The organism is Streptomyces sp. HSS9-12 (assembly GCF_054963655.1).
Genome location: NZ_JBUEGC010000009.1, coordinates 1 through 56,546, shown reverse-complemented (window position 1 = coordinate 56,546; position 56,546 = coordinate 1). Strand labels below are relative to the sequence as shown.

The 56,546-nt window shown below is 69.8% G+C and carries 54 protein-coding genes and 2 pseudogenes (1 of these 56 running past the window's edge); 31 read left to right on the top strand and 25 right to left on the bottom strand.

The window, feature by feature from the left end; all coding sequences use genetic code 11:
• From ACY34J_RS07035 to ACY34J_RS06985, 11 genes are all read left to right on the top strand, one after another.
• Positions 1 to 720: the 3' portion of a beta-ketoacyl-[acyl-carrier-protein] synthase family protein gene (locus ACY34J_RS07035; protein WP_462725426.1), read on the top strand. It extends 516 nt beyond the left edge of the window; 720 of the gene's 1,236 nt are visible here — the last part of the coding sequence; its start codon lies off the left edge, out of view; the stop codon is at positions 718 to 720.
• A gap of 20 nt (positions 721 to 740) precedes the next feature.
• The gene (locus ACY34J_RS07030; RefSeq protein WP_462725427.1) at positions 741 to 1,616 is read left to right on the top strand and encodes a MaoC/PaaZ C-terminal domain-containing protein; all 876 of its coding nucleotides are present in this window, start codon (positions 741 to 743) and stop codon (positions 1,614 to 1,616) included.
• Entirely contained in the window at positions 1,609 to 3,099 is a 1,491-nt protein-coding gene (locus tag ACY34J_RS07025; protein ID WP_462725428.1) for an AMP-binding protein, read from the top strand. The genes ACY34J_RS07030 and ACY34J_RS07025 overlap by 8 nt, the downstream gene beginning before the upstream one ends.
• A complete protein-coding gene (locus tag ACY34J_RS07020) occupies positions 3,096 to 3,353 on the top strand; it encodes a phosphopantetheine-binding protein (RefSeq protein WP_462725429.1) in 258 nt (85 codons plus the stop codon). Before ACY34J_RS07025 ends, ACY34J_RS07020 begins: the two co-directional genes overlap by 4 nt.
• 2 nt (positions 3,354 to 3,355) lie before the next feature.
• Positions 3,356 to 4,405 (top strand): anthranilate phosphoribosyltransferase, encoded by a 1,050-nt coding sequence (locus ACY34J_RS07015; RefSeq protein WP_462725430.1) that lies wholly within the window; start codon positions 3,356 to 3,358, stop codon positions 4,403 to 4,405.
• Positions 4,398 to 5,276 carry a tryptophan synthase subunit alpha gene (gene trpA, locus ACY34J_RS07010; RefSeq protein WP_462725431.1) on the top strand — a complete coding sequence of 293 codons (879 nt, stop codon included), beginning with the start codon at positions 4,398 to 4,400 and terminating at the stop codon, positions 5,274 to 5,276. The genes ACY34J_RS07015 and trpA overlap by 8 nt, the downstream gene beginning before the upstream one ends.
• 2 nt (positions 5,277 to 5,278) lie before the next feature.
• Positions 5,279 to 5,653, top strand: a complete 375-nt coding sequence (locus ACY34J_RS07005) for an ectoine synthase (RefSeq protein ID WP_462725432.1) — start codon at positions 5,279 to 5,281, stop codon at positions 5,651 to 5,653.
• An 11-nt stretch (positions 5,654 to 5,664) separates the two neighbouring features.
• Entirely contained in the window at positions 5,665 to 6,810 is a 1,146-nt protein-coding gene (locus ACY34J_RS07000) for an acyl-CoA dehydrogenase family protein (protein WP_462725433.1), read from the top strand.
• Positions 6,807 to 7,553, top strand: a complete 747-nt coding sequence (locus ACY34J_RS06995) for a phosphoribosylanthranilate isomerase (RefSeq protein WP_462725434.1) — start codon at positions 6,807 to 6,809, stop codon at positions 7,551 to 7,553. The genes ACY34J_RS07000 and ACY34J_RS06995 overlap by 4 nt, the downstream gene beginning before the upstream one ends.
• Positions 7,550 to 8,281 (top strand): indole-3-glycerol-phosphate synthase, encoded by a 732-nt coding sequence (locus ACY34J_RS06990; protein ID WP_462725435.1) that lies wholly within the window; start codon positions 7,550 to 7,552, stop codon positions 8,279 to 8,281. The genes ACY34J_RS06995 and ACY34J_RS06990 overlap by 4 nt, the downstream gene beginning before the upstream one ends.
• A 126-nt stretch (positions 8,282 to 8,407) precedes the next feature.
• A complete protein-coding gene (locus tag ACY34J_RS06985; protein ID WP_462725436.1) occupies positions 8,408 to 9,286 on the top strand; it encodes an alpha/beta hydrolase in 879 nt (292 codons plus the stop codon).
• 49 nt (positions 9,287 to 9,335) lie between these two features.
• On the opposite strand, the gene ACY34J_RS06980 is transcribed toward ACY34J_RS06985, so the two are convergent.
• From ACY34J_RS06980 to ACY34J_RS06970, 3 genes are read right to left on the bottom strand one after another with little or no spacing between them, the layout of a single operon-like run.
• A complete protein-coding gene (locus ACY34J_RS06980) occupies positions 9,336 to 9,974 on the bottom strand; it encodes a DUF6875 domain-containing protein (protein WP_462725437.1) in 639 nt (212 codons plus the stop codon).
• Positions 9,971 to 10,615, bottom strand: a complete 645-nt coding sequence (locus tag ACY34J_RS06975; protein ID WP_462725438.1) for a hypothetical protein — start codon at positions 10,613 to 10,615, stop codon at positions 9,971 to 9,973. Before ACY34J_RS06975 ends, ACY34J_RS06980 begins: the two co-directional genes overlap by 4 nt.
• A complete protein-coding gene (locus tag ACY34J_RS06970) occupies positions 10,602 to 12,035 on the bottom strand; it encodes a pyridoxal phosphate-dependent decarboxylase family protein (RefSeq protein ID WP_462725439.1) in 1,434 nt (477 codons plus the stop codon). The genes ACY34J_RS06975 and ACY34J_RS06970 overlap by 14 nt, the downstream gene beginning before the upstream one ends.
• 165 nt (positions 12,036 to 12,200) lie before the next feature.
• Here ACY34J_RS06970 and ACY34J_RS06965 point away from each other — a divergent pair, with 165 nt between their 5' ends.
• Positions 12,201 to 13,643: a multicopper oxidase family protein gene (locus tag ACY34J_RS06965; protein WP_462725440.1), complete on the top strand. Its 1,443-nt coding sequence runs from the start codon at positions 12,201 to 12,203 to the stop codon at positions 13,641 to 13,643.
• Positions 13,644 to 13,656: 13 nt separating this feature from the next.
• On the opposite strand, the gene ACY34J_RS06960 is transcribed toward ACY34J_RS06965, so the two are convergent.
• Positions 13,657 to 14,136, bottom strand: a complete 480-nt coding sequence (locus ACY34J_RS06960) for a J domain-containing protein (RefSeq protein WP_462725441.1) — start codon at positions 14,134 to 14,136, stop codon at positions 13,657 to 13,659.
• Positions 14,137 to 14,383: 247 nt separating this feature from the next.
• Between ACY34J_RS06960 and ACY34J_RS06955 the strand changes: the two genes are divergently transcribed.
• Positions 14,384 to 14,854, top strand: coding sequence for a hypothetical protein (locus ACY34J_RS06955; RefSeq protein WP_462725442.1), 471 nt, complete (start codon positions 14,384 to 14,386; stop codon positions 14,852 to 14,854).
• Here ACY34J_RS06955 and ACY34J_RS06950 read toward each other — a convergent pair whose 3' ends face one another.
• A complete protein-coding gene (locus ACY34J_RS06950; protein ID WP_462725443.1) occupies positions 14,855 to 15,247 on the bottom strand; it encodes a peptidoglycan-binding domain-containing protein in 393 nt (130 codons plus the stop codon).
• 1,052 nt (positions 15,248 to 16,299) lie between these two features.
• Here ACY34J_RS06950 and ACY34J_RS06945 point away from each other — a divergent pair.
• On the top strand, positions 16,300 to 16,830 hold the full coding sequence (locus ACY34J_RS06945) for a TerD family protein (protein ID WP_462725444.1): 531 nt from the start codon (positions 16,300 to 16,302) through the stop codon (positions 16,828 to 16,830).
• A gap of 76 nt (positions 16,831 to 16,906) precedes the next feature.
• On the opposite strand, the gene ACY34J_RS06940 is transcribed toward ACY34J_RS06945, so the two are convergent.
• The 3 genes from ACY34J_RS06940 to ACY34J_RS06930 form a co-directional block, all read right to left on the bottom strand.
• A complete protein-coding gene (locus ACY34J_RS06940; protein ID WP_462725445.1) occupies positions 16,907 to 17,407 on the bottom strand; it encodes an inorganic diphosphatase in 501 nt (166 codons plus the stop codon).
• Positions 17,408 to 17,833: 426 nt separating this feature from the next.
• Positions 17,834 to 19,555 carry a helix-turn-helix domain-containing protein gene (locus tag ACY34J_RS06935; RefSeq protein ID WP_462725446.1) on the bottom strand — a complete coding sequence of 574 codons (1,722 nt, stop codon included), beginning with the start codon at positions 19,553 to 19,555 and terminating at the stop codon, positions 17,834 to 17,836.
• Positions 19,556 to 19,562: 7 nt separating this feature from the next.
• Positions 19,563 to 20,174, bottom strand: a complete 612-nt coding sequence (locus ACY34J_RS06930; RefSeq protein WP_462725447.1) for an MEDS domain-containing protein — start codon at positions 20,172 to 20,174, stop codon at positions 19,563 to 19,565.
• A 419-nt stretch (positions 20,175 to 20,593) separates the two neighbouring features.
• Between ACY34J_RS06930 and ACY34J_RS06925 the strand changes: the two genes are divergently transcribed.
• Positions 20,594 to 21,553 carry a LysR family transcriptional regulator gene (locus tag ACY34J_RS06925; protein ID WP_462725448.1) on the top strand — a complete coding sequence of 320 codons (960 nt, stop codon included), beginning with the start codon at positions 20,594 to 20,596 and terminating at the stop codon, positions 21,551 to 21,553.
• Between the two features lie 179 nt (positions 21,554 to 21,732).
• Here ACY34J_RS06925 and ACY34J_RS06920 read toward each other — a convergent pair whose 3' ends face one another.
• From ACY34J_RS06920 to ACY34J_RS06895, 6 genes are all read right to left on the bottom strand, one after another.
• Positions 21,733 to 22,977, bottom strand: a complete 1,245-nt coding sequence (locus ACY34J_RS06920) for a vWA domain-containing protein (protein WP_462725449.1) — start codon at positions 22,975 to 22,977, stop codon at positions 21,733 to 21,735.
• Positions 22,970 to 23,965: an AAA family ATPase gene (locus ACY34J_RS06915; protein ID WP_462725450.1), complete on the bottom strand. Its 996-nt coding sequence runs from the start codon at positions 23,963 to 23,965 to the stop codon at positions 22,970 to 22,972. The genes ACY34J_RS06920 and ACY34J_RS06915 overlap by 8 nt, the downstream gene beginning before the upstream one ends.
• A gap of 73 nt (positions 23,966 to 24,038) precedes the next feature.
• Positions 24,039 to 24,956, bottom strand: a complete 918-nt coding sequence (locus ACY34J_RS06910; protein ID WP_462725451.1) for an XdhC family protein — start codon at positions 24,954 to 24,956, stop codon at positions 24,039 to 24,041.
• Positions 24,957 to 24,973: 17 nt separating this feature from the next.
• Positions 24,974 to 27,349: an aerobic carbon-monoxide dehydrogenase large subunit gene (locus tag ACY34J_RS06905; RefSeq protein WP_462725452.1), complete on the bottom strand. Its 2,376-nt coding sequence runs from the start codon at positions 27,347 to 27,349 to the stop codon at positions 24,974 to 24,976.
• Positions 27,350 to 27,351: 2 nt separating this feature from the next.
• Positions 27,352 to 27,831, bottom strand: a complete 480-nt coding sequence (locus tag ACY34J_RS06900) for a (2Fe-2S)-binding protein (protein ID WP_462725483.1) — start codon at positions 27,829 to 27,831, stop codon at positions 27,352 to 27,354.
• A gap of 2 nt (positions 27,832 to 27,833) precedes the next feature.
• Positions 27,834 to 28,709 (bottom strand): FAD binding domain-containing protein, encoded by an 876-nt coding sequence (locus ACY34J_RS06895; protein ID WP_462725453.1) that lies wholly within the window; start codon positions 28,707 to 28,709, stop codon positions 27,834 to 27,836.
• 314 nt (positions 28,710 to 29,023) lie between these two features.
• Between ACY34J_RS06895 and ACY34J_RS06890 the strand changes: the two genes are divergently transcribed.
• Genes ACY34J_RS06890 through ACY34J_RS06880 form a run of 3 tightly spaced genes read left to right on the top strand, consistent with a single transcriptional unit; the run spans position 29,024 to position 31,520 of the window.
• The gene (locus ACY34J_RS06890) at positions 29,024 to 29,710 is read left to right on the top strand and encodes an SRPBCC family protein (protein ID WP_462725454.1); all 687 of its coding nucleotides are present in this window, start codon (positions 29,024 to 29,026) and stop codon (positions 29,708 to 29,710) included.
• An 11-nt stretch (positions 29,711 to 29,721) separates the two neighbouring features.
• Positions 29,722 to 30,828, top strand: coding sequence for an XdhC family protein (locus tag ACY34J_RS06885; protein ID WP_462725455.1), 1,107 nt, complete (start codon positions 29,722 to 29,724; stop codon positions 30,826 to 30,828).
• Positions 30,825 to 31,520, top strand: coding sequence for a nucleotidyltransferase family protein (locus ACY34J_RS06880; RefSeq protein WP_462725456.1), 696 nt, complete (start codon positions 30,825 to 30,827; stop codon positions 31,518 to 31,520). Before ACY34J_RS06885 ends, ACY34J_RS06880 begins: the two co-directional genes overlap by 4 nt.
• Here ACY34J_RS06880 and ACY34J_RS06875 read toward each other — a convergent pair.
• The 3 genes and pseudogenes from ACY34J_RS06875 to ACY34J_RS06865 form a co-directional block, all read right to left on the bottom strand.
• Positions 31,484 to 31,654, bottom strand: a complete 171-nt coding sequence (locus tag ACY34J_RS06875; RefSeq protein ID WP_462725457.1) for a hypothetical protein — start codon at positions 31,652 to 31,654, stop codon at positions 31,484 to 31,486. The two genes, ACY34J_RS06880 and ACY34J_RS06875, sit on opposite strands and share 37 nt — an antisense overlap.
• Positions 31,655 to 31,658: 4 nt before the next feature.
• A complete protein-coding gene (locus ACY34J_RS06870; protein ID WP_462725458.1) occupies positions 31,659 to 34,046 on the bottom strand; it encodes an ATP-binding cassette domain-containing protein in 2,388 nt (795 codons plus the stop codon).
• A 154-nt stretch (positions 34,047 to 34,200) separates the two neighbouring features.
• A pseudogene (locus tag ACY34J_RS06865) lies at positions 34,201 to 34,672 on the bottom strand (helix-turn-helix transcriptional regulator).
• 148 nt (positions 34,673 to 34,820) lie between these two features.
• On the opposite strand from ACY34J_RS06865, the gene ACY34J_RS06860 reads away from it, so the two are divergent.
• Both ACY34J_RS06860 and ACY34J_RS06855 read left to right on the top strand, forming a co-directional pair.
• Positions 34,821 to 35,261, top strand: a complete 441-nt coding sequence (locus tag ACY34J_RS06860) for a TIGR03618 family F420-dependent PPOX class oxidoreductase (protein ID WP_462725459.1) — start codon at positions 34,821 to 34,823, stop codon at positions 35,259 to 35,261.
• 102 nt (positions 35,262 to 35,363) lie between these two features.
• Entirely contained in the window at positions 35,364 to 36,287 is a 924-nt protein-coding gene (locus ACY34J_RS06855) for a TIGR03620 family F420-dependent LLM class oxidoreductase (protein WP_462725460.1), read from the top strand.
• 113 nt (positions 36,288 to 36,400) lie between these two features.
• On the opposite strand, the pseudogene ACY34J_RS06850 reads toward ACY34J_RS06855, so the two are convergent.
• Positions 36,401 to 36,607, bottom strand: a pseudogene (locus ACY34J_RS06850) (SDR family NAD(P)-dependent oxidoreductase); the annotation flags it as partial.
• Between the two features lie 454 nt (positions 36,608 to 37,061).
• Between ACY34J_RS06850 and ACY34J_RS06845 the strand changes: the two are divergent.
• The 5 genes from ACY34J_RS06845 to ACY34J_RS06825 all read left to right on the top strand — a co-directional run bounded on the left by ACY34J_RS06845 (position 37,062) and on the right by ACY34J_RS06825 (position 40,635).
• Positions 37,062 to 37,646 carry a hypothetical protein gene (locus tag ACY34J_RS06845; RefSeq protein WP_462725461.1) on the top strand — a complete coding sequence of 195 codons (585 nt, stop codon included), beginning with the start codon at positions 37,062 to 37,064 and terminating at the stop codon, positions 37,644 to 37,646.
• Entirely contained in the window at positions 37,646 to 38,152 is a 507-nt protein-coding gene (locus ACY34J_RS06840; RefSeq protein ID WP_462725462.1) for a hypothetical protein, read from the top strand. The genes ACY34J_RS06845 and ACY34J_RS06840 overlap by 1 nt, the downstream gene beginning before the upstream one ends.
• A gap of 176 nt (positions 38,153 to 38,328) precedes the next feature.
• A complete protein-coding gene (locus tag ACY34J_RS06835) occupies positions 38,329 to 38,754 on the top strand; it encodes a hypothetical protein (RefSeq protein WP_462725463.1) in 426 nt (141 codons plus the stop codon).
• Positions 38,755 to 38,785: 31 nt separating this feature from the next.
• On the top strand, positions 38,786 to 39,925 hold the full coding sequence (locus tag ACY34J_RS06830) for an ATP-binding protein (RefSeq protein ID WP_462725464.1): 1,140 nt from the start codon (positions 38,786 to 38,788) through the stop codon (positions 39,923 to 39,925).
• Positions 39,922 to 40,635 carry a hypothetical protein gene (locus tag ACY34J_RS06825; RefSeq protein WP_462725465.1) on the top strand — a complete coding sequence of 238 codons (714 nt, stop codon included), beginning with the start codon at positions 39,922 to 39,924 and terminating at the stop codon, positions 40,633 to 40,635. Before ACY34J_RS06830 ends, ACY34J_RS06825 begins: the two co-directional genes overlap by 4 nt.
• Before the next feature lie 16 nt (positions 40,636 to 40,651).
• Here the strand turns inward: ACY34J_RS06825 and ACY34J_RS06820 are convergent, their stop codons facing one another.
• Positions 40,652 to 41,314, bottom strand: coding sequence for a Crp/Fnr family transcriptional regulator (locus ACY34J_RS06820; RefSeq protein WP_462725466.1), 663 nt, complete (start codon positions 41,312 to 41,314; stop codon positions 40,652 to 40,654).
• A 421-nt stretch (positions 41,315 to 41,735) separates the two neighbouring features.
• Positions 41,736 to 42,905, bottom strand: a complete 1,170-nt coding sequence (locus ACY34J_RS06815) for an acyltransferase family protein (protein ID WP_462725467.1) — start codon at positions 42,903 to 42,905, stop codon at positions 41,736 to 41,738.
• Positions 42,906 to 43,333: 428 nt separating this feature from the next.
• Here ACY34J_RS06815 and ACY34J_RS06810 point away from each other — a divergent pair, with 428 nt between their 5' ends.
• Both ACY34J_RS06810 and ACY34J_RS06805 read left to right on the top strand, forming a co-directional pair.
• Positions 43,334 to 44,548: an acyltransferase family protein gene (locus ACY34J_RS06810; protein ID WP_462725468.1), complete on the top strand. Its 1,215-nt coding sequence runs from the start codon at positions 43,334 to 43,336 to the stop codon at positions 44,546 to 44,548.
• 227 nt (positions 44,549 to 44,775) lie between these two features.
• Positions 44,776 to 45,552 carry a hypothetical protein gene (locus ACY34J_RS06805; protein WP_462725469.1) on the top strand — a complete coding sequence of 259 codons (777 nt, stop codon included), beginning with the start codon at positions 44,776 to 44,778 and terminating at the stop codon, positions 45,550 to 45,552.
• Between the two features lie 99 nt (positions 45,553 to 45,651).
• Here the strand turns inward: ACY34J_RS06805 and ACY34J_RS06800 are convergent, their stop codons facing one another.
• Positions 45,652 to 45,981, bottom strand: coding sequence for a hypothetical protein (locus tag ACY34J_RS06800; protein WP_462725470.1), 330 nt, complete (start codon positions 45,979 to 45,981; stop codon positions 45,652 to 45,654).
• 9 nt (positions 45,982 to 45,990) lie between these two features.
• Complete coding sequence (locus ACY34J_RS06795; protein ID WP_462725471.1) at positions 45,991 to 46,434, bottom strand: hypothetical protein; 444 nt, start codon at positions 46,432 to 46,434, stop codon at positions 45,991 to 45,993.
• A 230-nt stretch (positions 46,435 to 46,664) separates the two neighbouring features.
• On the opposite strand from ACY34J_RS06795, the gene ACY34J_RS06790 reads away from it, so the two are divergent.
• Entirely contained in the window at positions 46,665 to 47,396 is a 732-nt protein-coding gene (locus ACY34J_RS06790; protein WP_462725472.1) for a hypothetical protein, read from the top strand.
• 408 nt (positions 47,397 to 47,804) lie between these two features.
• On the opposite strand, the gene ACY34J_RS06785 is transcribed toward ACY34J_RS06790, so the two are convergent.
• Complete coding sequence (locus ACY34J_RS06785; protein ID WP_462725473.1) at positions 47,805 to 48,398, bottom strand: LysM peptidoglycan-binding domain-containing protein; 594 nt, start codon at positions 48,396 to 48,398, stop codon at positions 47,805 to 47,807.
• Positions 48,399 to 49,106: 708 nt separating this feature from the next.
• Here ACY34J_RS06785 and ACY34J_RS06780 point away from each other — a divergent pair.
• From ACY34J_RS06780 to ACY34J_RS06770, 3 genes are all read left to right on the top strand, one after another.
• Positions 49,107 to 49,775 carry a pyridoxine/pyridoxamine 5'-phosphate oxidase gene (locus ACY34J_RS06780; protein WP_462725474.1) on the top strand — a complete coding sequence of 223 codons (669 nt, stop codon included), beginning with the start codon at positions 49,107 to 49,109 and terminating at the stop codon, positions 49,773 to 49,775.
• Positions 49,776 to 50,047: 272 nt separating this feature from the next.
• Positions 50,048 to 52,729, top strand: a complete 2,682-nt coding sequence (locus ACY34J_RS06775) for a SpoIIE family protein phosphatase (RefSeq protein ID WP_462725484.1) — start codon at positions 50,048 to 50,050, stop codon at positions 52,727 to 52,729.
• A 202-nt stretch (positions 52,730 to 52,931) separates the two neighbouring features.
• Positions 52,932 to 54,068 (top strand): ABC transporter substrate-binding protein, encoded by a 1,137-nt coding sequence (locus ACY34J_RS06770; RefSeq protein ID WP_462725475.1) that lies wholly within the window; start codon positions 52,932 to 52,934, stop codon positions 54,066 to 54,068.
• Between the two features lie 210 nt (positions 54,069 to 54,278).
• On the opposite strand, the gene ACY34J_RS06765 is transcribed toward ACY34J_RS06770, so the two are convergent.
• Both ACY34J_RS06765 and ACY34J_RS06760 read right to left on the bottom strand, forming a co-directional pair.
• Positions 54,279 to 55,022: a TIGR03943 family putative permease subunit gene (locus ACY34J_RS06765; RefSeq protein ID WP_462725476.1), complete on the bottom strand. Its 744-nt coding sequence runs from the start codon at positions 55,020 to 55,022 to the stop codon at positions 54,279 to 54,281.
• Positions 55,019 to 56,029, bottom strand: coding sequence for a permease (locus ACY34J_RS06760; RefSeq protein WP_462725477.1), 1,011 nt, complete (start codon positions 56,027 to 56,029; stop codon positions 55,019 to 55,021). The genes ACY34J_RS06765 and ACY34J_RS06760 overlap by 4 nt, the downstream gene beginning before the upstream one ends.
• Between the last annotated feature and the right edge of the window lie 517 nt (positions 56,030 to 56,546).

The following is a 56,546-nucleotide window of genomic DNA, read 5'->3' as shown; positions in this document are numbered from 1 at the left end:
GGCCACGCCGCGCTGCTGCTGCAGACCCACCGGGCGGATGTGGTGATCGCCGGCGGCTGCGAGTCGACCCTCAGCCCCGTCACCCTCGCCGGATTCGGCAACCTCAACGCCGTATCCACCCGCAACGACGAGCCCGAGCGCGCCTGTCGCCCGTTCGACGCCGACCGCGACGGCTTTGTGATGGGAGAGGGCGCCGGCTTCGTGGTCCTCGAACGGCTCGACGACGCCCGGGCGCGCGGTGCGCGGCCCTACGCGGAGGTCGCCGGCTACGCCGCCACCGCCGATGCGTACCACCTGTCGATGCCACTGCCAGACGGCGCGGGAGCTGCCGCCGCCATGACAGGCGCCATCGCGGACGCGGGCCTGGCCCCCTCCGACATCGTCCACGTGAACGCGCACGGCACCTCCACACCGCACAACGACCGCGCTGAAGCCGCCGCCCTGCATGCGGTGTTCGGCGCGGACGGGCCGCCGGTCACCGCGCCCAAGAGCGTCATCGGGCACTTGATCGGGGCGGCGGGCGCGGTCGAACTGATCGCGGCTGTGCAGTCCATGCGGGCGTGCGAAGTACCGCCGACCGCAAACCATGAACGACTGGAGCCAGGGATGGAGATCGACGTGGTCCACACCAGCCCACGCAGTGTCGCCTCGGGGCCCGCGCTGTCGAACTCCTTCGGTTTCGGCGGCCATAACTCCTCTGTGGTGGTGACGCCGGTATGAGGACAACCAAACGCGGTGGGATGACGAGCTCGCGCATCGGCTGGACCGCCGAGCACACCGCCGCCGCCGAACGCACCGTCACCCCCGAGGAGATCGCCGCCTACCGCGCTGCCGTCCGGGCCGGCCTGCCCGCCCCGGCCACAGCGCAGGCATCCCCGGTCCACACCTTTGTCCTCGCCCACACGCTCGCCGACGCGACGGTTCGGGCTCTGGCCGCGAACGAGGCGGAGCCTCCTGCCGTGGTCCACCTCAGCCAGGACATCCGTACCGAGCGGCCGGTCCGGCCCGGCGAGCACATCACCATCGCGCTCGATGTGCTCGGCGTACGACGCGAAGCGCGCGGCGCACGCGTCGCCCTGCGCACCCGCCTCACCGGCGACGACGCCGCGCCCTTCGCCGAACTGATCACCAGCGTGCTGCTGGCCGGCGCCACCTCGCTCGACACCTTCGGCGAGATCGGCGCCCCCACCGCCCCCGCCCCGTCCGGACCGGCCGGGCAACCGACCACCGTCACCCACCGCTTGACCACGGAGTGGATCCGGCGGTACGCCCAGGCCTCCGGCGACGACAACCCCATCCATCTCGACGCCGAAGCAGCCCGCGCCGCGGGCTTCGAGTCGGTCATCGCCCACGGTATGAGCGTGATCGCGCTGGTCTGCGAGGAGATCACCGACCGGCACGCCGACGGGGACGCCTCCCGCCTCCGCGTCATCAGCGGCCGTTTCTCCGCCCCCGTCTCCCCCGGCGAACCCCTGGAGACCCTCCTCCAGCCGGATGCCGCCGGGCAGCTCGTGCGGTTCACCTGCCGCACCCCCAAGGGACCTGCCGTGAAAAGCGGCTGGGTGGAGATCGCACCGGCAGCGGCCAGACCGGAAAGAGAGGCCGGCGATGACTGAGGGACTCGGCCTCATCGGCGGCATCCTCTCCCAGACACGTGAACGCCCCGACGCACCCGCGCTGATCTGGAACGGCCGGGAGACGACCTACCGCGAGTTGTACGTGGCGGCGAACCACCAACGCGCACGACTGGCGCGGCTCGGCCTCTCCCCCGGCGAGCCCGTAGGCATCCTCGCCCCCAAATCGCCTGCCGCGGTGGCCCTGGTGCTGGCCTGCCTGCTGGCCAAGCGGCCCTTCCTGCTGCCGTCGCCCGCGCTCGCGGACTCCGTGTTGGCGGATCTGTTCGCACAGGCCGGGTGCCGCCATGTCCTCGCCGCCGGCGGCGAGCCGGAGCCGGTCCTGCCGGGCGGCACCGTCACGCCCCAACCGCTCCCCGGTGGTGTGACGTTCATGCTGACCACATCGGGCTCCACCGGCCTGCCGAAGATCGTCCCGCTGGGCCGGCAGGCCGTGGACCGCTTCACCGCGTGGGCGGGACCGGCTTTTGGCATCGGCCCCGGCACGACGGTGCTCAACCACGCACCGCTCAACTTCGACCTGTGTCTGCTCGATGTGTGGACCACGCTGGCGTACGGGGGCCGCGTCGTCCTCGTCGACCCCGGCCTCGGCGCCAGCGGGCGGCACGTGGTGGACCTCCTCGTACGCCACGAGGTGCACGTCGTACAGGCAGTGCCCATGCTGCACGGGCTGCTGGCCGAGGCTGCGCGCAGAAGCGGTACGGCGCTCCCGACGGTCCGGCACGCCGTATTCACCGGCGACGCCATCCCCGACCGCACCCTCGCCGAACTGCCGCGGCTGTTCCCGCAGGCCCGGCTGTACAACATCTACGGTTGCACCGAGACCAACGACAGCTTCATCCACGAGGTCGACACCAGCGCCATCACCAGTCGGCCGGTCACGATCGGGATGCCGCTGCCGGGTGTGCAGGCGCTGATCCTCGATCCGCACGGCGCCCTCGTCGAAGGGCCCGGCTCCGGCGAACTCTACGTCTCCACGCCCTTCCAGTCGCCCGGCTACCTCGACCGAACGCGGCACGCGGACAAGTTCACCGGCCATCCGCTGGGACTCGACGACCGGCGCTGGTTCCGCACCGGCGACCTGGTGCGGCGCGACGCCGACGGCCGCCTCCACCTCACCGGCCGCCGCGACCACCAGGTCAAGGTGCGCGGCGTCGCCGTCAACACAGCCGAGATCGAGCGGGTCCTGCTCGCCCACCCCGAGGTGCTCGAAGCGGGCGTGACCGCCCTGCCCGACCCACTGGCCGGTCGCCGGCTGGTCTCCGTGGTGCGGTGTGCTCCCGGTGCCGCCGTCAAAAGCCTTGAGCTGCGCACGTACTGCGCACGACGCCTTCCCCGGGCCGCCGTCCCCTCGGTGCTGCGGATCATCGACGAGCCGCTGCCGAAGACGTCCACCGGAAAGGTCGACCGCACGGCACTCGCCACCCTCACCGAGTTGTCCACAGCCAAAGGAAGATCGTCATGAGCCACAGCGAGACCATCAAGCAGTTCGTCATCGAGGAGTTCCTGCCCGACCTCAGCTCCCAGGAGCTCTCGGACGACCACGACCTGCTGTCGGACGGCGTCATCGACAGCCTTGGCGTACTGAAGCTGATCGCCTGGGTGGAGGACCACTTCGAGCTGGCGGTCGGCGACGCCGACCTGGACCCGGACAACTTCCGCAGCGTGTCGGCGATCGACGCCTTCATCGCCGACGCGGGCAGGATGGCGGGTAACTAGCGGTGCATGACGCAGTCACCGGTCTCCTCGAGCGGCGCGCGGTGGTCGAGCGCGAGACCTGGCGGTCGCTGTGGGACCAGCTCGGCGACAGCGGGCTCGGCAAGGAGCAGGCCGTCGTCCTGCTGGCGTCCCTGACCACGCGCCTTCCCGGCCATGAGACGCTGCGCAATCTGCTGGACTCGCTCGCCGAGCGGCGCCCGGCCTCGCCGGCGGGGCCGTGGCCCGGCACCGTCAACGTGGTCGGCACCGGAGGAGGACCCAAGACCTTCAATATCTCCACCGCCGCAGCGTTCGTCGCCGCGGCCATGGGCGTACGGGTCGTCAAGACGGGCTCCCGCGCCTACACCAGCGTCCTGGGCTCCGTCGATCTGCTGGAACGTCTCGGCGTCCGGCTGACCGGTTCCTACGAGGAGACCGCCGAGACCCTGCGGCGCCACGGCATCGCGTTCGCCGGGCCATTCGTCTATCCGGCCGAACTGGCCCGGCTGGCCCGGAGCATCATGCCGCTGAGCATGCGTCCCTTCGGCCGCTTTCTCAACGCGCTCGGGCCGTTCTTCGCGGATCTGCCCGTCACCGCACAGGTCACCGGCGTCTCCGCCACGATGCCGCTGCCCGAACTGCGGGCCCTCGCGGGAGGGATCCGGGGCCGCGTCGTGTGGCTGTGCACCAATGACCACGGCGCCGATGAACTCCTCAGCTTCGCCAACAACGTCATCCATGTGAACGACGGCCAGGAGGTGTACCTGGAACCCACCCGGTTCACACCGGACGACGGCGGGCTCGACGAGCTGCGCCCGGTGTGGGATCCCACGGCGGCCGTAGGCCACTTTCTGGACGTCATCTCCGGCGCGGCCGGCGAGATCCCCACCCGCACGGTCGGCCTCAACGCCGCCGCGCTGGCCATGGCGAGCGGGCACTGTGACGACTGGTCGACGGCCGTCGCCGCCGCCGAGGATGCCATGACCAGCGGCGCGGCCCGCGCGCTCGTGGAGCGGATGCGGGCCGAGCGCCCGCGCCGCCTTGTGCCCAGGGGTGAGGCGCTCCATGGCTGAACAGCCGGCGACGGCCGACCGGGCGCGGGCCCGCACCGCGCGGTTGCCCCGCAGCCTCTTTTTCGCGCACCGGCCCACCGACTGGCCGGGCCTGGCCCTGTTCCTGAACGCCGGTGATCCACCTCTCGACGTCCTGGCGGACCTCGTCACGATGCTTGATGAGGAGGGCGTCGACTGCCTTGAACTGGCCGTGCCCTTCCCGGACTCCGTCACCGACGGACCTGTGATCCGGCGCTCGGCGCGGCGCGCCCTGGACCGGGGCGTGGGGTTCGATGACGTCCTGGCCTTCGTCGCCCGCGTACGTCCCGGGCTGCGCCGGCTGCGGATCGCGCTGCTCGCCGACTGGAGCCACTCGCTCAAGCACCGCGATCTCGCCGCGGCGGCCGGTGACGTCGCCGCCGCGGGCGTGGACGGTTTCCTCGTCCACGCCCTGCCGCCCCGGCTGCGAGCCCGGTACTACACGGCGACCGGCGAAGCCGGGCTGCCTGTGGTCACCACCTGCTACCGGCAAAGTCCGCCATCGACCATGGCGGAGGCGGCCGCCCATGCCTCCGCGTACCTCTATCTCGTCGCGCACTACGGACGCAGCGGGACCGCGCCGGCCGCCGGTCATGCCACGCTCGCCGGCACCGTATCCGCGCTCCGCGCGCACACCACCTCCCCGGTCGCGGTGGGCTTCGGGGTCCGTACACGGGCCGATGTGCGAGCCGTCCACGCCTGCGGCGCCGACGCCGTGATCGTCGGCTCCGCCGGTGTCTCCCTGGTCGAGAACGCCCTGACCGGGCAGCGCGACGTCATCGTCGGCTTCCGCGACTTCGTCCAGTCCCTCACCTCAGCGCGTGCCGCTGGATCTGACACAACCAGGAGTTGAGCGTGATCATCCGCGATTTGCACAATGTGAAAACCGTCGACTGGGGCAACGGCCTGAGCAGGCGCTTCCTGCTGCGGTCCGACGGCCTCGGGTACACGCTCACCGACACCACCGTGCGGGCCGGCACCAAGTCCCGCCTGGAGTACCGCAACCACCTCGAGGCCTGCTACTGCATCGAGGGCTCCGGCGAGGTGATCGAACTCAACGGCACCACGCACCCCATCATGCCGGGCCGGATGTACGCGCTCGACCAGCACGAGGCCCACTACCTCGTGGCCGGCCCGCATGAGGACCTGCGGCTGGTGTGCGTCTTCTCCCCGGCCCTGCACGGTGACGAGGTGCACCGGCTCGACGAGCACATCTCCTCCGCGTACTGAAGGCGGTCCTCGTGATCCGATGGAGCACCGACCAGGCCGAGTTGCGCGACGCTCTGGCCCGGTGGGGCGAGGCGCTCAGCGCCGACCACATAGCACGGGACGAACAGGCCACGTTCTCCTGGGAGAAGTGGAAGCTGATCCAGCAGACCGGGATCCTCGCCCTCCCCTTCGACGAGCGATGGGGAGGGCTCGGCCAGTCCCTGCTCACCACCCTGTACGTCCTCGAAGGGCTGGGCGAGAACTGCCGTGACGGTGGGCTGAGCTTCTCGGTGACCACGACCATGGCCAGCACCGGCGTCCCGGTGGAGAAGTTCGGCACCGCCGCGCAGAAGGAGCGGTATCTGCCCCTGATCTGCTCGGGCGAGGCGATCGGTGCCCACGCCATCACCGAGGCCGAGGGCGGCTCCGATGCCCTGGCCATGACCACCCGAGCGGTCAGGGACGGCGACCACTTCGTCCTCCGCGGCAGCAAGACGTTCGTCAGCAACGGCCCCGTCGCCGATGTGTTCGTCGTCTACGCCCGTACGCACCCGGACGGCGGGCCGCTCGGCATCACCGCGTTCCTCGTCGACCGTGGCACCCCGGGCCTGACGATCGGCAAACCGATCAAGAAGATGGGACTGCGGACCTCGCCGCTGAGCGAGCTGTACTTCGACGACTGCCGCATCCCCGCCACCCAGGTCCTCGGCCGTGTCGGCGGCGGCTTCCTCGTACTCGACCACGTGATGAAGCGGGAAGTCCTCTTCTCCTTCGTCGTCAACGCCGGGGAGATGCGGCACCGGCTGGAGCGCTGCCTCGATTATGCGAAGACCCGCCGTGCGTTCGGCAAGCCGATCGGGTCGTACCAGGCGATCGCCAACAAGATCGTCGATGCGAAGATCCAGCTGGAGACGTCCCGGAAGTGGCTGTACGACACCGCGGAACGCCTCACGGCCGGTGAGGATGTCACCGTGGACCTGGCCATCGCCAAGCTGGTGACCAGCGAGAGCAATGTGGCGACCAGCCTGGCCGCCGTGCAGATCTTCGGCGGCCACGGTTACATGGCCGAGTACGGGCTCGAGAAGGACCTGCGCAACGCCGTGAGCGGCACCATCTACTCGGGTACCACCGAAATCCAGTACAACCGCATCGCATCGATGCTGGGACTGGGCACATGAGCCACGCGCCCACCACCCCGCTTCCGGCCGGCTCCTTGGGCAGCGTCCAGCCCCAGCGGGTGCTCAAGGTCTGCGGCGCCACGGCCGCCGACGACATCGCGACGCTGGCGGCCGCCGGAGCAAACTGCGCCGGGCTGTGGCACGGCGTACCCGGCGGCCATGCCGATCTGCCGGAGGGTGAGCTGGCCGCACTCGCGGCGGCCGCCCGCGCCACCGGCCGGCTCGAACCGGTGCTGGTCACCTTCCTGAGCGACCCCGAGGCCATCAGCGCCATCGCGCTGCGCACGGGCCTGCGCTGGCTGCAACTGCACGCCTTCCAGCCGCCCGCCGTCGTACGGGCACTGCGCGCAGCCCTGCCCGGCGCCGTCCTCGTCAAGGTCCTGCATCTTCGGGGCGGTGACTGTCTGGAGCGCCCGCTGATCGGAGCCTACGAACGCGCGGGCGCCGACCTCTTCCTGCTCGACACGGCCGCCGAGGACGGCCGGATCGGCAGTACGGGACAGCCGCTGTCCGAGCGCGACGTCCTGGATCTCACCCACCGCTTCACCCTGCCATTCCTGCTCGCCGGGGGACTGACACCGCACAACCGGCCTGACTACGCGTCCGTCGTCCGGCACCCCCGCTTCCACGGCATCGACGTCGACAGCGCAGCCCGTAACGACCGGGGACGCTTCACGGCGCCCGCCATCACCGGCCTGGCCCGGGCCTGGCGGACCGGACAGCACCAGGAGGAGAAGACATGAGTTCCCGCTTCATCGAAGCCCTGCTCGCCGCCGACCGGCCGCTGGTCATGGAGGTCAAGCGGCGCAGCCCACTCGGCACCGACCTCCTCTCCGGTCGCACACCCGCCGAGATCGTCTCCGGCTACGAAGCCTTGGGCGCGCCCTGCATCTCGGTGGTCACCGGCCGCTGGTTCGGCGGCACCCCGGACCTGCTGCGCGACGTGGCCCGGCTGACCGACCGGCCGCTCCTGCAGAAAGACTTCATCACCCGGCGCGACCAGCTGCACACCGCCAAGGAGCTCGGCGCATCCGCCGTTCTGCTCACCGCGGGCCTGCTGCCCAGGCCGGCCCTGCGCGCCCTGGTCACCGCCTGCCTGAACGCCGGCCTCACCCCCTTCGTCGAAGTGACGAACGACGCCGAACTCGACGCCGTGCCACACGCCGACGAGTGCGTGATCGCCGTCAACAACAAGGACATCAAGACCAAGGAGCAAGACCCGGGCGACCTGGGCCGCAGCTTCGCTCTCCTGCCCTCCCTCATCGCCGCCGGCACCCCCTGCCCGGTCAGCGCCAGCGCCATCGACGGCCCGCACACCGCGGCCCGCCTGCTCGACGCGGGCTACGCCGGGCTGCTCATCGGTACCGCACTGCTGCGCAGCCCCAACCCACAGAGCTGGCTGACCGCCCTGGACCGGTCACGGACGCCCACCGAGCCGACGCTTCACCCGGCTCCGGCCCAGGCGGGCTGATGCCCTGGGGAACGGCCGGACCCTGTTCCGCCCTTGATCCGGCCTGACCCGTCGTACCGCAACCGGCCATGCCGGCACACCCGCTCCAACCGGCCGCACGGCCCTACCCCTGGAGTACCGCATACGATGACCGCTCCCGTGTACGCCGGGCACCCTCCCCCAGTGCGCGCCGTGACCCTCGACGCCGACGGCATCCAGCTTTCCGGCCTGCTGGCGGAGCCGGACCAGGGCACCGAGCCCAGGGCGTTGATCGCCGCCGTCCACGGCCGGTCCATGCGCGCCGGCTACTTCCACGGCCAGGCCGACCCCAGTGTCTCGCTGCTCACGCTCGCCGCGAGCCTCGGCTATACCGTGCTGGCTCTGGACCGCCCCGGTTACGGCTTCTCCGCACGCCAACTCCCCCAGGGCCAGACCCTTGCGGAGCAGTCCACGACCCTGCACGCGGCGCTCGACTCGTTCGCCCGCACCCACGCCACCGGGGCCGGGCACTTCTTGCTCGCCCACTCCTATGGCGGCAAAGTCGCCCTGCGCATCGCGGCGGATGACAGCAGCGGCAAACTGATCGGCCTGGACATCTCCGGCTGTGCCCAGCAGTACGCCCCCGAGGCGGCGCACTTCCCCGCCACCCTGGGCGGCGGAGCCTCACGGCTGAACTGGGGTCCGCTGCACCTGTATCCGCCGGGAACCTTCCAGCAGAGCCGGGCCCTGCTGGCCCCGATGCCCCGGCGCGAGGAGCAGGAGACGGTGGCGTGGCCGCTGCGCTATCCCTCTGTCGCCGCCCGCGTCCGCGTCCCGGTGCGGCTCACCTTCGCGGAGCACGAACGGTGGTGGCAACTCGAGGACGAAGCGCTCGCCGCGATGACCGCGCACCTGACCGCTTCCCCGTATGTGCGCGTCGACCACCTGCCCGAAGCCGGACACAACATCAGCCTCGGCTGGGCGGCCCGCGCCTACCATCTGCGGGCCCTCGCCTTTCTTGAGGAGTGCCTGCTGCGCGCGCGGTGAACACCGCGGTGCCCGTATCCCGGATACGCAGGACACGGGCACCGTCGCGTCAGGACACCACTCGGCTCACCAACTGGTCACGGATGCGCGGCGGTATCGCCGGAGCGAACCGCTGAAGGTAGAGGTCCATGTGTGCGTACTCGCCGGCCAGGAACGGCAGATCGAAGACGAGCAGCCGCCGTACAGCGAGCAGCGGCACCGGTGCCCGGAGTGGCCGGAACTCAGGGTTCCAGAGCCCCGGTTCATCGCAGACGGGATGAAACTGCCCGATCATCAGCCCCTCGGCGACGAACTCGTCCTTCGCCTTGCGCTGCAGCTCATCCAGCGCACTCGAATCCGAACGGTCCAGGTGCGGCAGCACCATCAGCAGCGTCAACAGCTCCCCGTCGTCGTCGCCGAGCCGCTCCGACAGCCGCTCGTACCAGGTACGCAGCCGGGCCACGGCCCCCGACAGGTCCTCATCCGCCGCCCCGGCCACGGGCATCGCCAGCAGGAACAGCTCCTTGCGCAACGATGGCTGGGTATACGGGCACACCGGCCCGCTGCGCCCCAGATCCGGATGGCCGGAGACCAGGAACTCCCTGCTCCACTGGAGGACTTCACGCAGATGTCGAAGGTGGCCGGCCGGCGGATCAGCGCGATCCACCTCACTCGGCGACCAGATGAGGAGCTGTCCGTCTCCCCTCACTGGGGATCCCTCCACAGCGGACGCAGCGTAGGCCCGCCGTGCGGCAGCACGATGTCCTGCCCGAGCCGGGTGAACCCGAACCGCCGGCACGTTGCCTCACCGCCCGGCGAGCTTGCCTCGGTGTACACACCGCACCCCTGCGCGTCCGCACGCGCGACCACATCTGAGAGCAGTGCCGTCATCAGACCGCGGCGCTGCGCCGAGGGCCGCGCCGCCCCGAACCCCGCGTAGTAGTGGGGCTTGCGCACCGGATGGTGCTCCGCCTGCAGCCGTACGATCGTCATCAGCGCGTCGATGTCGTCACCGACGACGGCGGCGAACCGCCGCTGCAGCCCATCCCCCCGCTCCTCGACCTCCTCCCAGGCGCCGGGCGGCAGGTACAGCAGCACCGCATCGCGGTCCGGTGTGGTGGACACCCCGTCATACCCGTAGGACACATCAAGGAATATCCGGAAGAAGCCGGGCAGGATTCGCGTCCGGCGCTCGTCGTCGGGAAACAGCCATCTGGTCAGCGGATCGTTGTGGAACGCTTCGGCCAGCAGGCCGGCCAATGTATCGGCATCCGGCCCGGACGCCGGGAGTACCGCACCGCCGGGGCCGGAGGCGGCTGCGGTAGGTGACCGGACGTCATTCGAATCCAAGGGACTTCCCTCCAAGCAGACCAAGACGAACGGGCCGGGACCGAGCGCTGCTGTCACCGAAGGCGGCGAGCTGCTCCACCCGGGCGTGCAGCTGGTCAAGACACAACTCGGTCTCCGGCTTCATGAGGACGCTGCGCATCACCCGCGCCGCATCAGCGTCACGAGCCACGCCGGGATGACGGCGCACGAACGCGTCGGCATCCGTGCGCAGCACACTGAGAAAGACCTGCTCCTCTGCGGCGTACATCCCGTCGTGCAGCAGCCGCACCGACGCCTCGTCGATCGCGGACAGCGCTGCGGGCCGCGTCACCGGGAAGTAGTTGACGATGTCGAGGTCAGGACGCTGGTAGAGCTCCAGTGCCTCCGAAGCCTCCAGCAGATCCGCCCAGCGCAGCGCCGCACGGCGGCTCGCCGCCAGCATCGCCCCGAAGCCGTGCGGCGTCAGCGGCAGCAACCTCAGCGTCAGCCACAGTCCGGCGGCCGCGGCGCCCGCGCGCGAGCACTCCAGGCTGATCTCGCCCAAATGCAGCTCGGACTCGGTGAAATACGTGTAGGGCGAATCGTGCTCGAAGAAGCGCCGGCTACTGGGATCGGGGAACAGCACCGCGCCGCACCCGTACGGCTGCAGCCCGTGCTTGTGTGGATCGACCACCACCGAGTCGCACTGCGCGATCGCCCGCCACGGCTCCGGATCGATCCCCGCCGGCACCTCCGGCCGAGCCAACAGTGCGTAGAAGCCGCCGTATGCCGCGTCCACATGCACCCGGGCGCCATGGCTCCGGGCCAGCGGCACCACCTCGTGCACCGGATCCACCGCTCCCAGACCCGTGGTCCCCGCGGTCACCACCACCGTGCCCACCCGACCGGTCGCCAGAACGCGCTCCAGAGCGTCCAGATCGATCCGCCCATGCCCGTCGGCGGGCACCTGATGCCCCTCGACGCCCAGCACATGACACATGCGCTCGTGCGTGTAATGGCACTCGGAGCTGTACGCCACGCCACGGCCTGGATGCGACTGCCGCGCCACGTACAGCGCCTCGAGGTTCGCCATGGTGCCGCTGGTCGTCAGATGCCCCACATGCGCGGTGAAGCCGAACATCTCTGCCAGCGCGGCAACGCACTCGTGCTCCATCTCGGTGGTCGCCGGGCCGCCTTCAGCCGCATGGTTATTCGGGTTGAGCAGCATTGCCGTGACATAGCCGACGACAGCCGCCGGATGCGGCGGCTTGACCATCTGGCCTGCGTATCGTGGGTGAAAGAACGGGTAATTGTTTTCGAGCCGTTTGGCGAATTCACCGAATGCGGAGGCAAAGGCTTCCTCGCCCACGGAGTGCGAGGGATGCGCCTTGTACGGACCGAACTTCTCACTCCATTGTTCGATCACATCCACCGCGCGCGGCAGCCAGTACCGAAGATCCACGATGAGCCTTCCCAGGCGCGCGATTCGGACTCAGTACGTATACGGGGAACGCTGCAATCTACCCGCAACACCGGTATCTCACGGCTTTTTTGCATGCCTCTTGCGAGCAATCGGATGTGCTGAGCGACGGAAGGGTGACTCGCCAAGCCGGACAGGAAGTGTGCCATGGTGACCAGACGCAAGGTGCTCACAGCGGCCCTCGCCACCTCGGCCGCGGGGCTGTTCACCAGTGCCGCCCTCAGCCCGCTCATCGGCGCGCGCAGCGCCCGGGCCGCGGTAGCGACCGCGGTGCCGTTCCAGGTGGCGATGCCTGTCCCGCCCGTGCTCACCCCTGACTCCACCGCCGGTGGAACCGACACCTACAACGTCTCCATCCGGCGGGCGTACAAGGAAATCCTGCCGGGCATGGTGACCGAGGTCCTCACCTACAACGGCAGCTTCCCGGGCCCCACGATCAAGGCGAGAACCGGGCGCCCCGTCGTGGTACGGCACCACAACTTCCTTGACACGCCTGCCAATGTGCACCTGCACGGAGGCCGCGTGCCGGCCGACAGCGACGGCGCGCCGATGGACACCATCGCCCCCGGTTCGGCCCGGACGTACAGGTACCCGAACCAGCAGTCACACGCCTCCCTGTGGTTCCATGACCACGCACACCACTTGGAGGCCGAACACGTCTACCGCGGCCTGTCCGCCTTCTACTTGCTGACCGATGACATCGAGCAGGCACTGCCCCTGCCCTCCGGCCCGTACGACATCCCGATCGCGCTGCGCGACGCACGCTTCGACGGGTCGGGACAGCTCGTCTACGCCATGGACGACGCCCTGGGCCGTACGACGATCCTCGCCAACGGCAAGCCGTCACCGTATGTCGAGGTGGCCGCACGGAAATACCGGTTCCGTCTCCTCAACGCGGCCAATCTGCGGTTCTTCAACCTCCGCCTCGCCGATGGCAGCCCCATCGTGCAGATCGGGTCCGACGGCGGCCTCCTCGAACGCCCCCACACCACGGATGCCGTGGCCCTCTCTCCGGCGGAGCGCGCCGACATCGTCATCGACTTCTCCCGGTACCCGGTCGGCACCCGGCTGGTGCTGGAGAACACCCTCGGTCCCGGCCCCGCCGACCAGGTCGGCATCGTCCTGCGCTTCGACGTCGTACGCACCGCCGCTGACCGCAGCAAGGTCCCGAGCGTCCTGCGAACCCTGCCCCAGCCGAAGGAGCCCATCGTCCGCCGCACCATCGAGCTGCATATGGACGAGGACGGGCGAGCCAACCCGAGCGGCTTCTTGAACGGCAAGACGTTCGATCCCGACCGCATCGACACCCGCGTCGCGTTCGGCAGCACCGAGCTCTGGACCATCACCAACACCAATCAGCTCGTCCCGCACAACTTCCACATGCACCTGGTGCAATTCCGGGTCCTGGAGCGCGATGGACAGCCGGCCGGCCCCTCGGAATCGGGTTTGAAGGACACCGTCCGCGTACTGCCCGGCGAGACGGTGAAGGTCCTGGCCACCTTCAACAGCTACCGCGGGACCTACGTCTACCACTGCCATCTGCTGGACCACTCGGCCATGGGCATGATGGCGCAGATGAGTGTCGAGTGATCCCAGACGCGGTTCACCGCCAGGGATCCCGCTCCCACATCCACCGGAAGAGCTGGTCGAGCAGGCCGTAGGCGGTTCGCTCGTGCCACATGAGGTCCATACGGACAGGGCCGACCCGCAGCGACACCGAGTGCAGCGCATCGAGCAGGCTCTCCGCCGCGTACGGCCGGACCGTGGGGGACTGCCAGCCGGGGGCATCGGTTGTGTGGGTGACGCGGACGGGTACCGGCTGGCCGGGCGGAGCCTGGTCCCCGCGGTAGTCGCGGCGGGCGCGTGCAGCGTCATAGGCCGCGCGCCGCTCGGGGTCGTGGAGGGTGTTGTAGGCGTCCACGACCTCGGTGAAGTCTTCCTGCGCCGATGACCGGCCGGGATGGGCGTCGGGGTGCAGGGTGCGGACCAGCCTGCGGTAGGCCGTGGTGACCTGCTGGGCCGATGCGGAGGGATCGACGCCGAGCACCGCGTAATGATCGCGCCGGGGTCGCTCCTCTGGCATCGTCCTCACCTCCTCCCGGCCGGTGGGCCCGGCGGCCTGCGGATACCGAGACAACCTCCTCGAAAGTCTAGCCAGACCTTCGGACAAATATTGTCAAGATGGCCCATATAAGGCTCGGGCGCCTGGGTGGCCTCCGCCTGCTCGGGTCCCTGACCTGCGCCTCCGTTCCCGGGCCGACAGGGCGGCCCGGAATGGGTACGCCGACCCCAAGGTGCGCAACAGCGGACCACGACATGGGGGTGCTGCGATGGCGCGACTGAGACTTGACGGTGACGACCTGGTGCTCCGCCTGGCGTGGTGGGAAAAGATCGCGGCTCGGCACAGGAATGTGCGCCTTCCCCTGGCAGCGGTGGCGCAGGTGGTGATCGAACCGGACTGGTGGCGCGTCCTGCGCGGAGTACGGGTCCGGGGCGTGCTGATCCCTGGCGCGCTGTGTCTGGGAGTGTGGCGGCACCCTTACGGTCAGGACTTCCTCGCCCTGCGCCCACGGCGAGGGCCCGCTGTCTATGCCGACCTGCACCGACCGTCACCGTTCGCCCGCATCGCCGTGTCCACCGCGCAGCCGCAGAACGGGGCGGCCGCGATTCGACTGGGTGCGCGGCCGGCCGGCCCCGACGGCCGACGGGGCTTCCAGGGCATCCCCTTCGCCGCCCCGCCGATGGGAGGCGGCGAAGGCGCCCGCCGCGGCCCGCCGCACGGCGAACCTCACAGGCGCTGACTACTTGGTTCGCGACGTCAGGGCGCTGCGAGTGTTGTCGCCGTAGACGCCGGTCTCGTCGCCGCGGATGCCGTACCACTTCTGGAACCTGGCCACGGCTGCCCGGACCTCCGCGTCGTAGCGGCCATCGATGGGGCCGCCGTAGATGTTCGGGACCTGACGCAGACGTACCTGCAATTCGTACACGCCATGGCCGCTGTCGCCCTGGCGCAGCACGCCCGTGCCCGGGATCTCGGGCAGCCGCTGGTTCAGTTGTCCGGAGGGCGGGTTCGGGACGGCCTGTGCGGGGTTGTCGGGCGGCGGCTGGTCCAGTTGCTCGGAGGACGCGGAAGGCACCACCGATGTGGGGTTGTCGCCGGCCAGCAGCGGAGAGGCGAGGAGCAATCCGCTCACCGCGCCCAGTCCGAAGGCTCCCGCGACACGCGTGTCCCGCCGGCTGGTGAAGCGCCGCCATCCTCGAGTGCGCTTCTTCGCGTGCGCGCGGGTCCTTGGCCGTGGCGGTGACACCTCCGAGGCTGAGGCGACGAGTTGGTCCGGGGACGGGGCGGGGCGTTGGGAGGTAGCCGACGGGCTGGTGTCCGCGTCCGGGCCGGTCCTCCGGCGAGCGCCCTCCCGCGGGGGAGCCGGGGGCAGGAGGGTCACGGGCGCGGCGTGTTTCGGGCCTTCGCCACTCGCCGTCGGCGGCTGCCCCGTCAGTGGCGGCGGAACGGTCTCCAGATGCCTGCCGCGCGACCACAGCGGCTCCACCACGAGATCCTCGGGAGCGTCGACCTGGCGTGCGTCACCGGTTCCCAGCGGCTCTACTGCAGACGGCCCGATGGCGTACGGACGACCCGAATCCAGGACCTCGGGCCCACGCTCCACCGGCTGTGTCCGCGGGGGCGGGGGCGGAGCAGGGCTCGAGAAGAGGGTCCGGGTCGGAGGAATGAAGGCGTCCCAGGCCGGTTCGCCGTGTCGTGGCCAGGACGGTGGCGGGCTCTCGGCCCAGCCCTGCCGCTCGTCGAACGCCTGGAGGAGGTCGGCGCGTGCGGCGTCCAAGCCGTCCAGCACGGCCTGAAAGGAGTCCCAGATCTCTTGCGCCGTATCAGGACCTGAACCGTAAGCTCGCTGCGGTTCGGTGTCGTTGAATCCCACCGGCAGTCCTCCTCAACCAACGTCCGGATCCGTGACGCGCAGCTGGGCCGCACGAGTCCGGTTCCGCTGTCTCGTTGTGAGGCGATACGCAGCCCGTGCGGCCTTGTCTCATCCCGACGTCCGGAGTGGAGTCCACATCTGGCCGATCCGCTTGAGGAGTTGACCACCGCGGCAGCCCCGCGGGGCGCTGAACGACCGTGCGCGCGCTGCGCATGCCCGAGCAGTAACAGCGGGCGGCGCCGTACCACACTGCATCCGGGGTAGAGGATCGAGCAACGCGCATCAACCCGGTTCCCAGGAAAGGAAATCTGATGAGCAGTCTCAACAAGGGGTTAAGAAAGGTCGAGGTGAAGCTGGAGTGGGATCCCAGCCCCTCCGGTACACCGGACCATGATCTCGATCTCATCGCTGCGACGTATGCTGCGGACGACCCGTACGGCGACCCCGCGTACCTCGTCCACTTCGACAGCCGATCGCCTGACGGCACCATTACCCTCAACAGGGACAGTCAGACCGGTCAGGGCTTCGGCGCGGACGAGGCCATGACCCTGCAGCTGGACCGATTGGCTCCCGCATACGCGCGCGTGGTTGTGGGCGTGGCCATCCAGCAACGCGGTGGGCGGAAGACCTTCGGTGACGTAGCGAACACCCGTGTCCGGATCCATGAGGGGTATACGGAGCTGACGGAGAGCGACTTCGCCAGTGTCTCGGGAGCCACAGCCGTAACCGTCGCGGAGTTCACCCGGGCCGCCTCGGGCGATTGGGAACTCCGCAAGGTGATGCACGGATTCGACGCCGACCCGAATTCCTTTGCCAGGCTGATGGGCAGAGACCATTCCTGAGCACACGTCAGCTGCGGGCGGTCACCGGGCACGCGTCCGGGGCCGCCCGCTGGTCGCCGTGCGATCCGCCAGCTGCTCACGCATGCAGGGCACCGGGCATCTCGGCAAGCCGCTTACGGGAGGCATCAATCTCGGCATACGCCTGATCACGGCCCTCCCAGTGGGAGCCTTCGACGGACTTGCCCGGCTCCAGGTCTTTGTAGACCTCGAAGAAGTGGGTGATCTCCAGTTTGTCGAACGTAGGGAAGTCGTCGATGTCCTGATACATGTCATAGCGCGGGTCGTGCGCTGGGACACACAGGACCTTCTCGTCCATGCCCTTCTCATCGCGCATCACGAACATGCCGATGGCCCGGCACTCGATGGCGCACCCCGGAAATGTCGGCTCACCCACGAGGACCAGGGCATCCAGCGGGTCGCCATCGCCGCCCAGGGTGCCGTCGATGTAGCCGTAGTCGGCGGGGTACTGCGTCGAGGTGAACAGCATCCGGTCCAGGCGGATCCGCCCCTGCTTGTGGTCCATCTCGTATTTGTTGCGAGACCCCTGCGGTATTTCCACAATGACGTCGAATTCCACCGCAGCCTCCTAGCCCATCCATTTTCTATATATTTTTCACATTCCTCCGTGAGGCGTCGCGTTTTCCGGGTGCCCCGTGACGCGTCGCACGAACCGGACACCGTCCGGTACCGGAGGCCGTACTGTCATCGTTGCAGTACGGCAGGCGCTGGGGGGCGCGTCACCGCCGAGATCTCCGGCCTGTCTCCCCGGCGAGGAGATCCACAAGATCAGCACCTGGTGATCCCCTGCGGACTGGGGCTGGGTGGCAAGGTCCTGGCGACGGGCCGGCCGTGCCGCGTACGCGACTACGCACGGTCACGGATGCATCACGCATCACTTCGACGAACCGATCGGAGCCGAGGGCATTCAGTCGACCGGCCGCCCTTCCCCCAGCCGGCCTCGCGGTGGGTGCGAACCGGCGGCGTTCTGGCCGCCGCGGACTGATCAGCAGTCCCCAGCGGTCCTGGGATCGGACCGCAGCGTGTCGAGCGTCCGCCAGGCTCGGGTGGCCAGCTGCAGATTGAAATGGGTGTCGGGATTCGCGAGGTCATGTCCCGAGATCTCGCGGATCCGCTGCAGCCGGTACTTGACCGTGCTGCGGTGCACCGACAGGGCCGCCGCGGTGGAGTCGTAGCGTCCACCGCACTCGAGGTACCAGCTCAGCGTATTGACCAGCTGGGACCGCTTGCTGGCGTCGTAGTCCAGCAAAACTCCCAGCCAGTGCCGCACGAACCGCTCGACCGCTGCCGGGTCCTCGACCTCGCCGAGGAGCCGGTACACGCCCAGATCCTCGTAGCTGACCACGCGGTCGCCGCCGCGCGCGGTGCCCTGCATCCTCAGCGCGAGCAGTGCCTCGCCGTAGGAGCGCGGGAACTCCCCGGGCCGCTCACACGGGCCGCCGATCCCTATCCGGCATCGGCCGCCGCCCAGCTCGGCCAGGACGGCCGTCCGGAACCGCTCCCAGGGCACCACGCGGTCGGAGAGCAGCACCACGGCGTCGCCACGGGTCGCCATCAGCGAGCCGATGGCCGTCGAACCGGCAGCGCGGCGCACACCGTGGAGGAGCCCCTCCGCGTCTTGTGACCGCGCACCTGCCTCGACGACGACCACCCGGTGCGTGCGCTCCAGGTCATAACCCAGCACCTGGGCACGGGCCAAGGCGCTCTGTTCGTCGGTACCCGACAGCAACTCCTCCACCAGATCACACCGAAGACGCAGCTCGGTCTCGGCCAGACTGCGCAGCCGCACGAGTTCCATCGCCAGCACGGTCGCCCCATGCTCCAGTGCGATCAGCTCCTGGTCCCGGGCCGTCCCGGCGGGGTCCACCAGCGCCAGAACGCCGAGAATGTCCGGGCGCGGACTGGCGATCACCAGCAGCCGCCCGCCTTCCCGGATCGGCCGCCCTTCGCACACCGCCCGGCGCAGCATCCGCTCGCGGTCCGCCGGGGGATCCTTCGGGTACGGGGCAGGCTTGTTCGGGCCCGCCCACGCCCGCAGATTGCCGTACCGGTCCTCGACGGCGACGGGGAACCCGGTCAGTTCGTGCAGGGCGGTCGCGATGCCCTCCTGCCCTTCGCCGGCGACCGCGGCCCTGGTGAACCGGTCGTGGATCTGCTGGGTCCGCTCCAGCTTGCCGAGTGCCTCGGCAAGCGCGGCGTTGGCTGTGCGCAGTTCCTCGGAGGCGGCCCGTTCCTTCGCGTGCAGCCGCGCGTTCGCGAGGGCGACACCTGTCTGCTGGGCGAGTGCCTGGAGCAGAAACTGCTCCTCGGACGACGGTTCCTCCCCGGCCGACACGACCAGGTGACCGACGTATTCGTCGAGGCTGGGCATCGGCAGGGCCCATCCCCAGCCCTGGTCGGCGACGGTGACCGGACCGCCGCTGCGGCCGAGAGCCCCCAGCTGCGGCTCGATCGCGGCCCGCGCCCCCGGAGGCGCTTTCGGCGTCGCCGTCGTCTGCCAGCCGCCCTCCAGGTAGTGGACGCCCTCGACCTGGCAGCGTCCGAAGGACGCCACCGACGTGGTCGCCAAGTGCAGGATCCGGCGTTCGTCGCTGCTCTCGGTCATCAGCATGGAGAGCATCAGCAGGCCACGGAGGTTGCTGAGCTGGTCGCGCTGCGCCATGTCCAGCGCGGCCAATCGTGCCGCGGGGACCGCGGGCGTACTCATCGTCTCCTCACTGCCTCGTCGCGAGGAACTCGTCAGGCTCGAGGTAGTAGGGGTTGGCGACCAGCATCCCGCCGACCAGAACCTTTGGGTGCGTCTTCAGTACGTCCATCAGGATCCCGCCGCTGAACCGGTCGAGTTCATACAGGCACAGGATCACCTGGGGGTAGCGCGGCGCGAAGCGGTTGAGCCGCGACTCGTACTCCACCAGGTCCTCGACCCCCGGCATCTGGCGCAGTGACCAGGTCATCTCGCCCACGGCCCGGGAGAAGCCGAATCCATGGCAGGCGAGAGCTCCGCCGACCGCGTCGTCCCAGAAGTCGAGCATGGCGTGCGTGGAGAACCTGCCATCACGCAGGTACGTATCGCTCGACCGCTGCACATCGAGCTGCTGACTGCTCAGACACGCTCCAAGGTCGAAGTCCGTGGCGAGGGCGGTCAACACCGCTTCGGGATCGGTGGCATCCATGACACAGATGCACTTGTCGCCGGTCGCCAGCCCCTCGCGGAGATACGGGATCAGGATCTCGTCACGCCCCGCCAGGCCACGGTAAAAGGCACAGAGGTGCTCGCCGGGCGTGACCTGGACACCGGGAACACCGAGGGCAACTGAGGGTGGCATCGAGTCAGGCACCATCACCTTCTCTCTTATACCCCTGTCATCGGCCGAGCATGATATTCCAGTGGCGATCGTGATCTCTGTGTATTCTGGGGCGAGTTGTGTTCCGGTAGGGCGGTGCGAGGCCTGGTGTGCGCGTCGGTACGGAGTCGCCGCCCGGGATCAGCATCTCGGCCTCAACCGTCCCTTTGAAGCAGGACACTTGGCATCCCCTGGACCGGCGCCGAGTGTCCCATCAGGACAAATTCTGAGGGGACTTTCATCCCTCCAGGTCATGGAGCCGAAGCCTCCGCTTACCTAACGTGCATCGACGGATTCGGAACGCCCGTCTTAACTGGATACCTAAGGCCAGGGGGTTTGGAGGCATTCATGTTGTTCCGGGCCGATGCGACGTCATGGTCTACGACGCGGGGGGACGGCAGATGACGCTCAGTCGGCTCAGGATGTTCGTCGCCGTGGCCCGTCTGGGCTCGGTGAAAGCCGCCGCTCATTCGCTCAGCGTTACCGAGGCGGCGGTGTCCGGCGCAGTGGCCGCGCTGCGCCGTGAGTTCGGTGACCAGCTGTTCGTGCGGGCCGCCGGCGGCATCATGCTGACCTCCGGCGGCCGACGGTTGGCTGCCAGCGCCGCAGAGATCCTCAGTCTGGCCGAGGAGGCACGCCAGCGGGTGCGGGAGGCTGGGGAGCAGACCCCGTATCTGCGGGTGGCCTCCACCGAGACCGCGGCCGAGCACGTGACCCCGCGGCTACTCGAGGCCTTCTGCCGTCGCCAGCCCGACGTCGATGTCTCCACCGTGGCCGCGCCCGGCTCCGCCCTCGCCGAACTATTGCGGGACCGGCGGGCCGACGTGGCGATCGGTCCGGCACCGGGCCATGACGCCGCGATTGAATCCATCCCGTTCCTGCGGTTCCAGCTCGTCGTCGTCGCCGCCTCCCGGCACCCGCTGCGGGGCCACGCGCGGATCCAGCCTGACCAACTGGCCCGGCAGCCGTGGCTGCTCGGCCCGGCCGGGCTCGATCCGAGCACGCGGGCAGGCGCCTTCCTTGCCCGCCTCGGCGTCGATGCCGCCAGCGTGTCGGTCTTCCCCAGCGCGACGGAAGCCCGCGAAGCCGTCACCGACGGGCACGGGCTGACCATCGAGTTCCTTCATGTCGTACGCGACGAGCTGCGGCGAGGGACGCTGGCCACGCTCGACGTCCTGGGGACGCCGGTGGGCGGGTTGCTGTACGCGAGCGCGCTACGTGGTGACCACCGCTCGGAAACCGCGGCCCGCCTGTGCCGGTTCGTCACAACACCGCCGGCGACCCAGGCCGTACAGAACCGGTCGCGAGGGGTGTCCATGAACAGTTTCAAGCCGGCCGTCCACGTGACCATATGGAGCTGACCGACGCACCAACAGCGGCCGCGGCGCCTCACCCGGCCAGCAGCATGACGAACATGCCCTCTGTGAGCGCCGCGCGCAGCCGACCGACAACCGCAGGTCCATGCATCGGTTCCCTTTCGGCCTGTGAGGACCGGTTCCGCCGGGCCCGCCTCACCCGGACGCAGCCACAGAGACGGCGGTCAGCGCCCTGGCGGCCACGACGGCGGTACGCGCCGGGACAACGACCCGTCCGGTCCGGCGATCGCCTCGATGACCTCGGCGAGGGCGGCGTAGCTGTGCCCGCTCACGAACGCGTCGCAGTACGGCAGAGCCGCAGCCATCCCGCCCACGAGCGGGGCGTACCCGGGCGCCGCCTTGCGCGGGTTGACCCACACGATGCGGTGGGCGAGGCGGGCGAGCCGGCTCATCTCGCGCCCGACCGCGTCGGGGTCTTCGCCCTCCCAGCCGTCGGAGAAGATCACGACCACCGCGCCGCGGGCCATCCCGCGCCGGCCGAAGCCGTTGTTGAACTCGGCAAGCGCGCGTCCGATCCGCGTGCCGCCCGACCAGTCGGACGCGGTGACGCCCGCCCGCCGCAACGCGGCGTCGGGGCTCGCGTTCCGCAGGACCGGCGTGAGCCGGGTGAGCCGGGTGGCGAAGACGAAGGCCTCGGCGGACACGCCGACGGCGGCCCGCTGGAAGAAGCCCAGGTAGGCGCGGGTATAGGGCTCCATGGAACCGGAGATGTCGCACAGCAGCACCAGCGGGCGGGGGCGGACGCGGTCATGGCACCGGGCCAGCCGGACCGGCTCGCCGCCGGTGCGCTGGCTTCGGCGCAGAGTGCGGCGCAGGTCTATGTGGCGGCCGCGGCGCCTGGCTTCCCTGCGGCGCTTGCGGCGGAGCGGGGTGCTCACCACGAGCGATTCCATGAGGCGGTGCAGGGCGGTGAGTTCGTCGGCGTCGAGGGCACCGAAGTCCTTGTGGGCGAGGGCCTCATCGGTGCTGCTGATGGCCCGCAGGGCCTCGGCTTCCCGATCGCCGTCAGCACCCGCACCACCCGGCCGCGGGGCCCCGCTCGGCACCTGCGACCCCGACGCTTGCGGGGACTGGCCGGAGGGGACCGGCGGCCCGTCGGGTTCGGGCTCGACACCCGTCAGCGGCTTGTTGTTGTGGTCGCCGCGGGACTCGGCCGGATCGAGGAGGCCACCGAAGAGTGCGTCAAACACCCGGTCGAACGCGGAGATCTGCTCGCGTCCTGTCACCAGGGCCACACGGGCGGTCCAGTACAGAGCGGACCGGTCCACCGGCGGGTGCAGACGCAGGGCCTGGAGGAAGCGCACCGACCGCTCGGGCGTGACGGCCACGCCGGCGCGGTGCAGCGCCTCCCCGAACCGGCCGGCGAAGTCGGCGAGGTCGAAGGTGGGCAGGGTGATGCGCTCAGGCATCGGCGCTGCCGGCCGGCCACGCCACGCCGCGCTCACGCACCAGATCGTGGTCCTCGCGGTATTTGAGCACGGAGCCGAGCGTGCGGTCGGCGGCGTCGGCGTCGAGCCGGTCCACGCCGAGCAGGGAGAGCGCCGAGATCCAGTCGATGCTCTCGGCGACGCCGGGTGGCTTCTGGATCTCCAGCGTCCGAAGCCGTTGTACGGCCGCCGCCACGTCGCTCGCGAGCGAGGCAGAAGACCCGGGGACCCGGCGCCGGACGATCTCGGTGAGCTGCTCCGCGCTGGGGTAGTCGATCCAGTGGTAGAGGCACCGGCGCTTCAGGGCGTCATGGAGGTCCCGGGTGCGGTTCGAGGTCAGCACGACGATCGGCGGCACCGTGGCGCTGACGGTGCCGATCTCCGGGATGGTGACGCTCGCCTCGGCCAGGACCTCGAGCAGAAACGCCTCGAAGTCGTCGTCGGCCCGGTCGACCTCATCGATCAGCAGCACCGCGGGCATCGGGCCGGGGTGGGTGAGGGCGGCGAGCACCGGGCGCCGGACAAGGAACTCCTCGGTGAACAGGTCGGCCTCGGCCAGTTCGGCGTGCCTGGCCTCGGCGAGGCGGATGCTCAGCAGCTGGCGCGGATAGTTCCACTCGTACAGGGCCTCGGCGGCGTCGAGGCCGTCGTAACACTGGAGACGGATCAGCGGGGTGCCGAGCACGGCTGCGATTGACTTGGCCGCCTCGGTCTTGCCCACCCCGGCTTCGCCTTCGAGCAGCAACGGCTGCGGGAGGCGCAGCGCGAGGTACAGGGCGGTCACCAATCCGTCGTCGGCCACGTAGCCGGCGGCATCGAGGGCGGCGGCGAGCCGCTCGGCGTCCGGGACAGCCCCCTCGACGGGCGAGGTGTGTCCGCCGAGGGTCGGCCGGTGGGCTCGTGATCCCCGGCTGGGGCTGGAACCGTCCGGTTCTGCTCGTAGGGCGGTCACGGTCGGATCGACTCCCAAGGTTCACTCCTGACTCTGGCCATGCGGCGGGGATGTGACGACCTGGCACCGCCACGCGGATGGCGCCCCCGCGTCAGCCACTCCCGGCGCCCGCGCCGGCGTACCGGGCGGGATCGGCTTCGAATGTGGCGCGGCACTCCTCGGCGCAGAACCACCGCCGTTCGCCCCCGGCGTCGGAGTGCGGCGTGCCGTCGACGGCGGCGACGGTCATGCTGCACACCGGGTCGACCGCCGTCCCCGGCTCGGGCTCGGCCTTGGCGCCCGCCCTGGCCGGCGCGTCGGGCCGTGCGGACTCGGTCCGGACGGATGCGATGACCTCGGCCAGGATCGACAGGGCGATCTCCCCAGGCGTGCGGGCACCGATCGGCAGACCGGCCGGAGTGCGGATCCGCGCCCGCTGCTCCGCTGTCACCTCCAGGCTGTCCAGCACCGCCTCGCCTCGCTTGCGGCTCGCGACCAGCGCGATGTACGGGACCCCCGTACGCAGTGCGAAGGTGAGGAGCGGCTCCTCGTCGCGCCCGTGGGAGGCGACGACGACCGCGGCGGCCCCGGCGAGGGACTCGGCCGTGACGTCGGAGGCGCCGACGGCCACGACGTCGTAGTCGAGGGCCGGACCGAGCTCGACCAGCTTGCGTCCGATGGGAGTTTGGCCGAGGACGAGCACCCTCGGGGCGGGGCGGAGCGGCTCGAGGAAGATCTCCAGCGCCCCGCCCGAGAGGCACGGATTGCCGACTGTGACGGCCCCCTCGTCGACGACCGGCTCGCCGGTCTCCTCCGGGGAGATCCGTAGCAGCAGCGACTGGCCGGTCTGCAGCGCCTCCAGACCGTAACGCCGTACGGTCGCCTCCGCGCAGGTGCCGCCGACGAACCCCTCGATACGGCCGTCCGCGAGCACGAGCGCGGTGTCCCCCGGGTGCGCGCTCGTCGGACGACGAGCACGCACCACGGTGGCCCTGACGAACGGTACATGACGGCTCGTCAGGTCAGACATCCGTTCGGGGACCATGTTCACGCCGGTGGCTCCACACTGCCCTGCGTCATTGCCGTCCAGACCCGGCTGGGGTTGAGCGGCATGTCGGCGTGACGGACGCCGATGGCGTCCAGCACCGCGTTCACGACCGCGGCGGGCGACCCCACGGTGGCCGACTCGCCGATGCCCTTGGCGCCGATCGGATGGTGCGGCGACGGGGTCACGGTGTGGCCCAGCTCCCACGCCGGGACCTCGAGTGCGGTGGGGAGCAGGTAGTCCATGAACGACCCGCCCAGGCAGTTGCCGTCACTGTCGAAGCCGATGAGCTCCATCAGAGCCATGCCGACGCCGTCGGCGAGCCCGCCGTGCACCTGCCCTTCGATGATCATCGGGTTGATGCGGGTACCGCAGTCGTCGACCGCGATGAAGCGGCGAACCTTGACCTGGCCGGTGCCCGGATCGACGTCGACCACGCAGATGTACGCGCCGAAGGGGTACGTCATCTCAGGCGGGTTGTAGACCGTCATCGCCTCGAGGTGGCCCTCGACGCCGTCGGGAAGTTCCAGGGCGCCGTGCGCCGCGAGGGCGATCTCCTGGATCGTCGTGGCCTTCTCGGGGTCTCCCTTGACGAACCACCGCCCCTTCTCCCACTCGAGGTCCTCGGGGGACACCTCGAGCATGGCGCCCGCGATGAGCCGGGCCTTGTCGCGCACCTTGCGGGCGACAACGGCCGCGGCCGCGCCCGAGACCGGCGTGGACCGGCTGCCGTATGTGCCGAGCCCGAACGGGGTCTGGTCGGTGTCGCCGTGGACGACGTCGATGTCCTCGGGCGGGATCCCGAGCTCCTCCGCGACGATCTGGGCGAACGTCGTCTCGTGGCCCTGCCCCTGGGTCTGCACGCTCAGCCGCACCACCGCCTTGCCCGTCGGGTGGACGCGCAGCTCACACCCGTCGGCCATGCCGAGCCCCAGGATATCCATGTGCTTGCGGGGCCCGGCTCCCACCGTCTCGGTGAAGAACGACAGGCCGATGCCCATCAGCTCGCCCCGGGCGCGCTTTTCGGCCTGCTCCTTGCGCAGCTCGGCGTACCCGGCGATGTCCATCGCCTTGCGCAGGCACGCGGGGTAGTCACCCGAGTCGTACACCCAGCCGGTCTTGTTCTCGTACGGGAACTGCTCCGGCCGCAGCAGGTTCTTCATGCGCAGCTCGGCCGCGTCCATGCCGAGTTCGTCCGCCAGGCAGTCGACGATGCGCTCGATCAAGTACACCGCTTCGGTGACCCGGAACGAGCAGGCGTAGGCGACGCCGCCTGGGGCCTTGTTGGTGTAGACGCCGCTGACCTCGCAGTGGGCGGCCTCCAGGTCGTAGGAGCCGGTGAAGATGTGGAAGAAGCCGGCCGGGTACTTCGTGGGCTGGGCGGTCCCGTTGAACGCACCGTGATCGGCGAGCACCTTCACCCGGACGCCGAGGATCTTGCCGTCGCGGGTCGCGGCGATCTCACCCTGCATGTGGTAGTCGCGGGCGAAGGAGGTGCTCATGAGGTTCTCTGAGCGGTCCTCCATCCACTTGACCGGCTTGCCGGTGACGATCGACCCCACGACCGCGCACACATAGCCGGGGTAGATGCCCACCTTGTTCCCGAAGCCGCCACCGATGTCGGGGGCGATCACGCGGATCTTGTGCTCGGGCAGCCCCGCCACCATCGCGTACAGCGTGCGGTGGGCGTGCGGCGCCTGGGTGGTGCTCCACAACGTGAGCTTGCCTTCGACCGGGTCCATCGAGGCGACGCAACCGCAGGTTTCCAGCGGCGCGGGATGCACCCGCGGGTACAGCATGTCCTGGGTGACCACCACGTCGGCGCCTGCGAAAACCGCGTCGGTGGCCGCCTTGTCGCCCGACTCCCAGTCGAAGATGTGGTTGTCGCTCTTGCCTTCCAGGTCGTCCCGGATGACCGGCGCATCAGCGTCCAGCGCGCGCCGGGCATCGATGACCGGCGTCAGTGGTTCGTACTCGACGTCGATCAGCTCGAGGGCGTCGCGAGCCGAGTAGTGGTCCTCGGCGACGACGAAGGCCACCTCCTGGCCCTGGAAGCGCACCTTGTCGGTCGCCAGCACGGCCTGGGTGTCCATCGACAGGGTCGGCATCCACGCCAGGTTGAGGGTCTCCAGGGTCTTGCCGGTGATCACCGCCCTGACCTTCGGGTGGGCCTCGGCAGCCGAGGTGTCGATGGAGACGATCCGGGCGTGCGCGATCGGACTGCGCAGCACCGCGCCGTGCAGCATGCCCGGCAGCTGGACGTCGTCGACATAGCGGCCCTTGCCCCGCACGAAGCGCACGTCCTCCTTGCGCTTCATCCGGCCGTAGCCGATCGGTCGCTCGTCGGCCGCGGCGACGGGTTCCTCGACGGTGGTCACGGTCAGCTCCCTGCGGTCTCGGCGGCCTGGTGGGTCGCGGCCCACTGAATGGATTTGACGATGTTCAGGTAGCCGGTGCACCGGCACAGCTGACCGGAGATCGCCTCGCGGATCTCGCCCTCCGACGGGTCGGGGTTACGGTCCAGCAGCGCGCGGCCGGTCATCATCATTCCCGGCGTGCAGAAGCCGCATTGCAGGCCGTGCTCCTCCATGAACCCCTTCTGGACGGGGTCGAGGGTGCCGTCGACCTCCAGGCTTTCGACGGTGCGTACCTCGTGTCCGGCCGCCATGGCGGCCAGGACGGTACAGCTCTTGACCGGTTCCCCGTCCAACAGCACCACGCAGGTACCGCAGTTGCTGGTGTCGCAGCCCCAGTGGGTACCGGTGAGTCCCAGGTCGTCGCGCAGGAAGCGCACCAGCAGGTGGCGTGGTTCGATATCGCGGGTGTGGTCCTCGCCGTTGACGTTGATGGTGACCTGCATCCTCAAGCCTCTCTTCCTGCGGCGCGAGCCGCGGCCCGGCGCAGTGCCCGCTTGGTGAGCTCACCGGCCAGGTGCCGCTTGTACTCGGTACTGCCTCGGCTGTCGGTGGTGGGCGAGCAGTCCTCGGCCGCGATGCGGGCGGCTTCGGCGAACAGCTCCTCGGTGGGCTCGTTGCCGCGCAGCGCCTCCTCCACCCGGTGGTTGTGCACGGTGTTCGAACCGACGGCGGCCAGCCCGACACCGGCTTCGGCGATCCTCCCGTCCCGCAGTGCGACGGCCGCGCCTGCGGCGCCGACCGCCCAGTCGCCCACCTTGCGCTCGACCTTCTCGTAGGCGCTGCCGGCGTTCGGCCGGATCGGGATGCGTACCCCGACCAGCATTTCGCCAGGGCCGACAGCGGTCTCGTACGGGCCCTGGTGGAACTCGTCCATCGTCACGGTGCGGGAGCCGTCCGCGCCCAGGATCACGGCCTGGGCGTGCACGGCGGCGCACACCGCGGAGAGGTCCTCGGACGGGTCGGCCTGGCACAGCGAGCCGCCCAGCGTGCCCCGGTTGCGCACCGGCGGGTCGGCGATGACCCGCTCAGCATCCCGGAAAATCGGGAAATATCTACCGAGAAGCTCGCTCTCGAGCATGGAGCGGTGCCGGGTGAGCGCTCCGATGCACAGCTCGGAACCCTCCTGGCGTACGTAGTCGAGCTCGTCGAGATCGTTGATGTCGACGAGGAACTCCGGCTGAGCGAGCCGGAGCTTCATCATCGGCAGGAGGCTGTGGCCTCCCGCGATCACGCGCGCCTCCTCGCCGAAGCGCCGCAGCAGCGTGAGTGCCTCGTCGACACTCCGCGCCCGTTCGTATTGGAACGACGCCGGTACTTGCACATCACCCTCCCTCTGGTCGCGGTCCGCCCCGCGATACCGCTGGGATCCGCATAGTTGGCGCTCGGACCGCGCCCACGTCAAGGCCGACTTCAGCGAATGATTAAGTGCGGTGGGATTTGGTGCGGGCTCTTAAGCGATAGCTGAAGAGCCCGTTGACCAGCGTCCGGGAGGGGTTCATGGTTACCGCCCGGCCCTGAGGCCCGGCGCCGGCAGGTCCCGCGCCGAGCTGCCCGGTAACCGCGTCGCGGGAGCGGATCCCCGCGCGTTTCACCGGCCAGGGGACGTGGCCCATGGATGAAGGAGCCTTGTCCGCGATGGAGTTCACCAACGAGTTCCGCGTGAGCCTGCCGGTTGAGCAGGCCTGGACGCTGTTCACGGATGTCGAGCGGATCGCCCCGTGCATGCCGGGCGCCCAGCTCACGGAGGTGAACGGCGATAAATACCTCGGGATGGTCAAGGTCAAGGTCGGCCCGGTGGTCACTCGGTTCAAGGGCTCCGCGTCCTTCGAGAAGCTGGACGCCGAAGGCCGGACGGCGGTGCTGCGGGCAGAGGGCCGCGACGTCAAGGGGCAGGGCAACGCCAACGCGCTCGTCACCGCCCAGCTCGCACCGGACGGCGATGGCACCGCAGTTACGGTGACGACCCAGCTCAGCGTCACCGGCAAGGCGGCCCAGTTCGGCAAGGGGGTGATGGAGGACATCAGCAAGAAACTGCTGGCCCAGTTCGTGACATCCCTCGAGGCCCAACTGGTCGCCGAGCAACAGGCCTCCCCCGCCGTCTCCGGTGCGGCGGCCGGGGCAGTCGGGTCCGAGACCGGGCCCGCCCCCATCACCGAGACCGAGACCGAGACCGAGTCCAGCGCACAGCCCCGCCGCATCGAGACGCGCGAGGCCGAGCCCCTGGACCTGATGGGCGTAGCCCGCGGCGCCGTGCTCAAGCGCGCCGTACCGGTGGCCGCCGTCGTCGTCCTCATCGCCCTCGTCGTCTGGCTGACCCGGTAGGCGACGAGTCCGTGAAGGAGATCCTGGACGACCTCGACCGGTGGCGGACCCTGAGCACGCAGGTCGCCATCGCACGGGTGATAGACGTCGAGGGGAGCGGCCCCCGGCTGCCGGGTGCGGCCTTGGCCGTCAACGAGGGCGGCGAGGTGTCGGGCTCGGTCTCGGGCGGGTGTGTGGAGGGCGCGGTCGTGACCGAGGCCCTCGGGTCCATCTCATCCGGTGACCGCACGGTCGTGACGTTCGGGTACAGCGATGACGACGCCTTCGCCGTCGGCCTCACCTGTGGGGGCACCATCCGCCTCTACGTCGAACCGCTCGACTGGTGGCCGCTCTACGACAAGGTCCGCCGGCTGCAGGCCGACGGCGAGCCGTGCGCCCTGGCCACGGTCATCGACGGGCCGAACACCGGCGCCAAGCTGCTGGTGCGCCCCGACGAGAGCGCCCCGCCGGCCGGCTCCCTGGGCGACCCGGACCTCGACCGCGTCGTGGCCCGCGATGCCCGCGGCGAGTTGGCGGCGGGGACAACCGGGGTACGGCACTACGGCGAGCACGGCGAGGCTCGCGAGAGCACGGTGTCCGTGTTCATCGAGTCGTTCGTGTCGGCCCCCCGCATGCTCATCTTCGGGGCAGTCGACTTCACCGCCGCGCTCGCCCGAGTCGCCAAGGTGCTCGGCTACCACGTGACGGTGTGCGACGCGCGACCGGTGTTCGCCACCCGGAGGCGGTTCCCTATGGCCGACGAGGTGGTCGCCGAGTGGCCGAACCGGCTGCTGCGGAAGGTCGGCCCCACGCTCGGCCCCCGCGACGCCGTCTGCGTGCTCACCCACGACGCCAGATTCGACGTGCCGGCCATCGTCACGGCCCTGGGCACCAACGTGGGCTACCTGGGCGCGATGGGCTCCCGGCGGACCCACGCGGACCGGGTCAAGCGGCTGCTGGAGGAAGGCGTCGACGACGTTGCCCTCGCCCGGGTCGTGGCACCCATCGGCCTGGACCTCGGGGCGCGGACACCCGAGGAGACCGCCATCGCCATCTGTGCCGAGATCATCGCGTGCCACACCGGGCGCTCCGGTGCGGTGGGGCCGCTCCGCGACGGGCAGGGAGCGATCCACCCATGAATGTCGCGCCCGCCCCGAGTCGGCCGGCCTCCCACGCGGTCGTCGGCATCGTGCTCGGGGCAGGCGCGTCCACCCGGCTGGGGCGCCCCAAGCAGCTGCTTCCGCTGGGCGACACTACCGTGCTCGCTCGGGTGGTCGCTCGCGTCGAACGCTCCTCGCTCGACCGCGTCGTCGTAGTGGTGGGAGGCGGCGGCGATGACGTCGTCCGGTCGCTTGCGCCCGGCCGGGCGCACGTCGTGCGCAACGACGCCTACGGTTCGGGGTGCGCATCCTCGCTGCTCGCCGGCCTTGACGCCGCCGGCGAGTGCGCCGCTGTGATGCTGCTCCTCGGCGACATGCCGCAGATCGAGACCGCGGTCATCGACGAGGTGCTGGCACATTGGCGCGCGAAGCCGAGCTGGGCGGCGATCACCAGCTACCAGGGCGAGTTGGGCCATCCGTTCATGTTCTCCGCCGCCTCCTTCGCGACCCTGAGGGGCCTGCACGGCGACAAGGCGGTCTGGAAGATCGTCGACCAGGCGTCCCCTGACCGCCTGCGATGCCTCTCGGTGGACCGGCCGCTCCCCCGTGACATCGACACCTGGGAGGACTACGTCGAGGTGTGCGCGGCCCTCGGCGTGCCTGTCGCCCCGCGATCGCAGCAGCGGGGGTTTCCTCAGTCGCCCGCGGCCACACTCGGGGAACTCCCGTAGCGCAGTCCGCCGTGGGAGTACGTGGGCCAGACCGGCCACTGCCGTTTCCAGCGGGCGAGCCCCGAGGACGGCAGGATCTGCAGCCAGCGCGGGTCCCGGGGACTGCGGTCGGCGAGCGTCTTCTCCTTGGCCATGCGGTCAGGTGCCGACGTAGGCCGCGAGGTGCTCGCCGGTGAGGGTGGAGCGGGCGGCGACGAGGTCGGCGGGTGTGCCCTCGAAGACGATCCGGCCGCCGTCGTGGCCGGCGCCGGGGCCGAGGTCGATGATCCAGTCGGCGTGCGCCATGACCGCCTGGTGGTGCTCGACGACGATGACCGACTTGCCGGAGTCGACGAGCCGGTCGAGCAGGCCGAGCAGCTGCTCGACGTCGGCGAGGTGGAGGCCGGCTGTCGGCTCGTCGAGGACGTAGATGCCGCCCTTCTCGGCCATGTGGGTGGCCAGCTTGAGCCGCTGCCGCTCGCCGCCGGACAGCGTGGTGAGCGGCTGGCCGAGGCTGAGGTAGCCGAGCCCGACGTCGGCGAGCCGGCCGAGGATGGCGTGCGCGGCCGGCGTGCGCGCCTCGCCGGCGCCGAAGAACTCCTCGGCCTCGGTCACCGACATCGCCAGCACCTCGCTGATGTCACGGCCGCCGAGGTGGTAGTCCAGCACCGAGGCCTGGAACCGCTTCCCCTCGCACTCCTCGCAGGTGGTGGCGACGCCGGCCATCATCGCCAGGTCGGTGTAGATGACGCCGGCGCCGTTGCAGGTGGGGCAGGCGCCCTCGGAGTTGGCGCTGAACAGCGCCGGCTTCACGCCGTTGGCCTTCGCGAACGCCTTGCGGATCGGGTCGAGCAGTCCGGTGTACGTCGCCGGGTTGCTCCGTCGCGAGCCGCGGATCGCGCCCTGGTCGATCGACACCACACCCGCGCCGGCGGGGATCGACCCGTGCACGAGAGAGCTCTTGCCTGAGCCGGCGACGCCGGTGACCACGGTCAGCACCCCGAGCGGGATATCGACGTCGACGCCGCGCAGGTTGTTCGCCGTCGCGCCGCGGATCTCCAGTGTGCCGGTGGGCGTCCGCACCGCCTCCTTCAGGGAGGCCCGGTCGTCGAAATGGCGGCCGGTGACGGTGCCGCCGGCCCGCAGCCCCTCGACGGTGCCCTCGAAGCAGACGGTGCCGCCCGCCGTACCGGCGCCGGGGCCGAGGTCGACGACGTGGTCGGCGATCGCGATCACCTCCGGCTTGTGCTCCACGACGAGCACCGTGTTGCCCTTGTCCCGCAGCCGCAGCAGCAGGTCGTTCATCCGCTGGATGTCATGGGGGTGCAGGCCCGTGGTGGGCTCGTCGAAGACGTAAGTGACGTCGGTGAGCGAGGAGCCCAGGTGGCGGATCATCTTGACGCGCTGCGCCTCGCCGCCCGACAGCGTGCCCGACGGCCGGTCGAGCGAGAGGTAGCCCAGGCCAATCTCCACGAACGACTCGAGGGTCTGCTTGAGCGCGGTGAGCAGTGGCGCCACCGACGGCTCGTCGAGCCCGTCGACCCATTCGGCCAGGTCGCTGATCTGCATCGCGCAGGCGTCGGCGATGCTGATCCCCTTGATCTTCGACGACCGGGCCCCCTCGCTGAGCCGGGTGCCGTCGCAGTCGGGGCAGGTGGTGAAGGTGACCGCGCGCTCCACGAACTCCCGGATGTGCGGCTGCATCGCCTCCTTGTCCTTGGCGAGCATCGACTTCTGGATCCGCGGGATCAGCCCCTCGTAGGTCATGTTGATGCCCGCGATCTTCATCCTGGTCGGCTCGCGGTGGAGGAAGTCGTGCAGCTCCTTCTTGGTGTACGTGCGGATCGGTTTGTCCGGGTCGTAGAAGCCCGACTCGGTGTAGAGCCGGTAGTTCCAGCCGCCCGCCTTGTAGCCGGGGACGGTGATCGCGCCCTCGGTGAGCGACTTGGAGTCGTCGTAGAGCTGGGTGAGGTCGAGGTCGGAGACCGTGCCCCGGCCTTCGCAGCGCGGACACATGCCGCCGGTGCGGGTGAAGGTCGCCTTCACCGCCTTCTTGGCACCGCGCTCGACGGTGATCGCACCGCTCGCCCGGACCGAGGGGACGTTGAAGGCGTACGCGCTGGGCGGGCCGATGTGCGGCTTCCCGAGGCGGCTGAAGAGGATGCGCAGCATCGCGTTGGCGTCGGTGGCGGTGCCGACCGTGGAGCGGGGGTCGCCACCCATCCGCTGCTGGTCGACGGTGATCACGGTCGTCAGCCCGTCGAGGACGTCGACCTCGGGCCGCGCCAGCGTCGGCATGAAGCCCTGCACGAAGGCGCTGTAGGTCTCGTTGATCAGCCGCTGCGACTCCGCGGCGATCGTGTCGAACACCAGCGAGCTCTTGCCCGAGCCGGAGACGCCTGTGAACACCGTCAGCCGGCGCTTCGGTATCTCGATGCTGACGTCCTTGAGGTTGTTCTCGCGCGCGCCGTGCACGCGGATCAGATCGTGGCTGTCGGCAGCGTGCAGCGCAGGCGACTGCGTGTCCGTCCTCGTAGCCGTGCTCATCGTGTCTCCATCTGTTGGGCGAGGCCGCCTTCGCGATCTCCCGGCGTCGCCTGGCTCGATCTGACCAGCTTCGAATAGTACGTCTGGTTCTTCACCAGCTCGCACGAGTAGGAGGACCACCGGGAGCACCTCCGGGCGGTGATGTCCATGGCGGTCACGCTGGCTGCGGCTCGGAGGTCCGCGCTTCTCGATTCCTGATCGGTCTGGTCACCTGTTGCGCGACGCACGACGGGGAGCCCCGCCGTCGCGCGCGTCGCGTGGCGCCGACAGACGCTGGGCGGCACGCCGACCAGCTCGCTGAAGCGAGTGCTGAAGGTGCCCAGCGACGAGCAGCCGACCACGAAGCAGACCTCGGTGACGCTCAGGTCGCCACGACGCAGCAGCGCCCTTGCGCGCCCGATGCGCCGTGTCATCAGGTAGCCGTACGGCTACTCGCCGTAGGCGCGCCGGATCTGGCGGCTGAAGTGGCCGGCCGACATGTGCGCGCCCCGGACGGGCGCCTCGAGGTCCAGCGGCTGCGCGTACTCCCGGTCGATCCGGTCGCGGACGCGGCGCAGCGCGCGAACGTTGCTTGATGTGGCACTGCTCGGACGCCCCGGGGTGCGCCCGCAGACCAGGGCAGCCATCGTGGAATGACCCGGCCCGCCCTGCCCTCCCGGCCGCACCACCGGGTACGGCCACGACACCGCACCATGCCCCGCACCGCGATACCAGGCACCGGCCCGGATACCCGCGCCCGCACCGGGCGACCTCGCCGGCCGAGAAAGGCACCCGATGACGGATCTGAAGGATGTGGCCCGGATCGCCGCGGGCGACCACAACTTGGCGGTCGTGGCGACGACCCGCGCCGACGGCCCGGTCCAGGCGTCGGTGGTCAACGCCGGGATCACCGACCACCCGGTGACCGGCGACCCCGTGGTCGCCTTCGTCACCTACGGCCGTACCAAGCTCGCCAACCTGCGTGCACGACCGCGTGCCACCCTCACCTTCCGCGCCGGGTGGACCTGGGCCACCGTCGAGGGCCGCGCAGACATCGCAGGGCCCGACGACCCGTTCAACGACATCGGCTCCGAGCGCCTGCGTCTGCTGCTGCGCGAGATCTTCACCGCCGCGGGCGGCACTCACGACGACTGGGCGGCGTACGACCGCACGATGGCCGAAGAGCGCCGTGCCGCCGTCTTCGTGCACCCCGAGCGCATCTATGGCAACGGATGACAGGGGGTCATGCCATGCCACAAGGCGCCGGCCGCACAGGGCCGCGACGGAACCCAGCACCAGGACATACAGGACAGCACGAGGACAGCGAGGAGCACCCGCATGGCTGAACAGACCGCACCCCCGCCCGTGGACCTGCCCGCCCTGAAACAGCGCCTGGGGCGCTCGGGCGTATGGCTCGCCTCACTGTCCACGGCGGCGGCGGACGACGAGCGGCGGGCCGTCGCCGCCATTGAGGACCTCGGTTACGGGGCGCTGTGGTTCGTCGAGTTTCCCCACGGCAAGGAGTCGCTGACCCACGCTGCCGTCCTGCTCTCCGCGAGCCGGCGCCTGATGATCGCCACCGGTATCGCCACCATCTACGGCCGCGACGCGACCGCCGCGGCCAACGGCGCCAGAACCCTCTCCGAGGCGTGGCAGAGCCGTTTCGTACTGGGCCTCGGGGTCAGTCACCGACCGTTGGTGGCCGGCCGCGGACACGACTACAGCAAGCCGGTGGCCACCATGCGGGCCTACCTCGACGCCATGGACGCCACAACCTACGACGCTCCGTTGCCCGAGCCGGTGCCACGTGTGCTCGCCGCGCTGCGCACGAAGATGCTGGGGCTTGCCGCGACGCGGGCCCAGGGGGCCCACTCCTACTTCGTCACGCCCGAACACACCCGCAGGGCCCGGGAGACCCTCGGTCCCGACCCCCTCCTCGCTCCCGAGCAGGCCGTGGTGGTCGACACCGACCCCGAGCGGGCACGGGCCATCGCCCGCGAGTACGCGGCCTTGTACCTGACCCTGCCCAACTATCTGAACAACCTGCGCGAGCTCGGATTCTCCGACTCCGACTTCGACAACGGCGGCAGCGACGCGCTTATCGACGCGATCATCCCCTGGGGCGACCCGGAGAAACTGGGTGACCACATCCAGGCGCACTACCGGGCCGGTGCCGACCACGTCGCCGTACAGCCCATCGCGCCGACACTCGACCGGCAACTGGAGGACCTGCGCCGGCTGGCCCCTGTCCTGAACCGCTGACCCGCGAGGCGGAGCGGGCGCCCTGCGGCGGCGCTACGTCACCGGGGGCGGGACCGCCCGGGTGGCGGCCTGCCCCGCCGAACCGATTTGGGCGACGTACTCGTTGACGGACTGACGGACTGCTCGTCGAGCGCATCGACCTGAGCGGTCTCGGCCGTTCCTCCAGCGGCGGAGATCTCCCTGGCCACAGCCTCGAGTTTGGCCTCGGTACGACCGGCGAGGAAGACCCTGGCTCCCTCTCGGGCAAAGGCGCGAGCGACCGCGCCGCCAATCGGCCCACCAGCCCCGTAGATCACCGCGTTCTTGGCTGTCAGCAACACAGGCATCAGAGTTGGTCGCGCGGATGGAGCATCTGTCCTCTGGTCCATCGTCCCCGCGAGCCGACGAGATCGCATCTCAGCGCCGCGTCACCCACCCGCCATGGCCCACCGCACCCCCTCCGACGCCGACTTGGAGGAATCGTGGACCTGTTGTTCCTCCCGCTGGTCAGGCGTCGGTCGCCGACGCGTGGCGCGTTCGACGTCGGGAGCCTCTGTGCCTGCCCGGCCGCGGTGGCGAGCACTACCGTGGTTGAGCCTTCTACGCCATCACTCATGCAGTCAGATGAAAGATCAAAGTTAGCTGTACTACTTTACCTCATCTGACGTTTTGTCCGTCTGATCGCAGGGGTAACTTCGCGCCATTGCAACTCAGTTGACCAAATTCTCATCGCTGCGCGGCAACCGGGCCCCTGCTCCCCGGGCGTTCCTCCTGCCGCGGCACGGGAGGCATGGCGTGAACAAGCCGGACCCCACACCCTCTCTCGACGAGGTCCACGACGCCCTCACCAAGATCGTGCATCTGGTGAAGCACGGACCCGCCGACCGCTGGCCCAACTCAACCCTGCGCGAACTGACGCTGGCGCTCCTGCGCAGGCTGGTGAAACTGACGGAACACGCCCAGCGGAGCATCAAGAACGCCGAACTGGCCGAGACGCAGGCGGTCTACGGCCTGGTGGCCGGCAAGATCTCCGAACTGCTCGGACTCCCCGAGGCCGACGTCTACCGCGCCGTCATCGCCATGTGCGCGGAGGCTGACAACCCGGCGCTGACCGACGGGCTGCCTCCTTTGGACCCACAGGTGGCCGACAAGCTGTCGCGCTTCCTCGTGCGGATCGTGGTCGAGTACCAAGGCCACGACGACGGCCGCGCCACGCCCCGGCGCTGGGTCCGCGTGGTGCACGGGCACAGCCCGGGTGACCTGCGGGAAACCGAAATCCGCCAGGACCTCGGCTACGAGAAGCTCCCCGAGGACGTACGCCGGGAACTCGTGAAGGCCGACGGCCAGGTCCGGTTCCAGATCTTCCCCAGGAGGGCCTGATGCCACTCCCGATCATCATCCTCATCGCCACGGCCATCGGTATCGCGGTCACCACGGCTGCCGTCGTCGTGATCACTTGCTGGGACCGCATCCTCGGCTGGGCCAAGACGATGTTCCTGCCATGGGTGGACAAGTACGTCCCGGAGCTGGCCCCCCACGCCCGCCGCGCTTTCCTGTCCATACACGGAGCCGTGATCGAGGTACGCAAGGCGATCCGTGAGGCATGGTCCGCACTCCGTACCCGACTCGTACGGCAGTTGGTGGAGTTCAGCCGCAGCTCCAACAGCCAATGGGTCGTCACGACCGTCTCCTTGGTCCTCGCCTTGCTCAGCCCTGACGAGGCCCCCCAGTTCGAGGAGCACACCACGACACGTCCCCTGCCCATCGAGCACGTCCCCACCGAGGTGGTGGAGCAGTGGATGCGACACAGGGACAACACGGTGCGCTTCGACCTCACCAAGGTCCGCGACGAGGAGATCGAGGGCATGCGGCTGGAGGACGAGTGACAGCCCCAGGGCTACGGCCGCTCGCGCACAGCACGGGCGGGACGGACGAGCTGGCTGGGCCGGCCCGCGCACCGCGAACGCCACGGTCGGCGCACGAGAGGCCCACCACGGCCTCGTTGGAGCACGCACAACCCACGGCGACCGGCGCGGCAGCGCCGGCGCATAGGAGGCCGAAGGTGAACAGCTTGATGTGGGCGGCCCTCGCCGCGGGCACCGCGGTGATCGCAGTGCTCGCGGTGCGGCGCCTGACGGGTGGGCAGCGTCCGGCGCTGGGAGACGTCATCGCCGACGGCCTCGCCGACACCTGGTCCCGTCGGCTCGGCGCACCGCAGGACCGCATACGGTCGGCCCTCACCGGTGACGACAGCACACTGCGGAACCGGATCGGCGAGCTGGTGGGCAAGGTCTCCTGCAGGTTCCGCCAGGAGCCGGACGGCGAGCGGCGGCATCTGGTCCTGGTCGTGCTCGGCTGCGACTACCGGGACGGTGCCTCGGACGAGGTGACCATGCGCCTCCCCTGGCGAAGGATCCCTGCCGGCGTACGCGAAGAGCTGCTGCGGGCCCCTACGGGCGAGGCCGTCCGGACCTGGACCCCCGCCTGACCAACGCGGAAAGAACAGGAGAGGAGGCGCCATGCCCGGTGGCTGGCAGCCCATCCCCAGGACGGACGGCGAAGAGCCTCACCACGACCCGCGGACGGTGACCTCCCGTCCCACCAGCGCTCCGCGTTCCTGGGAGGGGACGCAGGAGGGCGGGAGTGGCGAGACGACACCGCAGTTCGTCCCCGAACAGCCACGGCGCTCCCTCGACGAGGTGATCCTGCCCGAGACCGTACGGCAGCGCGTCGAGATGGCCCTGGACCTCGTGGCGCACCACACGCTGCTCTACGACACCTGGAACCTGCGCTCGATCGACCCGTACCGCCGCGGCACCGCCCTCAATCTCCACGGGCCGTCCGGCACGGGCAAATCCCTGTGCGCGGAGGCGCTGGCCCACCGGCTCGGCCGGCCGGTCATCAACGTCGACTACGCGCAGATCGAGTCGAAGTACCCGGGCGACACACCGAAGAACATCGTCCGCTGCTTCGAGGAGGCCCGCGAGCACGGCGCCGTGCTCGTCTTCGACGAGGCGGACTCGATCCTCGGCAGCCGGCTCAGCCGGGTGTCGCACAGCGCCGACCACGCGGTCAACGTCTCGCGAGCCGTCATGCTGCGCCAGCTGGACCGCTTCGACGGGCTGGTCGTGTTCACCACGAACTTCCCGCGCAACTACGACGCGGCGTTCGTGCGCCGGATTCTCGCCCATGTGCAGTTCGAGCTGCCGGACCCCGGGACACTGCACCGGCTCTGGGAGCGCCTGCTGCCCGAAGCCCTGCCCGTCGAGCCCGGCCTCGACAAGGGCGCACTCGCCCAGGACTGCGCCGGACTCGCGGGCGGCGACCTGGTCAACATCATCACAGGGGCCGCGGCCGCCGCGGCACGGCGGGACGGCGAATCCGGGGTCGTGACGGTCGCGGACCTGACGTTGGAGATCAAGAACGCCCACCGGGCGCGCGCCGAGGTGGGCCGCGCCCCCGACCCCGGGGCTCCCACCGAATACACCGTCCGGCGACTGGATCCCCGCGAGGTGCCCGCGGACTTGAGGGCACCGGACGCGGCCAGGCCCGAGGGTGCGCAGCAGCCTGACGCAGCCTCACCACCCGGTCCGGCCGAGCATGCGCAGGCGCCTGACGATGCCGCACCGCCCGGCGCGACCCGGGAGGCGCAGGCGTGACGGCCCCGGACCTCTCCGTGCCTCCTGGCGTACGGCGTCTGATCGTGGCGGTGGACCTCGCCGGGTACTCCCGCCACGATCACCTGCGCCAGCTCAAGGCCCAACGGCGGCTGCTCGACGTCATGCAACGCGCGTGCGCCGAGGTCGGTGTCGACCGCGACACCTGCCTGCGCCAGCCGCAGGGCGACGGCGAGCTGCTGCTGCTCCCGCCCGGCCTCGACGAGGGCCGGGTGGTCCCGGGGCTGGTCAGGGAACTCGGCGTGGCCCTGCGCGAAATGAACCGTGACCTCGGTGAGGAGGCCCGGCTCCGGCTTCGTACGGCACTGCATCAGGGCATCGTGCACGCGGGGGCGAACGGCTTCGTCAGCCGCGCCGTCGTACGGGCCTGCCGGCTGCTGGACTCCTCGGTGCTGCGCATGGCGATGACCCACATTCCTGCTTGCGAGCTGGCCCTGGCCGTCTCCGACCAGCTCTACGAGGATGTCCTTGAGCACGGATACCGTGGCCTGGATCCGGACCGGTTCCAGCGCTACCGGGTGGAGATGCCGGAGAAGGGCTTCGCCGCGGACACCTGGGTGTACCTGTCCTTCGACCCCAAACTCCTCATGGCGGCCACCACTCCACCCATGCCGCCCCTCCCAGCGACGGCACCGCTGCCGACCCCGCAGCAGGTGGCACCGAACCTGTTCCGGAAGAACCTCGGCGGCTGACGCTCGGCCCCGGCTGTCAGCAGCCGGGGCCGCCCGCCTCGGCGGCCCGACGCAAGGCGGCGAGATTCCGCACCACGGTGCTCCGGTACTCCGTCGTCACCACCTCCGCCGTGCGCAGGTGGCGCAGCGCCCGCTGCACCCCGGCCTGCGACACCCCTGCCAGTGCGGCCAAGTCACCCTGGCTGAGCGGCAGATCGATCCGTATGGAGCCGTTGTCGGCCTGCCCGTACGTGCGGACCAGCGTGTCCAGGGTGCGGGCGACCCGCGCGGTCACCGAGCCGCCGCCCGTGTCGATCCGATAGCGGGTGGCGGAGCGGAGCTTCGCCGTGATCGAGAGCTGCACGGCCTCCGCGGCCCGCGGACACTCGCGCAGAAACCCGCGGAATTCCGGGCCGCCTATGGTGCGCACCGTGGTCGTACGGGCAGCGATGACGCTCGCCGAACGAGGCCGGCCGTCGATGGCCGCGAACTCGCCCACGAGATCCCCGCGCCCCCGCACGGCCAGCAGCACGCTGCCGCCGTCATCCCGCAGGCCGACCACCTTCGCGCAGCCGTCCAGCAGGAGCACCACATGCGAGTCGCGCCGCCCTTCGGCGATCATCACCTCTCCGGCTTCGTACACCCTGCCGGTCCCCAGCCGGATGAGGGTCGTGCGCTCCTCGACACCAAGCTCTGCCATCAGACTCGCCCGCGGCCACCCGCTCTCCCCCACGTGCCAGAGCGTATCCGAGGCGGGGCGGGTGGCGTGTCGCTTCGACCAGGGGCTTACGGTCGGCCGCCATCATGAAGCAATCGCCGGGCCGGAGGGAGGACCGGGCGACCGGTCCTGCAAGTCGAGCTCGGCGCGCACGGTCTTCCCGACCGGCAGGCGGTCCAGCACCTCCCACCGGTCCGCGAGTGCCTCGATGCGGACGAGCCCGCGCCCGGATTCGGCGAGGGCCTGCGGCGGCGGTACGTCACCTGCGGATCGGCGGTCGTCCGCCGGGGCGCCGTCAGCGACGCCCCGGCTCCTACGGGCGGCATCGCCCCGACCGTCGCCGCCCTGTACGGGCTGCGCGCCCCGTCCGGCGGCTGGGACGGCACGGCTCGCACCGACGCCTTCACCCGGCTCCCCGCGCGCTGACGAGAGCTGCGTCGCGACGCGCGCCGGCTTCGGCCATCGTGCGGCGCATCCACCTGCTCAACGGCCGTTCGACCGCCCGGTGGATGCCCCAGGCCACGGCCAGCATGGAGCCCGCCGCCAGCGGCAGGGTGCAGGCGGCGGGGATGCCGAGCAGCTGGTGCAGCGCGTATATCGCCGCCCATCCCAGATGCTCGTGGATCAGGTAGAAGGGGTACGTCAGCGCGCCGGCGACCGTCAGCCAGCGCCAGCGGGCCCAGGCCAGCAGCCCCGTCGCCACCAGCGCCAGGACGGCGATTCCGGCGGTGAGCACGGCCACGATGACAAGAGGTTCGCGCGGCAGGAAGCCGTTGGACCCGGCCAGTGCCCGGATGATGAAAACATTGCCCAGCGCCCAGTTGACGCCGACGATGCCCCAGAGCGTCAGATCTCCGCCGAACCGGTGGATCAGGTAGAGGGCGAGTCCGATGATGAAGTACGGGGCGAAGGTGGGCTGGACTATCTGGCCGAGCAGCTCGTGCTGCGTTGCCTGGGCGATCACGGCAGCGATCGTCCAGCCGCAGCAGAAGGTCACCACGCGGCGGTAGTCCGCCCCCTTCCAGACCACGAAGACCGCGAACAGCAGATAGAACCGTGCCTCGGCCCAGAGCGTCCAGCAGACCCCCAGGATCCGGGGCGAGCCGGCGGGCTGCTGCAGCATCGTCAGGTTCACCAGGAAGTCCGGGAGGGTCGGCGGGTGATCGACCTGCGGCGCCAGGGCGAAGACGCCGCCGACGAGGAACAGCGCCGCCCAGTAGGCGGGATACAGCCGCACCACCCGTGAGCGGAAGAATGCTCCGACCGAACGGCCCCAGCAGCTCATGCAGATCACGAAGCCGCTGATGGCGAAGAAGATCTCGACCCCGAGGTTGCCGTAGAGAGCCACCCACGACAGGTGGGGGAAGATATCGCGGGGCGGCGTACCCCAGGCGGCCGCCACCGCTCCGCCGCGCCCGGCGTAGTGGAAGAGGCAGACCATCAGCGCCGCCAGCAGGCGCAGACCGTCAAGTTCGCGCAGGCGCACCCCGTCGGCTGGGCGGCCGGCACTGGGCGGCTCGGCCGCCGGCGGTATTGAGGGGTCGGACACGGGCAGCAGTTGTGGTGACTTCACACGTACTCCGCAGACGGGTTCTCGCGGCAGGGGCGGGTCCCGTCCCTCCCCTGTCTTTCCACCAGTCTTCAGCGGCGCCGGTCCCCCACGTAATCGCCGGGTGGATTCCGCACGAACAGGAATCGTCCGGCTGGACACCAGCTCGATTCGAAAATGCACACGAAAACCCAAACGGTTAACGTGTCGACATTGGGCCGTCATTGTGACGCAGTCCACTCGCGGGAACCTCGCCCTCCGGTCGAACAGTTCCATGGTGTGGTGACGTATGCATGTGCGTCCTGGCTGGCGGCTCAGAGATCCGCGCACGCGGGTGTCTCTTCGACGACCACGCGGGCGCGCTGCACAACCCCGCGTTCCGGCTACCGGCGGATAGCCCAGCCAGCGCCCGGTCCTGGCGTTTGCCCGGCCTCGCTGACAGGAGTTGCCTCATGCATCCCCCCACACAGACCGCCCCGTCCACTGACCCACCGCTGTCGCGCTCCCAGGCGGTCACGCTGGTGAGCACGGTGACACAGAGACAACAAACACCCCACGCCACACCGGCCGCTCACGGCCATTTGCCGTCGTTGACCGGTATGCGGTGGGGCGCCGCTTTCCTTGTCTTCATCTATCACGTCAGGAATTTTGACTATTTCGGTGGCGGCGCTGAACGAGTGGTCGATTGGGCGTTCGGTTCCGGCACGGCTGGTGTGTCCTTTTTCTTTATCCTCTCTGGCTTTGTACTGGCCTGGTCCGTTCGCGAGGGCAACCGTGCGCTCACCTTCTGGCGGCGGCGCATCGCCCGGATCTACCCCGTCCATCTGGTCACAGCCGTAGCGGCGCTGGTGCTGGGCGCCACGCTGGTACCCCAGCTATGGCCCGGCGGCATCGGCGAGGCAGCCGCGAATCTGCTGCTGGTCAGCTCCTGGAAGCTGGACTGGTGGCAGGCATTGAACCCGGTCAGCTGGTCCCTGGTGTGCGAGGCGTTCTTCTACGCCGTCTTTCCCTTGCTGTACGCGGGCCTGCGTCGGCTCGGCCCGCTCGGGCTCACGGCCCTGGCCATCGTCAGCGCTGCGACGGTGATTCTGCTGCCATGGGCGAATCTGCACTACGCCCCGGCCTGGGATCCCGCACACTTCCCTCTCGCGCGCCTCCCCGAATTCATTCTGGGAGCAGCCCTGGGCCGTTTGGTAAAGATCGGGGCCTGGCGTGGGCCCGGACTCGAGGCATCCCTCGCCCTCACGCTGGTCGGCTATTTCCTCACCCAGCAAGTCCCCGGCCAGTACGCCTACTCCGCCTGCTGCGTCATCGGCCTGGCCTGCCTCATCCCGGCAGGTGCGGTCGCCGATCTGCACGGTGGCCCATCAATGTGGCGTGGCACATGGCTGGTGCGGCTGGGCGAATGGTCTTTCGCCTTCTACATGGTTCACATTCTCGTCATGCGCACCGGCGAGCAGCTGTTCGGCGCCCGTCCCCGTCTCGGCACCGCACCCGCCCTGGCCGCCACAGCCGCCGCATTCCTCATTTCGCTCGGCCTGTCCTGGGCCCTCTACGAGGGCGTCGAGAAACCGGGCAGGCGATTGCTCCTGCGAGGCCGGCGGCGCCGGCAGACCGCCCCCCTCCAGGCGCTGGCGTCGAAGTCACGTGCGGATTCCGTGTCGTAAGGCGAGGCCTCGTATCCCGGTCTCCGCAATCCGCGGCAGTTTTTGTTCGGGCCAGGTGGAAGCGGCAGTCGCATTCGCTACCCGAACGGCGGAGTCCACGGCGAGCCGACGCCAGGGCCGTAGCCCCGCTGGGATAGCGATTGTCCGAAGTGCTGGACGGCGCCGTGCACGGGCTCCGGCAAGCACGGCATGTACGATCGCTCCTTCGACCTGCTGTGAGGCTTTGCATGGCTGCAATCAGAGCGACAGAAGATCCCGGCATCGCCATTGAATTCACCCATGAGGAGCTGCGGGAAATCGACGAGGCCGGTGACGCCGTCGCCGCCATTCGTGAGAAAGTCGTCGCGGCCGCGGTCGTCGAGCCGATTGCCGGCCCCATGATCTCCAAGGCCGCGGGAGCCATCGCGGAGGCGATGGCCCAGCGAATGGACGAACTCCGGGCAACCGACCAGGGGCACGGGGTCGAAGTCGTCTTCGATGTGTCCGCGCTGCGCCTGGCGCGCTGGAACATCGTTGAGATCAGGCCGCTGCCCAGCACTGTCCGCTCGGTCTCGATGATCGAGACCTTCTCCCTGCGCAGCGAGGCGGCACCAACGGCGGCGGGCCGTGGCGAAGAGCTGTACGCGTTCGTCAGGGATGCTGACGGTCGCATTCTGTTCAACCGCAGCGGGCCTGACAAAGCGTTCGCCGGCTGGGAAGGGGTCCCGGGTGACGTGGTCAGCTCCTCTCCACCATCGACGGTCAGTCAGGGCGACAATGTGTTCGTTTTCGTCACGGACGCTGACGGCCGCATCCTGTTCAACCGCGTTGGGACGGACGGAGTGTTCACCGGCTGGGTAGAGGTGCCCGGCGACATCAGGACCGATACCGCCGTAGGGCTGGGCGCCCAGGCCGATTCGCTCATCGTGTTCACAAGGGTCGGGGACAACCGCATCATGTTCAACAGGATGTTGCCGGACCAGACCTTCACGGGGTGGCAGGACAGAAGCATCGGCTTCGAGTGAAGCGGCTCGTCGCCGGCCCGCCGGCGCCGGCGACGGTGGCAGGTTCGAGCCGTTCACCGCTTCGAGGCGCCGGGCCGGTCGAGGCCCGCCTGAAAGCCCCTACTCCACGTCGAACTCCTCGCGGATCATCTCGCTCTTCGCCCCGACGAACAAGATCAGGCCGCCCACCAGAAGCAGGCCTCCCAGAACGACGAAGACCCATGTGTAGTCGGTCATGTAGTTGGCTGCTGTGCACTGGAAACCGGTCGACGGATGCTGCCGACCGTAGATGTCGCCGGCGACCGTGTTGCAGTCGTCGACGAAGCCCGCCAGCTTGGCGGGGAGCACGAACGCCAGGATGGTGACGACCATCCCGGACAGCGCCATCCCCCCTCCCCAGATGCGGGCGAAGGCCTCATGGCTGATGGGCTCGTTGCTGTCGGCGTCCATCGGGACCTCCTAGCCGGCGACACAGTGGGTACGGGTGTAGCTGTCGATTTGCCGCTCAGCATCGCCTGCTTGGGCCATCACCGACAGCTGAGCCAATCCGAAGCTGACGGGATCGGTCGCTTTGGCGCCGAGGTTGTCGGCAGTCTGCTGCCAGGCATGCCGGTAGTGAGCGACGGCAGGCTCGATGTCCTCAGGCGCGACGCTCTCGAGCTTGCCGAAGAAGTCGGCCAGATCCTGCGGAGCCCCCATCACCGTGGTGAGCGAGCCGAAGGGGTTATCGCCGGTTTGGGCCTGCTGTTGGGCGGCCCTCCACTTGTGGTGAAGCTTCTCCCCCTCAGCCTTCCAGGTCGTGCAGTACGCGGCGACGGACCGGCCGGACTCACCGGTGAAGTACCGCACGGCCACGACGATGACCGTGACCGCCACGGCCAGGGCAACGAGGAAACCGATCACTTGGGGAATGCCCGAGGCGGGCTCGGGTCTGCCACTGTGACCATCAGCGCTTTGGGCCATGCACCGCCGTCCAGGAGAAGAAATGCGGCTGTCTCACCACGCAGAGTAAGTGAGCCTGCACGATTCCTGACGCGGATGATGCCGGTTTGTGACCCGGCAGTTGCAGGCGGGGGACGGGGCGAGCGGTTGGCCGTGCACCTTGTGACTGAGCCGAGTCGGCGTCAGGATGAGTGGCCGTGCTCACCCGGGATGGAGACGACATGGGGGACCATCCGACAGCGCCCGGCAACGGCCGGTCCGCTGAGCAGTTACCTCACTCGGAGGCAGCCGGAGCCGAGAACCCGCTCGGCGAGGTGACAAACACGCTCTGGGGCTCGCTCATCGCCCTGGCGGGCCTGCTCACCGCCCTCGGTATGAACAGCGACAGGCTCTTCGTCGCGCTCAACAACCACACCTGGTGGACTCTGGTCGCCCCCGCGCTGGCCATCACCGCCGTTGCTCTGAGCTTCTACGCATACTTCACCCGGCAAAGACCGCTCCTCATCTTCGGCAGCACGGCCTATATCGCCGCACTCGTGGCCTCCCTGGTCGTCGCCACCCTCGCCGCCGCAGGTAACGGCAGGCCCACCGTCACGAGCGTGAGCCTCAAGGGCCAACGGCCCCATATCTCGCTGGAGTTCACCGTCCATGCGGTCGGCGTCAATCGCAACGATCACGTGGCGGCGTTCGCGCGGTCGCTGCACGGAAACCATGGTGACTGGGCATCCACGGAACTGTATTCAGGCTCCCTCAGGCCCGACGACATGGGCGAGGTGAACCAGAGAGTCACCGTTCCGCTCACGCTGAAAAAGAACGATACGCATCTCACGATCAATGTCTCCAACAGCGGAGACGAGGGCAAAAGCCAGTGCACGACCCGGTCCCCAACCGCCCCTGCCTGCGTGACGGTGAAACTGCCCTGACAACAGCCAACAGCCGGCAGAAAGGAGCTGGATCCACTGGAGGCGGTACTCGGCACCTCACCCGTCAGGAGTGCAGGTGGGCGGTGGTATACGGCTCTTGTCCCTGCTCCCTTGGGAAAACGGACAGGTTGTGCGTTGTACTGATCCGGCGGGCCTCCTCCACTGGGTACGAGGTATTCCGACTTCCCTGCGCTCGGCCGGTGGGTCCGGACGAGATGCCTGGCGGGCATCTGGTCACGCTCAGCCGGCCGGTGGCTCCCGCCGACCGGCTCGAGAGCCACTGGACCGAGGCGATTCCCGCTGGGTAGCGGCAGCCGCAGCCAACACCCGGCAAAGGCCGCTCCCAGTGCTCGGAAGCGGCCTTTGACCCGCGAAAACGGCGGCGACGACAGAAATTGACCCGCGCGACTACCTCAGGGTGAGGCGCGTCCCGGGAAATATGAGGTCGGGGTCACCGCCGATGGCCTGGCGGTTCAGCCGGTAGATGTGCGCCCAGTTCACTCCGTACGCGAGCGCGATTCCACTGAGGGTGTCCCCCGGCTTCACCACGTGGTTCCGGCCCTTCCACCGGACAGGTTCCGAGCCGGACCGTTCTTGGCCGGCCTGCGGGCGCTGGGGCTGCGCGGCGAGAGGTTTCCGGGCCGCCGGCGCCTGCCGGGCGGGTGGCGGCGCGTTCGTGCGCGGCGCTGTCGACCGCAGGTCCAGTGACGCCGAGCACGCCGGCCAGGCGCCCCACCCCTGCCCGGCCAGGGTCCGCTCCGCCACGATGATCTGCTGCGCCCGGCTGGCCTGTGCCGCCCGTGGCGCGTACGCCCCTCCGCCGTACGCGCGCCAGGTGGTGTCGGAGAACTGCAGCCCTCCCGAGTAGCCGTTGCCGGTATCGGTGTGCCAGTTGCCTCCGCTCTCGCACCTGGCCAATCTGTCCCATACAGCGCCGTCCTGGGCCTGGGCCGGCCACTGCGCCCCCACGCTCAGTGCGCCGACCAGCGCCAGCACAGCCACCGCCGTGCGATAGCGAAGACCGCGGCCCGGTAATTCGCCGCAGCCGGTCGATTCCGTTGTTCCTCGAGGAATTTCCATGTACTTGCTCCTGTCACTCGACGTGCAGTCGGCAACGCCCCCACAGAACTCGAGGCGTTGTCGCGCGTTCGTGCATGAGCTTTCGCAAGAAGGTCCGAATTCTTGCGGGCAAGAGGTAAGCACGGTCGCGGTCGGCATACACAGAGCGCGCAGGAGCGTCGTCCCGCCCTCCGCCTGCTTCACCGACACCAAGCTGCTCGCGGAGGAGCGGCCGTTGTGGGTACGGGGCGCACCGGTCCCGGCGCGGGGAGCATGAGCGGGGCGGCGTGCCGGTCGCACCTTCGGAGCGGCTGTGCGCCGCGCTCGGTCCAGGACACTCGGCGAACGTACGGAAAGGGTCCGCACACGCGGCGCATGGTCCCCACACAACGGCGCACCGCGCCCGCCGACCGGCGAATCCGCACCTCAGTCAAGGTCGGCGCTGCCCTCAGCGCCGCCGATGGATGACGGCGCGGGCACGAGGTACCGGATGTGCCGGTCGCTGCGCTGGTGCCACGTCTTATGCGTCCACCCCGGGTGTCCCCGTCCGCTGGTGCGCGCCGGTGACAGGGCACATCCCGCAGCGCTCCGGCAGCCCCTCAGCACCCGCCGAGTGTCCGTCCCCGACCCCCCACAGGGTTGGATGGCAGCATGACCCAAGACCAGCAGGCCGCCTTCCGCGAACTCCTCCGCACACTGCGCGTATGGGAGAGCGAACTGCCCGGCTTCGATCCAGCCGCCGCCCCCGCCGAACCCCTCCCGCTCTTCCAGCAGTGGCTCCGCGAGGCCGCCGAAGCCGGAACTCCGGAGCCGCACACGATGACGCTCGCCACGGCCGACGCGGAGGGCCGGCCCTCGGTCCGTACCCTGATGCTGCACGACGCCGACGCCCGCGGCTGGCACTTCGCCTCGCACCGCACCAGCCGTAAGGGCCGGGAACTGGCCGCCCGGCCCGATGCGGCGCTCGGCTTCTACTGGGCGGCGGTGGGACGGCAGGTCCGTATCCAGGGAAGGGTCACCGCGGCCGGTCCGGAGGAGAGCCAGGCGGATCTGCACCGCCGGTCGACCGGCGCCCTGGCAGCCGCACTCGTGGGACATCAGAGCGAACTGCTCAGCTCCTCCGCGGAGTTGGCAGAGGTGTCCGCGGCAGCCTGGGAACGCGCCCGGTGGGAGCCGGACGCCCCCGTGCCGAGCTGGACCCTGTACATCCTGGAGGCGGACGAGGTCGAGTTCTTCCAGGGAGACGAGCAGCGGCGCCATATCCGGCTCCGCTACCGCCGCCAGGGAGAGGCCTGGGTACGGGAGCTCCTCTGGCCCTAGTGCCGCGTCATTTCGCCGAGGCGCACGTCACACCTGCCGCTCGGCGGATCGGCCGCCATCGCCGTTCGGCCCGGCCCCCCGATCCCGTACTCAGCAGCCCGAAGCGATAGAAAAGGGATATGCGCGGAGTTTCTGGTCAGGCCTGGCGTAGGTTGCTCGCATCGTCCAAGAGCATCCACGTGCCCGGCCGGATCCCGCGTCCGGGCCATGGCCCTCGAGGTCACCAGGGACATGACCAGACCCATGAGGGAAAGCGGCTGCGCTTGCCCTCCCTGCTGAGCGTGCGCAGCGTCGCCGGCCAGGTCTTCCTCCTGCAGCTGGCGATCGTGGCACTGCTCGTCGCCGCCGCGCTGGTGGCTCTCGTGGTGCAGGCCAAGCGCGGCAGTACGACGGACGCCCAGCACCGGACGCTTGCCGTGGCCGAGACGTTCGCGAACGCTCCGGGGATCCTCAGAGCATTGAACAGCCCCGACCCGACCACGGTGCTGCAGCCGCGCGCCGAGGCGGCCCGGAAGGCGGCCAACGTAGACGCCGTCATCGTGTACAGGCTGGACGGGGTGACCCTCACCCACAGCGACCCGAAACAGATCGGGAAACACGTCATCGGCCCCTACGCGGAGGCGGCGGCCGGCAGGGCTTTCACCAGCACCTTCCAAGGATCCCTGGGCCTCTCCGTAATCTCGGCGGTCCCTGTCAAGAACGCTGACGGCTCGGTGGTCGCCATCGTCGCCTCCCCCGTCCGGGTCGAGAAGGTGCGGCACGTGGTGAACCAGCAGCTGCCGGTCCTGTTCGGGAGCGCGGCCGGGGCCCTCGTCGTCGCCGCAGGTGGGGCCGGCCTGGTAAGCCGTCGGCTGCGGCGGCAGACCCATGGCCTCGGCCCGGCCGAGATGACCCGGATGTACGAGCACCACGACGCGGTCCTGCACGCGGTGCGGGAAGGGGTGCTGATCATCGGGGGTGACGGACGGCTGCTGCTCGCCAATGACGAGGCCCGGCGGCTGCTGAACCTGCCGGCGGACGCGGAGAAGCGCCACGTCACCGAGCTGGGGCTGCAGGCGGACCTCGCCGAGCTGCTGGCGTCCGATCGCCCGGCCACCGATGAGGTACACCTTTCGGGCGACCGGCTACTGGCGGTCAGCAAGCGGCCCACCGCCCCATACGGGCCGGTCAGCAGCGTGGTGACGCTGCGGGACACCACCGAGCTGCGGGATCTGGCCGGCAGGGCCGAGATGGCCCGCGAACGGTTGCAGCTGCTATACGAGGCCGGGGTGCGGATCGGGACCACGCTGGATGTGACGCGCACCGCTGAGGAACTGGCGGAGGTGGCGGTCCCCCGGTTCGCCGACGTGGTCACGGTCGAGCTCCTGGACCCGGTGCTGCGCGGCGAGGAGCCGCCTGGTGCGAGCACCGAGATGCGCCGCACCGCCGCCGTAGGCCTGGACGGGCACCACCCCCTCTACCCCGTCGGCGAGCTGATCCGGTTCGTTCCCACCCACCCCACCGCCGCGGCGGTGGCCAGCGGCCGAGCGGTCCTCGAGAGGGATCTGAGCACCTCCGAGGGCTGGCAGGCCCAGGACCCCGAACGCGCCCGGCGAGTCCTGGACGACGGTATCCACTCCCTGCTCGTGGTCCCGCTGCGGGCCCGGGGGGTGGTGCTGGGGATGGCGCACTTCTGGCGGGCGCATGCCTCCCCACCGTTTGAGGAGGAGGATGTGTCCTTCGGCGAGGAGCTGGCCGCCCGGGCAGCGGTGTGTATCGACAACGCCCGCCGCTACACCCGCGAGCACACCATGGCCGTCACCCTGCAGCGCAGCCTGCTGCCCCGCGGGGTGCCCGAGCAGACCGCCCTTGAGGTGGCCTACCGGTACCTGCCGGCCCGGGCAGGAGTGGGCGGGGACTGGTTCGACGTCCTCCCGCTGTCCAGCACCCGGGTCGCTCTGGTGGTCGGCGATGTCGTCGGCCAGGGCCTGCACGCCGCGGCCACCATGGGCCGGCTGCGCACTGCCGTCCACAACTTCTCCGCCCTGGACCTGCCTCCCGACGAGCTGCTGAGCCGTCTGGATGATCTGGTGGCCCACATCGACGCCGAAGAGGCCGCCGCCGGGGAGGACGGGCAGGGGATCACCGGGACCACCTGCCTGTACGCCGTCTACGACCCCGCCTCCGGGCAGGTGGCGGCCGCCACCGCCGGCCATCCGGGGCCGGCGGTGGTCCATCCCGACGGCACCGTGGTCTTCCCCCAGATGCCGGTGTCCCCACCGCTGGGGCTGGGCGCCGGGCTGCCCTTCGAGACCGCCGAGCTGACCCTGCCCGAGGACTCCCGGCTGGTGCTCTACACCGACGGGCTGTTCCAGGACCGCGACGTGGACGCCGCCCTGGAGGCCCTGCGTGATGCCCTGGCCGCGCCTGACCGCACCCCGGAGGACACCTGCACCGCGGTGATCGAGACCATGCTGCCCACCCGGCCCGGCGATGACGTCGCCCTGCTGGTGGCCCGCACGCGCCGACTCGACCCCTCCCAGATCGCCGAGTGGGACGTACCCAGTGACCCGGCGGCGGTAGCCCCGGTCCGCACCGCCTGCGTCCGCCGGCTGACGGAGTGGGGCCTGGAGGAGATCGCCTTCGCTGCCGAGCTCATCCTCAGCGAGTTGATCACCAACGCCATCCGCTACGGCTCCGAGCCCATCAGGGTGCGGCTGCTGCGCGACCGCACCCTGATCTGTGAGGTCTCCGACGGCAGCAGCACCTCCCCCCGCATGCGCCGGGCGAAGACCACCGATGAGGGCGGCCGCGGGCTGTTCCTGGTCGCCCAGTTCGCCGAGCGCTGGGGCACTCGCTACACCTCCACCGGCAAAGTCATCTGGGCTGAACTAGCCCTCCACGACGATGCCCACCCGGCCGCGGAAGGTCTCGCCGAGATCCTCGCCGGCCAATTCGACGACACGGGGTTGTGAGGGCGTGGTCGCGCGATCGCCGCACGACCGGCCACGGCTGTCCGAGGCGCCGCACAGGCGCGGCTACGACGTCCGGCCCGCGGCCGTTGCCCTGGTCGCGGCGGACAAAACGCGGTCTCAGGCGTGATCTGCCATCGAGGCCGCCGAGTACTCTGGCCTCGATGACCACTTCATCGTGAATCCCTCGCATCCGGGAATCTTCGTGACCGCACCTCGTGCCCGAGCAGCGGCATTCCCCTGCTGCCTCGCCCTCATGGCACTGGCCCTGAGCGCCTGCGGCGGCACACCGACCGCCGCACCCGAGAAGCCGTCGGTGGCAACCTCCGCGCAGGACGTGGGCGGCGTGGACGCACTGATCGCCGCGGCGAAGGACGAGGGCAGGCTCAACGCGATCGCGCTTCCGCGCGACTGGGCCAACTACGGCGCCCTGATCGACGGCTTCGAGAAGAAGTACGGAATCGACATCACGGTCTACCAGCCGCAGGCCTCCAGCCAGGACGAGATCGACGCCGTGAAGAAGAGCGGGCACCGGCGGAGCGCCCCCGACGTGCTCGACGTAGGGGATACCTTCGCGCGGTCAGCGGCCCGGGAGAACCTGCTCGCACCGTACAAGGTCGGCGCCTACAACTCGATCCCCGGCAATCAGAAGGACTCGCAGGCCCGCTGGTACAACAACTACGGGGGCTACATGTCCATCGGCTGTGACGCCAAGCGCGTCAAGACCTGTCCCCAGACCTTCGCGGATCTGCTGAAGCCCCAGTACAAGGGCAAGGTCGCGCTCGACGGCAACCCCACCCGGTCCGGTACGGCGTTCTCCGGCGTGTACGCGGCCGCTCTGGCGAACGGGGGGTCGTTCGACAACATCCAGCCCGGTCTCGACTTCTTCGCCAAGCTCAAGAAGAGAGGCAACTTCAACCCCGTCGAGTCCCGCCCGGCCGCGATCATCAGCCATCAGACGCCCATCAGCATCGACTGGGACTACACCAACCTCGGCTACGCCGACGAGTTCCGCAGCAAGGGCATCAAGTGGCAGGTCGCGATCCCCTTCGACGGCAGCTTTGCCCAGTACTACGCGCAGGCGATCAACAAGAACGCTCCGCACCCGGCGGCTGCCCGCCTGTGGCAGGAGTACCTCTTCAGCACCCAGGGCCAGAACCTCCGGCTCCACGGCTACGCCCGCCCGGTGCTGATGGACGCCATGAAGAAGGACGGCACCCTCGACGAGGCCGCCGCCGCGAAGCTGCCGACCGTTGAGGGGACGCCGCAATTCCCGACAGAGGCGCAGACGGAGAAGGCAAAGCACACGGTCGCCCGGGGTTGGGAAAAGGCCGTGGGCTGACCCGCCGGCCTGCGGAATCCGACGGACAGCAGCTGGTCCGTTCACCGCACACAGCACAATGCGACCGATGCTGCATTCAGCAGTGTGATGAATGGTGATCGCAGGGTGCGCTGGCTGGTACCACCCCACAGGCGCGGCTCGGCCAGACCATGGGAGCGCCGGACCGGGGGCGCGAACTCGGTGACACGGGTGGCCCGTTGCTTGACGCGCTCAGCCACCCCAGCTTTCGTACTGGTCCTGTGGGGCGGGGATCCGCTTGGCCTGGCTGACGTTGATGAACGGGATGGCGCCGTCGTTGACCGGATCTTTGGTCTTTGTGGCGGTGTAGGTGCCGATGACTTCGAACCAGGTGTCGGGTTGCATGATGGACGGAATCCGGCCGGACAAACGGATCTTGACGGGTTGAGCGTCGGCAGCACAGCAGTTGAGGACCATGCGGGTGAGGTACGGTGCCCCGCTGTCGTCGAGGGTGATGAACCCGGTCATCTTGATCCGCCGGCTGCCGAGGGAGCGTCCGTGGTCGTAGACCGCGCGGCCGGCGTAATCGACGACGCCAAGCTGGAGAGGGTTGCCGGCGGGGAGGGTGGGGAAGCCCCAGGGCCGTTGCAGGGCCGTCCCGGTGCGGATGGCGCTGTAGGAGCCCAGCGCGGGTGGGGCGACCAGAATGAGAGCGAACAGGGGCAGGACGAGGAGCCAGGAGATACGTGGTTCGCGGTGGCCGTTGCCGCCCCGCTCGTGGTGCGAACACTCGGGCCGGCTCTCCTGGGCCGAGCGCGGCCGTCGCAGTTCGTACCAGACGGTGGTGATGGCGGCGACGATCAGGACGATGCCGGCCACGAGCAGCAATGGGCGCAACCCGGCCTTGACGTAGCGCAGGTAGAGGCCGGTGAAGCCGGCGTGCAACACCGCCCCGCCGACGAGGAACAGCACGACTGCTTGCGCCTGCCGGTTCACAACAGCACCGCCCCGACCAGGGCCGACATCAGGACGGCCAGGAGGAAGGTGACGGGGGCGAACCGCAGCGCGAAGGAGCGGCCGAACGTACCGGCCTGCATGGCGAACAGTTTCAGATCGATCATCGGTCCGACGACCAGGAATGCCAGCCGGGCGGTGAGCGAGAACTGGGACAGGGACGCGGCGACGAACGCGTCGGCCTCGGAGCAGATCGACAACAGCACCGCGAGGATCGCCAGTGCGAGGATCGACACCACAGGGGTGTTGGCCGCGGTGTGCAGCCAGGTGGCCGGTACCACGGCTTTGAGGGTGGCCGCGGCCATCGCACCGACGACGAGGAAGCCGCCGGCGTGCATCACGTCGTGCCGTACGGATCCCCAGAACGCCGCCCCCTTGCCAAGGCCCTCGAGCGACGGACGGGCCGGTGGGCGCAGCCAGTCGGTACGGCCCAGCCGCTGCCACAACCAGCCCATCGCGCACGCCACGAGCAAACTCGCCGCGAACCGGGCGAGGACCATCTCCGGGTCGCCGGGAAAGGCGACGGCGGTGGCGGTCAGCACGATCGGGTTGATCGCCGGGGCGGACAGCAGGAACGCCAACGCCGCCGCGGGGGTGACGCCCCGGCGAACCAGCGCCCCGGCCACCGGAACGGAGGCGCACTCGCATCCGGGTAGGACCGCCCCGGCCATCCCGGCGACCGGCACCGCCAGGGCGGGCTGTCTCGGCAGCGCGCGGGCGAAGAACGACGGCGGGACGAACACCGCGATGACCGCCGACAGCAGCACGCCCAGAACGAGGAAGGGCAGGGCCTGCAGGACCACCGCGATGAACACGGTCGTCCAGCTCTGCATCACCGGCGCGGACAACGCCCGGCGGATCGGTCCCTGCAGCGCAACGACCAGGAGCAGCACCATGGTCAGGACGAGGGGTGAGTTGAACTGCCAGCCCTGCGGGTCGTCCGCGTCGGGACGGTCAACCCGGGGCGGTGCCGCATTCGTGGTGGTCACAGGTGAGGTACCTCCGGTACGGAGGGGCTTGGTGGGTTGGTTCCCCTCGTCGTTCAGTACGCCGGTGCGGGCACAGCTTCTCACCGACTGCTGAACCGAATCGAAGATCTGGCCGCCTGACTGCTGCCAGCCGTAACGCCGCCGGAGCGGCGCCTGAGCCAGGCCGGTAATCCACCCCCGGTGCCGCCGCATTGAGAATCCGCCCGGCCCGGGTCGTATTCGGCAAAGAACAACGCCGACTACACCTCTCTGCGAACAGGAAACAGTTCATGCGGCCACGGAGCTCCAACCCCGCCCAGTACGGTTCGCTGCGGCCCGATGGGTCGTACGCGTATGAGCCGACCGAGGTCTCCGTACCAGATGATCTCTACGACCGGCGCAACGATGCCATTGCCGGCCCGGAAACACGGGGCGGCTGGGGCGGTGGTGCTACGAACCCCCGTGCTGCACGGGCCGTTACAGCCCAGCGGCCCCGGGACGACGGACCGGCATCCTCGCCGTCCCGGGAGGCTCCCCG

Excerpts from the sequence above, each read along its gene's own strand:
- ACY34J_RS07030 (WP_462725427.1), top strand. The coding sequence starts at position 741 with ATGACGAGCTCGCGCATCGGCTGGACCGCCGAGCACACCGCCGCCGCC.
- ACY34J_RS07025 (WP_462725428.1), top strand. The coding sequence starts at position 1,609 with ATGACTGAGGGACTCGGCCTCATCGGCGGCATCCTCTCCCAGACACGT.
- ACY34J_RS07020 (WP_462725429.1), top strand. The coding sequence starts at position 3,096 with ATGAGCCACAGCGAGACCATCAAGCAGTTCGTCATCGAGGAGTTCCTG.
- trpA (WP_462725431.1), top strand. The coding sequence starts at position 4,398 with ATGGCTGAACAGCCGGCGACGGCCGACCGGGCGCGGGCCCGCACCGCG.
- ACY34J_RS06995 (WP_462725434.1), top strand. The coding sequence starts at position 6,807 with ATGAGCCACGCGCCCACCACCCCGCTTCCGGCCGGCTCCTTGGGCAGC.
- ACY34J_RS06990 (WP_462725435.1), top strand. The coding sequence starts at position 7,550 with ATGAGTTCCCGCTTCATCGAAGCCCTGCTCGCCGCCGACCGGCCGCTG.
- ACY34J_RS06985 (WP_462725436.1), top strand. The coding sequence starts at position 8,408 with ATGACCGCTCCCGTGTACGCCGGGCACCCTCCCCCAGTGCGCGCCGTG.
- ACY34J_RS06965 (WP_462725440.1), top strand. The coding sequence starts at position 12,201 with ATGGTGACCAGACGCAAGGTGCTCACAGCGGCCCTCGCCACCTCGGCC.
- ACY34J_RS06960 (WP_462725441.1), bottom strand. The coding sequence starts at position 14,136 with ATGCCAGAGGAGCGACCCCGGCGCGATCATTACGCGGTGCTCGGCGTC.
- ACY34J_RS06955 (WP_462725442.1), top strand. The coding sequence starts at position 14,384 with ATGGCGCGACTGAGACTTGACGGTGACGACCTGGTGCTCCGCCTGGCG.
- ACY34J_RS06945 (WP_462725444.1), top strand. The coding sequence starts at position 16,300 with ATGAGCAGTCTCAACAAGGGGTTAAGAAAGGTCGAGGTGAAGCTGGAG.
- ACY34J_RS06935 (WP_462725446.1), bottom strand. The coding sequence starts at position 19,555 with ATGAGTACGCCCGCGGTCCCCGCGGCACGATTGGCCGCGCTGGACATG.
- ACY34J_RS06930 (WP_462725447.1), bottom strand. The coding sequence starts at position 20,174 with ATGCCACCCTCAGTTGCCCTCGGTGTTCCCGGTGTCCAGGTCACGCCC.
- ACY34J_RS06925 (WP_462725448.1), top strand. The coding sequence starts at position 20,594 with ATGACGCTCAGTCGGCTCAGGATGTTCGTCGCCGTGGCCCGTCTGGGC.
- ACY34J_RS06920 (WP_462725449.1), bottom strand. The coding sequence starts at position 22,977 with ATGCCTGAGCGCATCACCCTGCCCACCTTCGACCTCGCCGACTTCGCC.
- ACY34J_RS06910 (WP_462725451.1), bottom strand. The coding sequence starts at position 24,956 with ATGTCTGACCTGACGAGCCGTCATGTACCGTTCGTCAGGGCCACCGTG.
- ACY34J_RS06900 (WP_462725483.1), bottom strand. The coding sequence starts at position 27,831 with ATGCAGGTCACCATCAACGTCAACGGCGAGGACCACACCCGCGATATC.
- ACY34J_RS06890 (WP_462725454.1), top strand. The coding sequence starts at position 29,024 with ATGGAGTTCACCAACGAGTTCCGCGTGAGCCTGCCGGTTGAGCAGGCC.
- ACY34J_RS06880 (WP_462725456.1), top strand. The coding sequence starts at position 30,825 with ATGAATGTCGCGCCCGCCCCGAGTCGGCCGGCCTCCCACGCGGTCGTC.
- ACY34J_RS06875 (WP_462725457.1), bottom strand. The coding sequence starts at position 31,654 with ATGGCCAAGGAGAAGACGCTCGCCGACCGCAGTCCCCGGGACCCGCGC.
- ACY34J_RS06870 (WP_462725458.1), bottom strand. The coding sequence starts at position 34,046 with ATGAGCACGGCTACGAGGACGGACACGCAGTCGCCTGCGCTGCACGCT.
- ACY34J_RS06860 (WP_462725459.1), top strand. The coding sequence starts at position 34,821 with ATGACGGATCTGAAGGATGTGGCCCGGATCGCCGCGGGCGACCACAAC.
- ACY34J_RS06855 (WP_462725460.1), top strand. The coding sequence starts at position 35,364 with ATGGCTGAACAGACCGCACCCCCGCCCGTGGACCTGCCCGCCCTGAAA.
- ACY34J_RS06840 (WP_462725462.1), top strand. The coding sequence starts at position 37,646 with ATGCCACTCCCGATCATCATCCTCATCGCCACGGCCATCGGTATCGCG.
- ACY34J_RS06830 (WP_462725464.1), top strand. The coding sequence starts at position 38,786 with ATGCCCGGTGGCTGGCAGCCCATCCCCAGGACGGACGGCGAAGAGCCT.
- ACY34J_RS06820 (WP_462725466.1), bottom strand. The coding sequence starts at position 41,314 with ATGGCAGAGCTTGGTGTCGAGGAGCGCACGACCCTCATCCGGCTGGGG.
- ACY34J_RS06810 (WP_462725468.1), top strand. The coding sequence starts at position 43,334 with ATGCATCCCCCCACACAGACCGCCCCGTCCACTGACCCACCGCTGTCG.
- ACY34J_RS06805 (WP_462725469.1), top strand. The coding sequence starts at position 44,776 with ATGGCTGCAATCAGAGCGACAGAAGATCCCGGCATCGCCATTGAATTC.
- ACY34J_RS06800 (WP_462725470.1), bottom strand. The coding sequence starts at position 45,981 with ATGGACGCCGACAGCAACGAGCCCATCAGCCATGAGGCCTTCGCCCGC.
- ACY34J_RS06780 (WP_462725474.1), top strand. The coding sequence starts at position 49,107 with ATGACCCAAGACCAGCAGGCCGCCTTCCGCGAACTCCTCCGCACACTG.